Annotated in this window: 50 protein-coding genes and 1 riboswitch; of the genes, 29 read left to right on the forward strand and 21 right to left on the reverse strand. The window is 63.7% G+C overall.

The window, feature by feature from the left end; all coding sequences use genetic code 11:
• Positions 1-170: 170 nt before the first annotated feature.
• Positions 171-497 carry a helix-turn-helix domain-containing protein gene (locus BAUR9175_RS11320; RefSeq protein ID WP_141322663.1) on the forward strand — a complete coding sequence of 109 codons (327 nt, stop codon included), beginning with the start codon at positions 171-173 and terminating at the stop codon, positions 495-497.
• Positions 498-499: 2 nt separating this feature from the next.
• On the opposite strand, the gene BAUR9175_RS11325 is transcribed toward BAUR9175_RS11320, so the two are convergent.
• From BAUR9175_RS11325 to BAUR9175_RS11350, 6 genes are all read right to left on the reverse strand, one after another.
• The gene (locus BAUR9175_RS11325; protein ID WP_069599336.1) at positions 500-916 is read right to left on the reverse strand and encodes a VOC family protein; all 417 of its coding nucleotides are present in this window, start codon (positions 914-916) and stop codon (positions 500-502) included.
• A 98-nt stretch (positions 917-1,014) separates the two neighbouring features.
• Positions 1,015-1,416 carry an acyl-CoA thioesterase gene (locus BAUR9175_RS11330; protein ID WP_101583801.1) on the reverse strand — a complete coding sequence of 134 codons (402 nt, stop codon included), beginning with the start codon at positions 1,414-1,416 and terminating at the stop codon, positions 1,015-1,017.
• 156 nt (positions 1,417-1,572) lie between these two features.
• A complete protein-coding gene (locus BAUR9175_RS11335) occupies positions 1,573-2,634 on the reverse strand; it encodes an electron transfer flavoprotein subunit alpha/FixB family protein (RefSeq protein WP_101583803.1) in 1,062 nt (353 codons plus the stop codon).
• Positions 2,631-3,428: an electron transfer flavoprotein subunit beta/FixA family protein gene (locus tag BAUR9175_RS11340; RefSeq protein WP_101583804.1), complete on the reverse strand. Its 798-nt coding sequence runs from the start codon at positions 3,426-3,428 to the stop codon at positions 2,631-2,633. The genes BAUR9175_RS11335 and BAUR9175_RS11340 overlap by 4 nt, the downstream gene beginning before the upstream one ends.
• A 3-nt stretch (positions 3,429-3,431) precedes the next feature.
• Positions 3,432-5,945, reverse strand: coding sequence for a GcvT family protein (locus BAUR9175_RS11345; RefSeq protein ID WP_101583806.1), 2,514 nt, complete (start codon positions 5,943-5,945; stop codon positions 3,432-3,434).
• 155 nt (positions 5,946-6,100) lie between these two features.
• On the reverse strand, positions 6,101-6,892 hold the full coding sequence (locus tag BAUR9175_RS11350; protein ID WP_009883456.1) for an IclR family transcriptional regulator: 792 nt from the start codon (positions 6,890-6,892) through the stop codon (positions 6,101-6,103).
• A gap of 121 nt (positions 6,893-7,013) precedes the next feature.
• On the opposite strand from BAUR9175_RS11350, the gene BAUR9175_RS11355 reads away from it, so the two are divergent.
• Complete coding sequence (locus BAUR9175_RS11355) at positions 7,014-7,763, forward strand: IclR family transcriptional regulator (protein ID WP_009883455.1); 750 nt, start codon at positions 7,014-7,016, stop codon at positions 7,761-7,763.
• A gap of 41 nt (positions 7,764-7,804) precedes the next feature.
• On the opposite strand, the gene BAUR9175_RS11360 is transcribed toward BAUR9175_RS11355, so the two are convergent.
• Entirely contained in the window at positions 7,805-8,665 is an 861-nt protein-coding gene (locus BAUR9175_RS11360) for a methylenetetrahydrofolate reductase (RefSeq protein ID WP_101583808.1), read from the reverse strand.
• A 156-nt stretch (positions 8,666-8,821) separates the two neighbouring features.
• Here BAUR9175_RS11360 and BAUR9175_RS11365 point away from each other — a divergent pair, with 156 nt between their 5' ends.
• The gene (locus BAUR9175_RS11365) at positions 8,822-10,126 is read left to right on the forward strand and encodes an aminomethyl transferase family protein (RefSeq protein ID WP_180959238.1); all 1,305 of its coding nucleotides are present in this window, start codon (positions 8,822-8,824) and stop codon (positions 10,124-10,126) included.
• 385 nt (positions 10,127-10,511) lie between these two features.
• Here the strand turns inward: BAUR9175_RS11365 and BAUR9175_RS11370 are convergent, their stop codons facing one another.
• Positions 10,512-11,969, reverse strand: a complete 1,458-nt coding sequence (locus BAUR9175_RS11370; protein WP_101583810.1) for an APC family permease — start codon at positions 11,967-11,969, stop codon at positions 10,512-10,514.
• A gap of 216 nt (positions 11,970-12,185) precedes the next feature.
• On the opposite strand from BAUR9175_RS11370, the gene BAUR9175_RS11375 reads away from it, so the two are divergent.
• The gene (locus BAUR9175_RS11375) at positions 12,186-13,520 is read left to right on the forward strand and encodes a TrkH family potassium uptake protein (RefSeq protein WP_101583812.1); all 1,335 of its coding nucleotides are present in this window, start codon (positions 12,186-12,188) and stop codon (positions 13,518-13,520) included.
• Between the two features lie 40 nt (positions 13,521-13,560).
• Positions 13,561-14,295, forward strand: a complete 735-nt coding sequence (locus BAUR9175_RS11380) for a potassium channel family protein (protein WP_083248628.1) — start codon at positions 13,561-13,563, stop codon at positions 14,293-14,295.
• A 31-nt stretch (positions 14,296-14,326) separates the two neighbouring features.
• Here BAUR9175_RS11380 and BAUR9175_RS11385 read toward each other — a convergent pair whose 3' ends face one another.
• The 3 genes from BAUR9175_RS11385 to BAUR9175_RS11395 form a co-directional block, all read right to left on the reverse strand.
• On the reverse strand, positions 14,327-14,623 hold the full coding sequence (locus BAUR9175_RS11385; protein ID WP_009883449.1) for an antibiotic biosynthesis monooxygenase family protein: 297 nt from the start codon (positions 14,621-14,623) through the stop codon (positions 14,327-14,329).
• Between the two features lie 146 nt (positions 14,624-14,769).
• A complete protein-coding gene (locus BAUR9175_RS11390; RefSeq protein WP_009883448.1) occupies positions 14,770-14,976 on the reverse strand; it encodes an FmdB family zinc ribbon protein in 207 nt (68 codons plus the stop codon).
• Between the two features lie 106 nt (positions 14,977-15,082).
• Positions 15,083-16,303, reverse strand: coding sequence for a site-specific DNA-methyltransferase (locus tag BAUR9175_RS11395; protein WP_101583814.1), 1,221 nt, complete (start codon positions 16,301-16,303; stop codon positions 15,083-15,085).
• A 37-nt stretch (positions 16,304-16,340) separates the two neighbouring features.
• On the opposite strand from BAUR9175_RS11395, the gene BAUR9175_RS11400 reads away from it, so the two are divergent.
• On the forward strand, positions 16,341-17,987 hold the full coding sequence (locus BAUR9175_RS11400) for an FAD-dependent oxidoreductase (protein ID WP_226829681.1): 1,647 nt from the start codon (positions 16,341-16,343) through the stop codon (positions 17,985-17,987).
• Positions 17,988-17,997: 10 nt separating this feature from the next.
• On the opposite strand, the gene BAUR9175_RS11405 is transcribed toward BAUR9175_RS11400, so the two are convergent.
• Positions 17,998-19,449: a helix-turn-helix transcriptional regulator gene (locus tag BAUR9175_RS11405; protein WP_069599345.1), complete on the reverse strand. Its 1,452-nt coding sequence runs from the start codon at positions 19,447-19,449 to the stop codon at positions 17,998-18,000.
• Positions 19,450-19,626: 177 nt separating this feature from the next.
• Between BAUR9175_RS11405 and aceA the strand changes: the two genes are divergently transcribed.
• The gene (gene aceA / locus BAUR9175_RS11410; RefSeq protein ID WP_069599346.1) at positions 19,627-20,937 is read left to right on the forward strand and encodes an isocitrate lyase; all 1,311 of its coding nucleotides are present in this window, start codon (positions 19,627-19,629) and stop codon (positions 20,935-20,937) included.
• Positions 20,938-21,198: 261 nt separating this feature from the next.
• Entirely contained in the window at positions 21,199-22,803 is a 1,605-nt protein-coding gene (gene aceB, locus BAUR9175_RS11415) for a malate synthase A (protein WP_096158094.1), read from the forward strand.
• 101 nt (positions 22,804-22,904) lie between these two features.
• Here the strand turns inward: aceB and BAUR9175_RS11420 are convergent, their stop codons facing one another.
• Entirely contained in the window at positions 22,905-23,501 is a 597-nt protein-coding gene (locus BAUR9175_RS11420) for a mycothiol transferase (protein ID WP_101583816.1), read from the reverse strand.
• A gap of 88 nt (positions 23,502-23,589) precedes the next feature.
• Here BAUR9175_RS11420 and BAUR9175_RS11425 point away from each other — a divergent pair, with 88 nt between their 5' ends.
• On the forward strand, positions 23,590-24,588 hold the full coding sequence (locus tag BAUR9175_RS11425; protein ID WP_096162451.1) for a helix-turn-helix transcriptional regulator: 999 nt from the start codon (positions 23,590-23,592) through the stop codon (positions 24,586-24,588).
• A 116-nt stretch (positions 24,589-24,704) separates the two neighbouring features.
• The gene (locus BAUR9175_RS11430) at positions 24,705-25,094 is read left to right on the forward strand and encodes a universal stress protein (RefSeq protein WP_009883440.1); all 390 of its coding nucleotides are present in this window, start codon (positions 24,705-24,707) and stop codon (positions 25,092-25,094) included.
• A gap of 2 nt (positions 25,095-25,096) precedes the next feature.
• On the opposite strand, the gene BAUR9175_RS11435 is transcribed toward BAUR9175_RS11430, so the two are convergent.
• A complete protein-coding gene (locus BAUR9175_RS11435; RefSeq protein ID WP_069599349.1) occupies positions 25,097-28,027 on the reverse strand; it encodes an FAD-binding and (Fe-S)-binding domain-containing protein in 2,931 nt (976 codons plus the stop codon).
• A gap of 416 nt (positions 28,028-28,443) precedes the next feature.
• On the opposite strand from BAUR9175_RS11435, the gene BAUR9175_RS19380 reads away from it, so the two are divergent.
• The 6 genes from BAUR9175_RS19380 to BAUR9175_RS11460 all read left to right on the forward strand — a co-directional run bounded on the left by BAUR9175_RS19380 (position 28,444) and on the right by BAUR9175_RS11460 (position 34,232).
• On the forward strand, positions 28,444-28,599 hold the full coding sequence (locus BAUR9175_RS19380; protein WP_009883438.1) for a hypothetical protein: 156 nt from the start codon (positions 28,444-28,446) through the stop codon (positions 28,597-28,599).
• Positions 28,600-29,040: 441 nt separating this feature from the next.
• Positions 29,041-30,006: an inositol monophosphatase family protein gene (locus BAUR9175_RS11440; RefSeq protein WP_069599350.1), complete on the forward strand. Its 966-nt coding sequence runs from the start codon at positions 29,041-29,043 to the stop codon at positions 30,004-30,006.
• Positions 30,007-30,166: 160 nt separating this feature from the next.
• Positions 30,167-31,159, forward strand: a complete 993-nt coding sequence (locus tag BAUR9175_RS11445) for a siderophore ABC transporter substrate-binding protein (RefSeq protein WP_069599351.1) — start codon at positions 30,167-30,169, stop codon at positions 31,157-31,159.
• Positions 31,160-31,189: 30 nt separating this feature from the next.
• Entirely contained in the window at positions 31,190-32,260 is a 1,071-nt protein-coding gene (locus BAUR9175_RS11450) for an ABC transporter permease (protein WP_226823965.1), read from the forward strand.
• Positions 32,261-32,268: 8 nt separating this feature from the next.
• Positions 32,269-33,480: an iron chelate uptake ABC transporter family permease subunit gene (locus BAUR9175_RS11455; RefSeq protein ID WP_241211556.1), complete on the forward strand. Its 1,212-nt coding sequence runs from the start codon at positions 32,269-32,271 to the stop codon at positions 33,478-33,480.
• Entirely contained in the window at positions 33,477-34,232 is a 756-nt protein-coding gene (locus tag BAUR9175_RS11460; RefSeq protein WP_096162449.1) for an iron ABC transporter ATP-binding protein, read from the forward strand. The genes BAUR9175_RS11455 and BAUR9175_RS11460 overlap by 4 nt, the downstream gene beginning before the upstream one ends.
• 12 nt (positions 34,233-34,244) lie before the next feature.
• Here the strand turns inward: BAUR9175_RS11460 and BAUR9175_RS11465 are convergent, their stop codons facing one another.
• Entirely contained in the window at positions 34,245-34,736 is a 492-nt protein-coding gene (locus BAUR9175_RS11465) for a hypothetical protein (protein WP_009883432.1), read from the reverse strand.
• Between the two features lie 127 nt (positions 34,737-34,863).
• Here BAUR9175_RS11465 and BAUR9175_RS11470 point away from each other — a divergent pair, with 127 nt between their 5' ends.
• Positions 34,864-36,813: an amidohydrolase gene (locus BAUR9175_RS11470; protein ID WP_035278815.1), complete on the forward strand. Its 1,950-nt coding sequence runs from the start codon at positions 34,864-34,866 to the stop codon at positions 36,811-36,813.
• A 76-nt stretch (positions 36,814-36,889) separates the two neighbouring features.
• Positions 36,890-38,203, forward strand: a complete 1,314-nt coding sequence (locus BAUR9175_RS11475) for an acyltransferase family protein (RefSeq protein WP_101583818.1) — start codon at positions 36,890-36,892, stop codon at positions 38,201-38,203.
• Positions 38,204-38,288: 85 nt separating this feature from the next.
• Here BAUR9175_RS11475 and fabG read toward each other — a convergent pair whose 3' ends face one another.
• From fabG to BAUR9175_RS11490, 3 genes are all read right to left on the reverse strand, one after another.
• Positions 38,289-39,086 carry a 3-oxoacyl-ACP reductase FabG gene (gene fabG / locus BAUR9175_RS11480; protein ID WP_096146950.1) on the reverse strand — a complete coding sequence of 266 codons (798 nt, stop codon included), beginning with the start codon at positions 39,084-39,086 and terminating at the stop codon, positions 38,289-38,291.
• Between the two features lie 51 nt (positions 39,087-39,137).
• Positions 39,138-40,301 carry an acyl-CoA dehydrogenase family protein gene (locus BAUR9175_RS11485; RefSeq protein ID WP_101583820.1) on the reverse strand — a complete coding sequence of 388 codons (1,164 nt, stop codon included), beginning with the start codon at positions 40,299-40,301 and terminating at the stop codon, positions 39,138-39,140.
• A 73-nt stretch (positions 40,302-40,374) separates the two neighbouring features.
• Positions 40,375-41,604: a CaiB/BaiF CoA transferase family protein gene (locus BAUR9175_RS11490; protein ID WP_083248629.1), complete on the reverse strand. Its 1,230-nt coding sequence runs from the start codon at positions 41,602-41,604 to the stop codon at positions 40,375-40,377.
• Positions 41,605-41,743: 139 nt separating this feature from the next.
• Between BAUR9175_RS11490 and BAUR9175_RS11495 the strand changes: the two genes are divergently transcribed.
• Complete coding sequence (locus BAUR9175_RS11495; protein ID WP_009883426.1) at positions 41,744-42,643, forward strand: LysR substrate-binding domain-containing protein; 900 nt, start codon at positions 41,744-41,746, stop codon at positions 42,641-42,643.
• Here BAUR9175_RS11495 and BAUR9175_RS11500 read toward each other — a convergent pair.
• Complete coding sequence (locus BAUR9175_RS11500; RefSeq protein ID WP_029417090.1) at positions 42,590-43,165, reverse strand: DUF1990 family protein; 576 nt, start codon at positions 43,163-43,165, stop codon at positions 42,590-42,592. The genes BAUR9175_RS11495 and BAUR9175_RS11500 overlap by 54 nt on opposite strands.
• 120 nt (positions 43,166-43,285) lie before the next feature.
• Between BAUR9175_RS11500 and BAUR9175_RS11505 the strand changes: the two genes are divergently transcribed.
• The 10 genes from BAUR9175_RS11505 (at position 43,286) to BAUR9175_RS19690 (ending at position 54,850) form a co-directional block, all read left to right on the forward strand.
• A complete protein-coding gene (locus tag BAUR9175_RS11505; protein ID WP_101583822.1) occupies positions 43,286-44,086 on the forward strand; it encodes an SDR family oxidoreductase in 801 nt (266 codons plus the stop codon).
• A gap of 318 nt (positions 44,087-44,404) precedes the next feature.
• Positions 44,405-44,493: riboswitch (glycine riboswitch) on the forward strand.
• A 116-nt stretch (positions 44,494-44,609) separates the two neighbouring features.
• Complete coding sequence (gcvP, locus tag BAUR9175_RS11510; RefSeq protein WP_101583824.1) at positions 44,610-47,561, forward strand: aminomethyl-transferring glycine dehydrogenase; 2,952 nt, start codon at positions 44,610-44,612, stop codon at positions 47,559-47,561.
• Complete coding sequence (locus BAUR9175_RS11515) at positions 47,561-48,844, forward strand: aminomethyl transferase family protein (RefSeq protein ID WP_101583826.1); 1,284 nt, start codon at positions 47,561-47,563, stop codon at positions 48,842-48,844. Before gcvP ends, BAUR9175_RS11515 begins: the two co-directional genes overlap by 1 nt.
• 92 nt (positions 48,845-48,936) lie before the next feature.
• Positions 48,937-49,335, forward strand: coding sequence for a glycine cleavage system protein GcvH (gene gcvH, locus BAUR9175_RS11520; RefSeq protein WP_009883420.1), 399 nt, complete (start codon positions 48,937-48,939; stop codon positions 49,333-49,335).
• Positions 49,336-49,450: 115 nt separating this feature from the next.
• Positions 49,451-50,929, forward strand: a complete 1,479-nt coding sequence (locus BAUR9175_RS11525; protein ID WP_096162442.1) for an L-serine ammonia-lyase — start codon at positions 49,451-49,453, stop codon at positions 50,927-50,929.
• Between the two features lie 641 nt (positions 50,930-51,570).
• Positions 51,571-51,993, forward strand: a complete 423-nt coding sequence (ectA, locus tag BAUR9175_RS11530; RefSeq protein ID WP_009883418.1) for a diaminobutyrate acetyltransferase — start codon at positions 51,571-51,573, stop codon at positions 51,991-51,993.
• A gap of 167 nt (positions 51,994-52,160) precedes the next feature.
• Entirely contained in the window at positions 52,161-53,459 is a 1,299-nt protein-coding gene (gene ectB, locus BAUR9175_RS11535; RefSeq protein ID WP_069599357.1) for a diaminobutyrate--2-oxoglutarate transaminase, read from the forward strand.
• A 155-nt stretch (positions 53,460-53,614) separates the two neighbouring features.
• Positions 53,615-54,007, forward strand: a complete 393-nt coding sequence (locus tag BAUR9175_RS11540) for an ectoine synthase (RefSeq protein WP_069599358.1) — start codon at positions 53,615-53,617, stop codon at positions 54,005-54,007.
• Positions 54,008-54,207: 200 nt separating this feature from the next.
• On the forward strand, positions 54,208-54,681 hold the full coding sequence (locus BAUR9175_RS11545) for a nucleotidyltransferase domain-containing protein (protein ID WP_096159414.1): 474 nt from the start codon (positions 54,208-54,210) through the stop codon (positions 54,679-54,681).
• 40 nt (positions 54,682-54,721) lie between these two features.
• Positions 54,722-54,850: a hypothetical protein gene (locus tag BAUR9175_RS19690; protein WP_009883414.1), complete on the forward strand. Its 129-nt coding sequence runs from the start codon at positions 54,722-54,724 to the stop codon at positions 54,848-54,850.
• Between the two features lie 54 nt (positions 54,851-54,904).
• Here BAUR9175_RS19690 and BAUR9175_RS11550 read toward each other — a convergent pair whose 3' ends face one another.
• Both BAUR9175_RS11550 and BAUR9175_RS11555 read right to left on the reverse strand, forming a co-directional pair.
• Positions 54,905-55,204: a hypothetical protein gene (locus tag BAUR9175_RS11550; protein WP_101583828.1), complete on the reverse strand. Its 300-nt coding sequence runs from the start codon at positions 55,202-55,204 to the stop codon at positions 54,905-54,907.
• A gap of 97 nt (positions 55,205-55,301) precedes the next feature.
• On the reverse strand, positions 55,302-56,795 hold the full coding sequence (locus BAUR9175_RS11555) for an alanine/glycine:cation symporter family protein (protein ID WP_069599360.1): 1,494 nt from the start codon (positions 56,793-56,795) through the stop codon (positions 55,302-55,304).
• Positions 56,796-57,011 lie beyond the last annotated feature (216 nt).

The following is a 57,011-nucleotide window of genomic DNA, read 5'->3' on the forward strand; positions in this document are numbered from 1 at the left end:
GCACCTGAGAGGTGCCCCTTTCTTGAACGGGAATGTTGACTTCGAACATCATCATTTTCCCAGTTCAGAAGGGGCATTTCCATTTCACGCGCGGCTTGATCCGGCTACTCGCATCGGTGGATCAAGGCTTAGGTGCCGGAACTTTCGCGGACGACTCCGCCAGTCGGCTGGTGAGCATTGCCGAGGCACTGACGTCCCGCGTTGAGTTCAATCACAGGCCGGTCGAGCTGGCGATGCTCTTGGATGTCAGCGCCGACCAGCAGCGCAGTGATATCGCCGAGGTGGCTGCGCAGTTCGCGTACTCACCGCGGCAGCTGCGGAGGCTCTCTGCCGACTGGTTCGGGTACGGGCCCAAGCACTTGGCGAAGGTTCTGCGTTGGCAGGCAGCTCGGGCGCACATCGACGCCGGGCGCACCCGTACAGCGGCCGCGGCGGCGGCAGGATACGCCGACGCGGCACACCTGTGGAGAGACGAGAAGTCACTGCTGGGGCTGTGAAGTCAGTGCTCGGGCTGCGAAGTCAATGCTGCGAAGAGGTCGATCGTGTTGTCATCGGGATCAGAGACCACGGCGTAACGCTGACCCCAGAACGCATCCCAGGGTTCATGGACGACGCCGGCTACGGGATCTGAACCGGCGCCACCGGCAGTGAGCTGGGCGAATGTCGTATCGACAGCCTCGGCGTTGGAACAGTCGAAGGCCAGGGACATTTTGTGACCACCGGTCGGCCACGTCCACTCAGGATCGATGCTGAGTATGACCGCCTCGGTGTCAAGCAGCAGGCGGAGGCTGCCGGAGGAGAACTCCGTGTGCGGTGCATCCGCGCCGCCGTCGACGAGGTCGAGGCCGAGCGCGGAGTAGAACTGTACGGCGGAGGGCATGTCTGCGGTGATGATTGAGATCGCGTCGAGTTTCATGCCTTCAGGCTATGCGCATGAGGACCGGCCGGGCATGAACAGAACGGCCATCTTGGCGCACCAATGTTGCACACGGCAGGGCCTCAGAAGGCACCGTCTCAGTCGGCTTCGGGGAGGTATTCCTCGAACACGGCTCGCAGCTGCGGGGTCAGAGGCGTGGGCTTCGCAGAATCACGATCGATGTGGACGAGCACGACGCTGTGGTCGAAGACCTGTCGTCCGTCCTGGTCACCGCGAGTGTTGATGGTGAACGAAGAGTTGCCGAGCTTCGTCACGGACACGCTCATCGTCAGTGTTGGTCCGTACATCACGGGCACCAAATAGTCGATGGACTGGTGTGCGACGAGGAGACCGCCGCCGGTGATGTGGCCGGCCTTGATCTCATGCATCCATCGGATCCGACTCTCTTCGATGAGGGTGATCAGGCGAGCGTTGTTCACATGGCCGAGCATGTCCTGATCGGACCAGCGCACCTCGGGGGAATACTCGAACGTCTTCACAAATGACCTCTCATCTCTCGGCAACCGGCACTCATCGTGTCAGATTATCGATAGGTGCCGAAATCGACCTCGGTACCGTCCTGATCGATCGTTCTATAGTTAAACAGGACTGGTCGACGAAAGGAAATTCCGATGGCGTTCTCGGTCGTGGAGTTCTCAGCCGCGGCGGCTCCGGATCTCTTCGTTGACTGCGCCGACGACCTCGTGGAGGTCACCGATGATCGCGTAGTCGGCGCGCTGGACCATCGTCGACTCCTCATCGGTGTTGATCGCGATGAGCGTCTTCGCGCCTTCGATTCCGGCCATGTGCTGGATCGCTCCGGAGATTCCGCAGGCAATGTAGACGTCCGGTGAGATCCGGCTGCCGGTCTGCCCGACCTGCTCCGCATGTGGCCGCCATCCCAGACCGGTGACGACACGAGAGACACCCAATGCCCCGCCGAGGTGGTCGACGAGTTCGAGGACCTCGCCGAATCCGTTCTCCGAACCGACCCCGCGACCGGCGCCGACGACGGCCCTGGCCTGAGTCAGACCAGAGGTGTCATTGCCATCGACAGCTTGGACCTCGGTGCGGACCACACGTGTGCGCAGGTCATCGGCTGCAATGTCGAGTTCGTAGTCGAGCACTTCGGGGCTCGTTGCAGTGGTCTCCTCCGGAGTGCAGGCGTGACCGGCGATGGTGAGAACCTGCAGGTCACCGTCGAGGACGAGCCTTTCGAAGGCCGTCCCGCCGAGCACCTGCCGCAGCAGGCCCCCCTCATCGGCGGCCACGACATTGGCCGCCATCCGCGCCCCGGTCCTCACCGCCACATGCGCCATGAGCTCCATCCCGCGAGGGGTGCCCGAGGCCAACACGGTCCCGGTCTCCGGCGCGATGTCGACCAGAGCCTGCGCCCAAGCAGCGGCCGAATACGCTTCGAGGTCGGGGTGTTCGAGGTGATGGATGCGGTCCACGCCGAGGGCTGCCAGCTGGTTGGTGGCGGCCTCGGTGAGCGCGCCGATCACGGCAGCCTCCACCCTGAGGCTTTCATCTGAGCAACCCTCCGGGCGCTGGGCAACCTCTCCCTGGGTTGCTGAGTGACCGGAAGGTTGCTCAGCGGGGAGAGGGGCAGCCAGCGCGGTGAGTGCCTCCGCGTTCGTGCGGGCGAAGGTGACCGCCTCGGCGGAGGTCAGCACCACCTGGCCGGTCTCATCTGTTTCGACGAATACGAGAGTCATGACCTGATCACTCCGATCTCTTCGAGAACATCGACCAGGGCGCCGGCCGCATCGGGGCCCTCGCCGAGGATGGTGACCTCGCTTGTCTTCTCCGGCGGCAGTTCGAGGCCGATGCGCGGATTTCCGGTACCAGGTTCGGGCGCCTCGTATTCGGCGATGCGAGCCTTCTTCGCCTTCATTCGCCCGGTGATCGAGGGGTAGCGTGGGTCGACGCCGCCTTCCTGCACGGCGATGACGGCAGGCAGTTCGAGGGCGAAGACCTCAGTCCCCGTCGGCCCGATCCCGCGTGCCTCAATCGTCCCCGATCCGCCGCTGCCTGCGCTGTCTCCACCGGAGGTCAGCGTTTGGATTCCCGTCAGCACGGGATACTCCAGGTCGTAGGCCAGGCGGATGCCGACCTGGAAATCACCGGTGTCGGCGGCATCATTTCCCAGCAGCACAAGATCGAAGGACTGTCCCTGTTCGGCGCGGTCGCGGATGACATCGCCGATGATCTGGGCGATGTCCTCGGCGCCGAACGCACCCGGATCCTCGGCCTCGATGAGAATCCCGTCGTTGGCGCCCACGGCCACTGCCGCGCGCAGCTGTTCGACCGCCTCGGCGGGGCCCACGGTCAGGACCGTGACGGTGCCATCGGTGGCCGCTGCCGTCTGGATGGCCAGCTCCACCGCACATTCCTCGTGCGCCGAGGTGGTGTGGCCCAGGCTCGAGTCGTCGATGTCCGTGTCGGAAGCATCGAGCGTGACCTGGCCCGAGATGTCGGGGATGCGTTTGATGCAGACGAGGATGTCCATGACCTACCTCCGGATGCTCTCGTTGTCGGGGTCGAAGAGGGGAGTGGCGTCGATCGCGGCCACCGTGACGGGGTAGGACTCCTCCATGTAGACGACGGTGAGCTGGTTGCCCAGGACCGCCTCGACGGGAGGAAGGAAGGCCATGAGGACATGCTTGCCCAGGCTCGGGGCCGACCCCGCCGAGGTGACCCATGAGTGCCGTCCGTGCCCGTCGACGAGCGGCCCACCGTCCTTGGACAGGATGGGTTCCCCGCCGAGCATGTAGCGTTTCTCCCCGCTGCTGCTCGTGTGGTCATCGACCGTGAGTGAGCAGAGGACCGTCTTCGGTTCCTCCTCGCGATGGCGCAGGTGGGCTTCGCGGCCGACGAAGTTCTGCGACTTCACCTTCGGTCGGGCCATGCCGACCTCGATGACGCTGCGTTCGGAGTCGAGTTCGGCACCGAAGGCGCGGTAGCCCTTCTCGATGCGGCCGGTGGTTCCGTAGACGCCGAGCCCCACCGGCACGAGCCCATGCTCACGGCCTGCTACGGTGAGGACATCCCAGAGTCTGAGTCCGGATTCCATGGGGACGTAGAGCTCCCAGCCCAGATCGCCGACGTAGGAGATTCTGGAAGCCAGGACCGTCAGCGAACCGATCTCGATGGTCCGGGCCGTACCGAACTTGAAGCCTTCGTGGGACACGTCTGCCTTCGTGACCTGGGAGAGGATGTCCCGTGCTCGTGGGCCCCAGAGGCCGATCGTCGTCCATGACGAGGTGAGGTCGGCGATCTGGGCGCCGGTCTCCGGTAGCCGGTCGGTGAACCATTTGACGTCGACCATGCCGTGAGCGGCACCCGTGACCACGCGGAACCGGTCGTGGGCCAGCCGCATGATCGTCAGGTCCGAGCGGAAGCCGCCGGCCTCGTCGAGGACCGGGGTGTAGACGACGCGGCCGATGCCCACATCCATCTGCGCCAGCACGATCGATTGGACCGCGTCGAGGGCAGCAGGGCCGAACACGTCGAAGATGACGAAGCTCGAGAGGTCGACGAGACCGGCACGCTCACGCATCGCCAGATGCTCCGCGTTGGTGATCGGTGACCACCAGCGTGAGTCCCATTCTGCGGTGCGATCCATGACGCGCTCGCCGAACTCTTCGAGCAGGGGTGCATTGGATTCGTACCATTGCGGGCGCTCCCAGCCGGCGACCTCGAAGAAGACGGCGCCGAGTTCCTTCTCGCGCTCATGCATGGGGGAGAGGCGGACGTTGCGATCGGAGGTCCACTGCTCGCCCGGGTGGACGATGCCGTAGGTCTTGATGAACGCTTCCGAGGTTCGAGCCTTCACGTGCTCGCGGGTGCGCTGATGCGGGTGGAAGCGGGCGATGTCGGCACCTTGGACGTCGATCTCGGGCAGGCCGTTCGTCATCCACTCGGCCACGGCACGGCCCACGCCCGGGCCTTCCTTGACCCACACCGCAGCCGCCGACCACAGACCCTTGACCTCGGGTGATTCGCCAAGAATGGGGGCACCGTCCGGTGTCAGGGAAAGCAGCCCGTTGATGGCGTAGCGGATCTCGACGTCGGGGTTGGAGAGGACATCGGGCATGAGTTCGAGGGCCTGTTCGAGCTGCGGGTCGAAGTCATCATCGGTGAAGGGCATCTCCGTGGGGGAGAGCTTCGCGGCCTCGATCGAGGGGATTTCGTCAGGTTCGTGGAGGATCGCACGGTGGGCGTAGGAGCCGATCTCCACGTCCGAACCGTGCTGGCGTTCGTAGCAGAAGGTGTCCATGTCGCGCACGATTGGAAAGGAGATCTCACCCGTCTGCTCGGCCAGCTGTGGGACTGGGCCGACGCTGATCATCTGGTGCACGGCCGGGGTCAGCGGGATTGCGGCACCGGCCATGGCTGCGATGCGCGGACTCCAGACTCCGCAGGCGATGAGGATCTTATCGGTCTCGATCACACCCTTCGTGGTGTGCACTCGTGCGATCGCCCCATTCTCGACGTCGATGCCGGTCACCTCGGTGTTCGGTGACACCGTCAGTGCTCCCTTGGCCTGCGCGGATTCGCGCATCATGGTGCCCGCACCCACGGAGTCGACGACGCCGACCGTCGGTGTCCAGAAGGCACCGACGATGACGGACGGGTCGAGGAACGGGACCTTCTCGACGACTTCTTCGGGGGTGACCAAGTGGGATTCGATGCCCCAGGCCTTCGCCGAGGCCATCCTGCGCCGCAGCTCCTGCATGCGCTCCTGGGTGCGGGCGACCTCGAAACCGCCGGACTGTGTGAAGACGCCGAGTTCTTTGTACTGACGCACGCTGTCGAGGGTGAGGTCGGTGATCTCGCGGGAGTGATCGACCGGGAAGATGAAGTTCGAGGCATGTCCGGTCGAGCCACCCGGATTGGGCAGTGGACCCTTGTCGACCTGGACCATGTCTCTCCAGCCGAGTTCGGCCAGATGATGGACGAGGCTGTTGCCGACGATGCCCGCACCGACGACAACGACACTGGCCTGAGTGGGAATGGAAGCCATGGCAGGCTCCTCTCCGAAGGCATCTTCGCCTTCAACGGCACATGTTGCGTAATAAGCAACGTGACGCACCATGTGAAACTGAGTGCTTTGATCGTCCTCCGCTCGCCGAGGTGTGTCAAGGGTTTGTTCGGCAGTCGATCCTCAGTGCTGGAGGCTCAGCCCTCGCGCCACCCGAACCGTGAGGAGATGTCGGTCGCCGCAGCCACCAGCAGGTCCTTCGCAGCACCGACCTTTTCGTCGGTGAAGCGGAAGCCCGGACCCGAAGCCGAGATCGAGGCGATGACATCGCCGTGGGCATTGCGGACCGGGGCGGAGACGGCGGTGAGGCCGACCTCGAGCTCATCGATGACGATCGAGAATCCGGCGGCGACCACCTCGGCGACTTCAGTGAGCAGGCGGGGGATCGAGGTCACCGTGTGTGGGGTATAGGTCGGCAGCTTCGACTCGAGCACGGTGCGGATCCCGGCTTCGCTCAAGCCGGACAGCAGGACCTTGCCGTTCGAGGTCGCGTGCAGAGGGATGCGCTGGCCGACCCAGTTGTGGCTCTGGACCGAGGCGTTGCCCGATACCTGGTCGAGGTAGAGGGCTGCGCCATCGGAGAGGACTGCGACGTTGATCGTCTCGCCGGTGCGCTCGGCCAGAAGTTTGGCAATCGGGCGGGCCTCTTGGACGATGTCGAGACGGGCAGTGGTGGCTCCGGCAAGGCGGAGGATGCCCAGCCCCAGACGGTACTTTCCGCGATGCTGGTCCTGTTCGACGAGGCCGCGAGCCTCAAGCGTAGAGACGATGCGGGAGGCCGTTGACTTGTGCACGCCGAGTTCGGCGGCGATCTCGGTGACGCCTGCGAGCCCGGTGCGGGCGATGACTTCGAGGATCGTCACGGCACGGTCGACCGACTGCACCGAGCCGGAGTGCACGGAGCTGGAGTGCGTCTCGCTGTTGCTCATTTCGAAACTGTAGCTCACATGACACAACACGGACAGGGGCGAACCACGGGTGATGTAGGGTGAATGCCGCCGGAGTGCCGATGGTGCCGCGGCGTATCTTTCCCCGACGGAGTTGAGCGCTATGACCAATGGGACCCAGTCGATCGATCGTGCGGCAGAGATATTGTCGCTGGTGGTGAAGGCGGATGACCCGATCTCCTACACGGAGGTGGTGGAGTCGACGGAGTTGGCGCGCTCGACGGTCTCACGCCTGCTCTCCGCCCTCGAACGCAACGGGCTCGTCGAACGTGACGGGGACGGGCTCTATCGCGGCGGGTCGCTGTTCGCCACTTACGCGTCGCGTTTTGACCGGGTTGAAACTCTGGTGACCGCCGCCGATCCCACTCTCCAGCGGCTGAGTGAAGAGACCGGTGAGACGGTCAACCTCGCCGTTCCCAGCTCCACCGGCGTCGTCCAAATCGCACAGGTCGATTCGACCTTCGTCCTCGGCGCCACGAACTGGGTCGATGTCGAGGTGCCGCCGCACTGCTCGGCACTGGGCAAGATCATGTACGCCTTCGAGATCATTCCAGTACCCTCGGGCCGTTTGGAACGGCGCACCCCCTACACATTGGGATCGCGGAAAGAGCTCATGGACAACCTCGCCGAGGTGCGCGAACGTGGGTATGCGATCGTGCACGAGGAGTTCGAGGAAGGCCTCGATGCTCTGGCCGCACCAGTATTCGGCCTCGACGGCAGGGTCGTCGCGGCCGTCGGCATCTCGGGTCCGACCATGCGCATCGCCGACCACCACGAGACCGTCGGCAAACTCCTCGTCGACGAAGCCGGTCTGCTCTCCCGCAGCCTTAAACGCAAGGTCACTCACCGGTAGACACGGGCATGGTCTCGCGGGCCGGGCCCGTACCTACCTCCTCAGGAGGTGCTTGGGACCTCGTCGTTGTGTCCAAGAGCCGCAAGCTGCCTGCGCCGCCAGATCTCCGTGTCTTTGATCTGATTGAACGTGTAGATATGCAGCCCGGCCACGCCCATGCTCGGGTTGTCCAGGACGGGAGCGAGCTTGTCGAGGAACTTCCGGGGGTTGTAGCCGCCGGGTTTGGCCATCTTGGTGAATGTGACGGTGTTCTTGCGCAGGAACCGCGTCGATTCGCCGACCCCGATCTTCGTTGCGACTCGGGCCAGCTTCGCCAGTTCTACCTTGCCTGCGATGCCGAGGATGAGCGGCAGGTCGATGCCTCGCGCTCGCACCCTGGCCAGCCAGGTGGCGATGGTTCCGGGGTCGAAGCACAGGTTCGACACGAGGTGGGTGGCGTAGTCGCGCTTGTCCCACATCGCTTGGACGGTGACATCGTCGGGGATGAGCGGGTGGGTCTCCGGATAGGCACCGACGCCGAGGTGCTGGATCGGTGCCGCCATGCTCGCGAGGTCGATGATGAGGTCGAGTGCCCCCGCATAGCCACCCGCTGGAGGGGTGGCGTCGCCGGCCGGGACGAAGATCCGATCGATGCCGGCCTGCGTCAGGCGGTCGACGATCTCCTCGAGTTCGGTTCTGCCTTGGACCATCCGTGCCGCGATGTGGGGGACGGCAGTGAAGCCGAGCGCCTGCAGCTGTTCTACCGTGGACAGAGTCGCCTCGAGAGTCAGGCCGGTCGAGGCGGTCACGGTGATCACGCGGCCGGGTACGACATATTCGTGGACACGGTCGACCACGCCCGCGGTGGGAAGGATTTCGTACCGCGCGGACTTCAGCAGTGAGGCCAGAACTTCCTGTGACATCCTCGGCTCCCTTGAGAGGCTCCTGGGAAGTGGTCGACGAATGATGATTCTCTTCGGAAACCCTTGCGTCCGCCGATACTTCGATCCTACACTAATTGTACCCATAATATGGGAATCCAGTTCCATATTATAGAACTGTTCGAGGCAGGGAACATCATGGACAACAACGTTCCATCAGTGGACCAAAGCGACAGACTAGTCCCCATCAACCTACGCCAATCAGGCCCCACGCCGGTCGAGATGCTCATCGACACCCGGGTGCGAAAGTCACCGTACTGGGAGCTGTCCATGCAGGAAGGCTGCTGGCGGGCCTCGATCTACAACCGGATGTATCACCCGCGCGGCTATGTGCCCCGCGAAGACGGCGGGATGATGGTCGAGTACCAGTCCCTCGTCAACGACGTGACCTTGTGGAACGTCGCCGTCGAACGTCAGATTCAGGTCAAGGGCCCCGACGCCGAGGCGTTCGTGAACTATGTCATCACCCGCGACGCGACCAAGATCCCCGTCATGCGAGCGCGCTATGTGATCCTGTGCAACGAAGCCGGAGGCATCCTCAACGACCCGATCCTGCTGCGAGTGGCGATCGACGAATTTTGGTTCAGCCTCTCCGACACTGATCTCATGCTCTGGCTGCAGGGCGTCAACGTCGGCAAGGGATTCGACGTCACCATCGCCGAGATCGACGTCTCGCCGGTGCAGGTTCAGGGACCGAAGTCCGTCGACGTCATCGCCGACCTTGTCGGTGAAGAGGGACGCACGCTGCCCAGCTACGGACTTATGGAAGCCCAGGTCGGCGGGCACGACGTCATCATCTCCCAGACCGGGTTCACGGGGGAGAAAGGCTACGAGATCTACCTCAAGGACTCGACGAAGTACGCCGAGGACATGTGGAACGCGGTGCTTGCCGCCGGCATTCCCTACAACCTCAAGGTCGTTGCCCCCAGCCATCACCGCAGGATCGCCGCGGGAATCCTCTCGTGGGGCCAGGACATGGACTTCGAGACCTACCCGTTCCAGGTGAACCTGAGCTACCAGGTGCCGCGGAAGAAGGAGGCCGACTACGTCGGCAAGGCCAAGCTCGAAGCTGTTCGTGAGCAGATCGCTGCCGGAACTCCACCGTTCAAGACGCAGCTCGTGGGGCTTCTGGTCGGCGGCAAACCGATCACGGACTACGCGCCGGACTTCTGGCTGGTCAGCGCCAGTGCAGATGGTGAGTCGGTCGGCTATGTGACCTCACCGTGGTATTCGCCGGAGCTTGAGGCCAATATCGCGATGGCCCATGTGCCGGCTGGAGCCACGGCGTTGGGCACAGAGTACTGGGTGCACCTGCCCGAGCCTTTCGCCGACAACCCGGGAGAGCCCGTCCACGCCGAGGTGGTGGAGATGCCGTTCCGTTCGAGCGTCAATCCCAACCAGCGCGAACTGCTCAAGGGCCGGGGCCTCGACGCCGCCGTCTGATCCGCGGCGGTGAGTGACTGTCTAGCGAGCGGTCTCTGCCTCGAGATTGCGTTCCCCTGATCCGAGCGCGGTCACTGTGCGATATGCCGGTGGCCGCGCTCGCCTCTGCCTGACACCCGCAACTCCAATTCCTCCCCGCGCCAATAGCAACCGCTGGTTTCACTCGAGGCACCGGAAGTGCCAATTCATACATGTGCGGCGGGGTGATTTGCTGCTTGTGGTGAGGGGTAGCCCGCCGGCGATCGCGCAAAGAAGTGCGGCCACCGGAGTTGTCTCCGATGGCCGCACTCTCATAAAACTGGAACCGTTCTGCACTGCGGTTCAGCCTCCGCGGATCAGTCTCTGTGTCTCAGGCTGCTCCTCACCGCGGTGGCCCCTCAGCGGGTCACTTCTTGCGCAGTGACTTCACCTTCGCGAGCAGTTCGTTCTCCGCATTGGGTCCTGCCTTGACGCCGGTGGGCAGACGGAACATGAAGACGATGCCGACGGCGAGCCAGAGTCCGAACATCGCCCACGACTGCCACGCCAGCTGCGCGGAGTACGGGGTGATGGGCAGATAGAGGATGAAGAGCGCCAAGGTGAGCACGGCCGAGATGATGCCGATGATCATGCCGCCATTGCCCTTGCCGCCGATGCGCAGAGGACGGTCCATCGCAGGTTCGCGCTTGCGCAGAATGATGAACCCGACGCTGACGAGGAAGTAGGCGATGACGATCGCCGGTGAACCCGCGTCGACGATCCACCCCAGAGCGGCCGAGCCGAGGAACGGGGCCAGGGCCGAGAGGATTCCGATGAAGATGATCGAGTTGACGGGGGTGCGGTACTTGGGGTGCAGCTTGCCGAACCAGGCAGGGATCATGCCAGCCACGGCCATGGCCCACATCAGGCGGGACGAGCCCATGAGGAATGCGTTCCACGAGGTGATGATGCCGGCGAGCCCACCGGCGATGACGAGCTTGCCCCAGAAGGCGGAATTGAACATCGCCGCCAACGCGTCGGCCGTGACGAGGTCGTGGGTGGCCAGCTCGGAGGCCGGCATCGCCAGTGATGTCATCCAGATGATGATGACGTAGAACGCGATCGCCATGAAGACAGAGACGACGACGAGCTTGCCGATCTTGGCCGGCGGGAGCTTGATCTCCTCCGCCGACTGCGGGATGACGTCGAAGCCGACGAACAGGAAGGGCACAACGGCGACGACGGCGATGAAACCGGCACCGCCACCGGTGAAGAGCGGCTCGGCAGTGGCAGCTTCGCCGCCGGTCAGGCCACCGGCCAGTAGGAGGAACGCGACGATGATGAGGAACGAGACGACGAATGTCTGCACCAGCGAGGCGAGTTTGACGCCCCGAATATTGATCCAGGCGATGATGATTGCGGTCACGGTGCCGACAAGCGCCCAGGTCAGATACACATCGGAATCGGCGATGGTCCACAGCTTGATGTGTTCGAGATTCGGAAACAGATACAGGGCGGTCTTCGGCACTGCGACTGCTTCGAACATGACAACGCTGATGTAGCCGCCGGTGATCGCCCAGGAGCCGAACAGCGAGACGCGCGGTCCCATCGCCCGGATGAGATAGTTGTGCTCACCTCCCGCGTGCGGCATGGCAGCGACCATCTCGGAATAGACCGTACCGACGAAGCACATGATGATGCCGCCGACGACGAATGCGAGAATCGCACCCATTGTGCCGGCACCGCTGAGCCATTCTCCGGTGAGGACGACCCAGCCGAAGCCGATCATCGCCCCGAATCCGATGAATAGTGCATCGACTGAGCCAAGCGCCTTGACGAAACCGTGGCCTCGGTCATCGACCTCTGTCTGCTGCTGTTGCGACATCGCATCCCTCTCTTCAACCTACTGTGCTGTTGTGCACAGTAGCAGGATTCTGAGAGTTTCCGGCCGGTAATCTCAACGTCAGCTCCGAAACGGACGCGGGTGCCATTGCGCAGCGCAAGTCGGCTTTCATCCAGCGCATGTGAAGCGGCGAGAACACGTGCTGTGAGTTTGCCGTGCCACGGTTTCGGTGGGTGTCTTGGTGCTAGATTTCTCGCTGTGCACAGCACTCATCGTGATGCCATCACCCGTGTGGTGATCGGATACCTCACAGCCCTCGTGATCGGTACGGGACTGCTGATGACGCCTGCCGCTACGGTGGCACCGGGCGGCATCTCGCTGCTGTCGGGACTCTTCACCGCCACCTCGGCGCTGAGTGTGACCGGATTGGCGGTTCTCGACACCGGAGGAGATTTCACCTTCTTCGGTCAGGCGGTCATCCTCGTCCTCATCCAGATGGGCGGCCTCGGCGTCCTCCTCTTCACCGCTCTCCTGGCGATCGTGGTGGCGGGCAAGGCGGGTCTGAGGCTTCGCCAGTCCGTGGCCACGGAGACCAGGAGCTCAACGATCGGAGGAATCGGACCCATGGTGCGGCGCATCGTCGCGCTTGCCGTGGGGGCAGAGCTCGTCGTCGCTGTGGCACTCTTCCTGCGCCTGCGCCTCTTCTACGACGAACCGCTGGGTGCTGCAATATGGAACGCGGTCTTCCACGCGGTCTCAGCCTTCAACAACGCCGGCTTCGGTCTGCGCAGCAACAACCTCATGGACTTCGTGGCGGACCCATTCATCTGCGGCCCGATCAGCTGCGCCGTCATCCTCGGCGGCCTCGGGTATCCCGTGGTCATCGAATTGGCCAGACGCTACCGGTCACCGTTGACCTGGAGTCTGACCACCCGAGCCGTCGTCGTCATGACACCGGTGCTGCTCGTGGGCGGGACGATCTACATCGCGATGATCGAATGGAACAACCCGAACACCATGGGGACTCTCGACGCCTGGGGCAAGATCCAGGCCTCGGCATTCCAGTCCACGATCACCCGCACGGCCGGGTTCAACTCGGTCGACATCTCGCAGATGCATCCCGCGACCTGGCTGGGACTGGACATCCTGATGTTCATCGGAGGCGGACCCGCCGGTACCGCCGGTGGTGTGAAGATCACGACCGTCCTCGTGCTCGGGGCCATGACCTGGACAGAGTTCACCGGCGGTCGAGCAGTGAACCTGCTCGGACGGCGAGTGTCCCGGTCCGTGCACAGGCAGGCGACGACAGTCATCGTGTTGGCCCTGACTCTCATCGTTGCCGCAACCATGATCATCATGCTCGATGCTCCGTCGCTTGGCCTCGATCGGATCCTCTTCGAGGTCATCTCAGGCTTCGGCACCGTCGGGCTGTCGACGGGGATCACGACAGATCTGCCGGGACTCAGTCAGGTGGTCATCATCATCACGATGGCCCTGGGGCGACTCGGCCCCGTGACAATCGCCTCGGTGCTGGCACTGCGAGTGCGCCCGCAACGATTCGAACTGCCGAAGGAAAGGCCGCTGATCGGCTGATGGATGACAGTACCGTTGACAGTCCAGAGAGGACGTCGAAATGAATGAGAAGTCATGGTTGTCTCGGCCCGCGGTGTTCTTCGCCGGAAATCCGAAACCTGCCGCCCGACATGGAGCGGTGGCCGTGATCGGCCTGGGCCGCTTCGGAGGATCCCTGGCGAGGGAGCTCGTCAAGCACGGGGTCGAGGTCATCGGCATCGATATCTCCGAGGAGGTCGTGTCGGAACACGCCGAGGTGCTGACCTACGTCTCCCGCGGTGATGCCACCGATGAGACGGTCCTGCGCCAGATCGGCATCGAGGAGGTCGACCGGGTCGTCATCGCTGTGGGCAGCGACCTCGAAGCGAGCATCCTCATCACCTCACGCATCCTGAAATTGGGCAATCAGCACATCTGGGCCAAGGCCATCACCGAACCCCACGCCGAGATCCTGCATCAGTTGGGGGTCAAGAATGTGGTCAGCCCGGAGAACGACATGGGTCGACGCCTGGCCCACCTCATCAAGGGACACATCTCGGACTTCCTGCCCATCGACGAGGATTTCGTCCTTGCCAGAACCACACCGCCGGTGCGAGTCGCCGACGTTCCGCTGGCATCGCTGGGTCTGCGCACGGAATACGGCGTCACGATCGTCGCCTTCAAACGCGATGGCGGCGGCTCATGGGACATCGCCGACCGTGACGTCACGCTCTATGCCAACGATGAGATCCTCATCGCCGGCACCCCGCGGAACGTGGAGACCTTCAGCGAACTCGACAAGGACAACGACAGCTAGCGCGATCCGATGCCCTCGTCGACGGCGGTCGTCACTCGCCGAGGTCGACGACCTCGAACTCGAGGAGGTTGGCCTGTTCCGAGACCGGTTCTTTGCCGCTGGTCTCGTGTGAAGGCTTGCGGCCTTGGCGCCAGTTCTCGAAGTCTTCGCGTGTGGCCCACTGGGTGTAGACGAAGTACTGGTCACCGCCGGAGACCGGACGCAGCAGCTGGAAGCCTTCGAAGCCGGGTGAACCGTCGACGGAGTGCTTGCGCGCAGCGAAGCGCTTCTCGAGTTCGCCGCGTGCAGCTTCGGGAACGGTGAGGGTGTTGATGGCGACGACTGACATAGACGCTCCTAAAGAAGAGGGTTCGTGACGCCGAGGCGAGTCCGGAGACTGGGATCGACGTCGAGCTGTGGTTTCGACCGGCAACCAGTGGCAATGGCCGGTCGGTCTTCAGCCTACGATCCGATTCTGGATCTCCGCTGAAGTTCTCACCGGGTCAGTTCGTCCGCGGTCTTCTTCGTCGTGTCGATGACGCCGAAGGCAGTACCGGAACCGGCGCCGAGGTGGGGTGAGGTGAACGCGGAATCGGCAGTGCCGTGGCAGTCGGGGCACGTGACGGATTCGGGTTTCCGGCTCATCGGAAAGTCCTGTTCGGTGTCGCCGCAGGTCGTGCATCGGTAGACGTAGGTGGGCACAAGATCACTCTTCTCGAAATCATTGCCGACGGATCAGCGCCGACAGATCAGCCTTGATGTATTCCTACACCGCCACCGGGGAAGACTCAAGTGTGCTGGCGAGAATTCACTGCTCGGCCACCGCGATTTCGGTGAAGCGAAGCTCGGGGTCGTGGCGTTTCGCAGCACGTCGGATCCGCTCCGCTGTGAGCCGGCTGATCTCGGGGAAACCGTCCTCGGAGTCCGCGCCGACCAGGCTGCGCGCGTTCTTCGTCTGCAGCGGTTCCGGGGTCTGGATGAGGATGAACGTGCGTGAGCCTGCATCGCGTTCGTTAGCCGCCATCACCGCTTGCGCAGTTGTGCCAGAGCCGGCGAAGAAGTCGAGGACGATCGCCCCGGGGTCGAAGAAGGTCTGTGAGGCCACAAGTGTCTTGACCAGTTCGACGGGCTTCGGATAGCTGAAGATCCCACCCAGCCCGAGATCCTCGAGATCGTTCTGTCCGCCCAGGGCCTTGATGATCGAGTAGAGCTTGGAGCTCGCCTTCTCTGCCGGCGTCACCCGCACCACGGCATGCTTGCCCGCAGGACCCCAGGGACGCAGAACATATTCGCCCGTGCCCAGCTTCGCATCCACCTCGGCGAGCTTCTTTGGGCCCTTGACCTCGAGGATGTCCTCGTACATGAGCCGACGTTCCTGCCCACGGGCGTAGCGGCCGAAGCCGGCGCGCAGCACATCGGTCTCGACGAGCATGCGTTTGCCGTCGATGATCTCCAGCTTCGCCGGTGCCTTCTTCTCGGTCAGGAACGCACCCGCCTGATCAGCGACTTTGGCCCACACATGGACGTAGTCGTGACCGCGGACGAAGGAGGGGGAGTTGCCTCCGCCCTTCGCACGCTGATGGATCAGGGTGCCCAGCGAATTATCTTCGCCGAAGATCTCGTGCCCCAGCAGCTGCGCCCAGGCACTCTCACCATCGTCGAGGTGAATGAAGATCACACCGTCCTCGCGCATGAGTTCGCGTGCGAGCATCAGCCGCGGCGTCATGAAGTTCAGCCAGCTCGCGTGATCGTGCCCGTGATCCTTATACGCCAGCGCATTGCCCGTGTTGTAGGGCGGATCGATGTAGACGACCTTGATCCGCCCCCGATGCGTGGCCAGCAGCCTGGTCAGCGCCAGCAGATTGTCCCCGACGACGAGCATGTTCTCATCGATCGTGGGCACGTAGGTGTCACCCTCGCGAAGAAAGTGCGGACCCTCGCCGAGGTGGCCGGAAGCATCCGTGGAGATCAGCCGTCGACCGAGTGCGAAGGCAGCGTCCTTGCCAGTCCAGTTCAGGGCCGTCGACATCCTTCTCCTTCTCCGCGATCGGTGCCAAGATTGCTGTATGAGTATTTCACGAGTGGCCGTGGTCGGTGCCGGAATCGTCGGAGTGGCGCTCGCCCGCGAGATCACCAGCCGGTTCCCGGACGCCGAAGTCACCGTCTTCGACAAGGCCGAACGCGTGGCCGCACATCAGAGCGGGCACACCTCGGGTGTCGTGGATCCCGCCCTCGCCGCGCAGCCGGGATCGCCGGAGGCGAAGCTCGCCCACCGAGGTGTGGAGCTGTTGGTCCCGTTCGTGTCCGAACGCGGCATCCCCTACCGCGAGTGCGGTCAGCTGCTCGTTGCACAGAACACGGACGAGGCCGACCGGCTCGAGGAGATCCTCGCCCGGGCCGAAGCGAACTCGATCCCGGGAGTCCGACTGCTTGACCGCAAGGAGATGCGGGAGATCGAACCTAACGCCAGGGGCGTCCTCGCACTGTACGCACCGCACACGGCCGTCACCGACTTCACGGCTCTGACAGAGGCGCTCGCCTCCGATGTCAGCGCGGCCGGCGGCACGTTCCGCCTCAGCACAGAGGTCACCGGCTTCGATGTGATGAGCAACGAGGTGCGCCTGCGCATGCGCGCGGCAGCACCGGAGTCACACGACGGGGTGGAAGACGATGGCGATGCTGGTGGCGACGATGCCGCCGGCAGTAGCGATTCCGAAGGCCGTGACGAATCTTCAAGCCGCGACGAGTCTTCTGAACGCAGCGATATCGACGATCAGGTGCACGAGGCTCCACGAACGTATCGCGGGGACAACACCACCGGACCGGTCATTGACTTCCGCGATGAGCTGCGCAGCCGCTTCGGCTCTCAGGACTGGTTCAAACAGGTCGAAGACACGATCGGCAACATCAGCGACCGGTTCACCAATCCCGCTTCGGGGCGAGAACGCACGGGCTCGGGGAATGGGCGTTCAGCCAGCGAGAGCGAGCGTCCAACCTCGGGGCGTGAACGACCAGCGACCCATGAGCGTGAGCGCCCGCCCTGCGAGCATGAGCGTCCGGATCGTGCCGAGGGCACGGAGGTGTTCGACCTCGTCATCGTCTGCGCCGGCCTCCAAGCCGACCGGCTGGCGGTGGCCTCCGGCTTCGACGACGACCCCCGCATCGTCCCGTTCACCAGCGACTACTACGCCGTCGACGCCCCCGCCGAGGTGGTCCGGGGCATCATCAGCACGGTTCCCGATCCGAGTTCCCCGTTCTCCGAGAGGTCCGTGGTCAGGGGCATCAACGACGGACTGGTCCTGGGGCCGAACACCATCGTGTCCCTGGGGCGCGAACGCTATGACAAGCACGGCTTCGACCTCGGCGATATGGGATCGACGGTCGGCTTCAAGGGGTTCTGGAAGTTCGCCGCACAGACAGCGAAGACCGCCGCCCGTGGAGCTAAATCGGCCGTGAGCACCTCCGCCTTCGTCGAGGAGATCCGGAAGTTCGTTCCGGCCATCGACGCCTCGGCCGTCCGGGCAGACTCCCGCGGTATCCGCGCACAGGCCATCGACGCCGAGGGCACACTCGTGGACGAGCTGCGGGTGACCACGCGCGGCAGGCTCACCATGGTCAGAAGCCTCCCGAAGTCAGGGGCCACCTCGGCGCTGGCGACGGCCGAACGCATCGCGAACCAGGTCTTCGACGGGCCTGCCGACGCGGACGACTGAGACGTACGACTCAGCCGGAGTGGCGTTCGAGGAACTCGTAGACCTCGGTGTCATCGACGCCTGGGACAGCGCCCGGGGGCACAGCCGCGAGCAGGGATGCGTGCATCTGCGCCGAGGGCAGCGCCTGGTTCTCCCACTTCTCGGCGAGGTCCTCCGGCGCCTGCCGGCAGCAGGCGGGATCCGGGCAGGCCGACTTCGACCGGATCGGTGATTCTCGTCCTTCGAACCACTTCACGTGGGCGAACGGAACGCCCACGCTGATGGCGAAGTCACCGCCGGGGAGCACGCGTGCGGTGCACCAGAACGATCCCTCCGGGGTGTCCGTGTACTGGTAGTACGGGCTGAACCTGTCGGCGACCCGGAACACCGTGCGCGAGGTGAACCGTTTGCACGCGAACTGCCCTTCGATGGCGCCGAGCGGGTCGGTCGGATAGGGCAGACCGTCATTCGAATACGCCTTGTGGATCGTGCCCGAGCGATGGACCTTCATGAAGTGCACGGGCAGCCCCAGATGCTCGGTGGCCAGGTTCGTGAACCGGTGGGCGGCCATCTCATAGCTGACTCCGAACATATCGCGCAGGTGCTCGACCGAGATCTCACGCTTGCGCTTCTCCTCCACGAGCATCGGCACGGCAGCGCTCTGCGGCAGCAGCACCGCCGCGGCCAGATAGTTCGCCTCGACCCGCTGCTGGAGGAACTCGCTGAAGTCCTTCGGGGAATCATGGCCGAGAACGTGGGCGGCGAGGCTGGTGAGGAGATGGGAGCGCGGATCCGCGGCGGCATCGGCGTTGGGCAGGTAGAGACGGTTGTTCGCGGTATCGGAGATCGACCGGGTCGAATTCGGCAGGTCAGAGACATAGTGGAGGCTGAATCCCAGCTTCTCCGCGATCATCGCCGTCTGCCGCTGTGACACGGTGCCGGACTCGTAGTCGGCTAAGCGCAGCAGCTCCGCGGCCTGGGCCTCCAGGTCGGCGAAGTAGTTGTTCTTCTCGCGCATCCTCTCGCGCAGCTCCCGGTTGGCCCGACGGGCCTCTTCCGGTGTCGCGGCCCGACGTTCGAGAACCTGGCCCAGCTGCCTCTGCAGACCCACGATCGCTTCGAGCGCATCGTGGGGCAGCGATTTGATCCGCACCTGCGGCAGACCCAGCGAGGAGTACATGGGGGAGGCCTGGTTGCGTTCGGCCTCGAGCTCAAGGGCCTGCCTGCCGTCGACGGGGGTGGGGTCGATGAGCTCGGCAACCTCGGTGTGCAGGGCCTTCGCGATGGCGCTGAGCAGGGTGACAGAAGTTTCTCGCTTGCCGTTCTCAATCGTCGAGATCTGGGAGGCTGCACGCCCCACCTTCTCGCCCAGCTCGGTGAGGGTCAGTCCGCGCTGTTTGCGAAAAAACCGAATTCTTCTGCCGATGCTCAGGGTATCCGCTTCTGCTTCTGCATCCCTCAGATCGGTCTCGTTGCTTGTCATTGCGGCTCCAATCGTCATCGTGGCGTGGTTCACATGCGCTGAAAATCAGTATGACAGAACGCCGGAATTTCTAAAACCGGAAAACTGCCGATTATTCATCGGAGAAATGTCTGTCGGGCCCCTTGCGGTCACGGCAGACTGATCTCACCAACCCCGAACGAAGAGGAGTGAATGAGAATGACTGAGAACACCACGCAGAGCAACTTGCACGATGCTGAGGCCATCCGCCGCGATTGGGCCACCAATGCCCGCTGGTCGGGAGTTGCTCGTGACTACGAGCCCGAGGATGTCGTCAAACTGCGCGGTTCGCTGATCGAAGAGCACACGCTGGCTCGCCACGGTGCCGAGCGCCTCTGGAACCAGGTGGCCTCCACCGACATCAAGTCCGGCGACTACGTCAACGCACTCGGTGCGCTGACCGGCAACCAGGCAGTGGAGCAGGTCAAGGCCGGCCTCAACGCCATCTACCTTTCCGGCTGGCAGGTCGCCGCCGATGCGAACAATGCCGGACAGACCTACCCTGATCAGTCGATCTACCCGGCCAACTCGGTGCCGCAGGTCGTGCGTCGCATCAACAACGCTCTGATGCGCGCCGACCAGATCGAGACCTCGGAAGGCAAGAAGAACGTCGACGACTGGTTCGCACCGATCGTGGCCGACGCAGAAGCAGGCTTCGGCGGTTCGATCAACGTCTACGAGCTCATGCGCTCGATGATCTCCTCCGGCGCAGCCGGTGTGCACTTCGAGGATCAGCTCGGTTCTGAGAAGAAGTGCGGCCACCTCGGCGGCAAGGTTCTCGTTCCGACCTCGCAGCACATCCGCACCCTCAACGCGGCTCGCCTCGCAGCCGACGTCGAGAACGTGCCCAGCCTCGTCATCGCCCGTACCGACGCAGAAGCGGCAACGCTGATGACCTCGGACATCGACGAGCGCGATCAGCGCTTCGTCACCGGTGAGCGCACCTCCGAAGGCTTCTACAAGATCACGAACGGCATCGAAGCAGGCATCGCCCGCGGACTGTCCTTCGCTCCCTACGCGGACATGCTGTGGATGGAGACCTCCACACCGGACCTCGAAGCTGCCAAGAAGTTCGCGGACGCCATCCACGCGGAGTACCCGGACCAGATGCTGGCCTACAACTGCTCGCCGTCGTTCAACTGGCGCAAGCACCTCGACGATGCCACCATCGCGAAGTTCCAGCGTGAGCTGGGAGCCATGGGCTACAAGTTCCAGTTCATCACCCTGGCCGGCTTCCACGCGCTCAACTACTCGATGTTCGATCTGGCTCACGGCTACGCCCGCAACCAGATGACCTCGTACGTCGAGCTGCAGGAACGCGAGTTCGCTGCCGAGGACCGCGGCTACACCGCAACCAAGCACCAGCGTGAGGTCGGAACCGGATACTTCGACCTGGTCTCGACCGCGCTGAACCCAGAGTCCTCGACGACAGCTCTGGCCGGTTCGACCGAATCCGCTCAGTTCAGCTGAGCCCGCGGTGACCATCGCGGTCATCGGATGACAGGCACCGGCTCTGCCGGTGGACCGGTCACATAGTACTCGGCGCGGGTCGACAGTGTTTTCACGGGGTTTGCACTGTTGATCCGCGCCGGCACACCGGTCATCTCAACACCAACCACAACCTCGGCGACACAAGCAGCACCACCGAAGCACCGCACCACCGAAGTACCGAAGCACCGCCATCGCACCACACATCAGCAGCACACATTCCGACGGGTGAGGAGAAGCCCCATGTCTCACATCAAAATCAACGCCCCCATCGAACCAGGCTTCGACACAATCCTCTCGGAGTCCGCCCTCAACTTCATCGCGGCACTCCACGATCGCTTCAGCGACCGTTTGGGCAAGCTGCTCGGTGTCCGTGGACGTCAGGCGCAGAGCATCCGGAACGGCACGTTCCCGAGGTTCACCCCCGACACCGCAGGAATCCGGGCCGACACCACCTGGAAGGTCGCCGGCTCGACCGGAGCTCCCGGTCTCGAAGACCGCCGCGTTGAGCTGACCGGCCCCGTCTCCGAACCCGAAGTGATTGCGGCACTGAACTCCCGTGCGAAGGTCTGGCTCGCCGACCTCGAAGACGCGACCAGCCCGACCTGGGCCAACATCATCGGCGGACAGCTCAACCTGTTCAACGCCATCCGCGGCAATCTGCCCGGCGTGAACAACCGCCAGCAGCCCACCATCGGACTGCGCCCCCGCGGCTGGCACCTGCCCGAGAAGCACCTGCTCCATGTTGACGGCCAGGGCAGGGAGACAGAGACCTCGGGCGCCATGGTCGACTTCGGTCTCTACTTCTTCCACAACGCACGCCGACTCGTCGACAGCGGCTCGGGACCCTACTTCTACCTGCCGAAGCTCGAATCCTTCCGCGAAGCACGCCTGTGGAACGAGATCTTCGTCTTCGCTCAGGACTACATGGGTCTGCCGCAGGGAACCATCCGAGCCACGGCACACATCGAGACGATCACCGCTGTGTTCCAGATGGAAGAGATCCTGTGGGAGCTGCGCGACCACTGTGCAGGACTCAACGCGGCCGGCTGGGACTACCTGTTCTCGCTGGTGAAGAACTTCCGCAACTCCCCGGAGTGGGTGCTGCCGGATCGTGAGCACCTGACCATGGGACTGCCGCTGCTGCAGGCATTCGCCGACCGTCTCGTCTCAACCTGCCACCGTCGCGGAGCACACGCGATCGGCACCATGAGCAACCTCATGACCACGCACCCGGACAAGGAATTCGTGGCCTCAGAGATGGTGAAGATGCGCGAAGACAAGGCTCGCGAAGCCTCACGCGGCTTCGACGGCACCTGGGTGGCCGAGCCGGGACTCGTCGATGACGCGCTTGAGGTCTTCGACGCAGCACTCGGCGACAAGCCCAACCAGCTCGACAACCGCCGCGTCGATGCCCACGCCTGCGCCGAGCACATGCTCGACGTGTCGGGACTGGACAAGACGGTCACCGAGGAAGGCGTTCGCCTCAACATCCGCGTGGCCATCGGCTACATGAACGAATGGTTGGGCGGCAACGGCAACGTTGCCCTCGAGAACCTGCTCGAGGACGCCTCGACCGCAGAGATCTCGCGGTCCCAGATCTGGCAGTGGATCCGCCACTCGGTGACCTTGGACAACGGCAAGCAGCTGACCCGCGACCTGGTCGAGCGCTACATGGGCGAGGAGCTCGCAGTCATCGAGCGCCACCCCGCCGACCACTACACCGAAGCGGTTGAGATCTTCCGCAAGAGCGCACTGGGTGAGGACTTCCCCGAATTCCTCACGATGCCCGCCTACTCCGACCACCTGGTCGACAGGGTGTCGAAGGGCGCGGTGTTCGCGGCCTGATCTGAACTCACCGACTACCCGGATGTCGGACAACAGCCACTCGACAGGCTGCGGTCCGACATCCGGGTTTCTCTGTTCTGGCTCAGCTCGAGCGGAAGAGCTCAGCTCCACTCAGCGGGAGGCCACGGCTGGCCGTCGGCCTGGGCATTGAGCTGGTAGGAGATCGCCCCATCGATGGACTCGCGGATGATGTCGGCATGCCCGGCATGACGAGCGATCTCCGTGGTGAGATGGCACAGGATCCACCGGACATTCATGACGAAGTCCTTGGGCATCCAGGGATTGCCCGGCATCGGAACCACGGTGCCCAGATCGGTTCCATTGACTGCGACAGCCTGACGAGCCAACTCGATTTCGGCGATGCTCTTCTCAAAAATCACCACCACCTCGGCGATGTCGAGGTCGGGAACCGCTGAACCATCGAACATTCCATCGAGTCCGAGCCCGTCGTTGATCGTCGGATACTCCTCTTCATCGATGTATCGCTCGGGCTCCTTCACCTGCAGCAGCCACCCGTTGAGGACCTGCGCCGCATGGGCCAGCAGACCCGCGATGCTCAACGGGCTCGTGGTCGGAGTGCTGCGAGCCTGTTCATCGGTGAGGTCGAGGGCCGTGAGCTTGAGCTGCGTGCACTGCTGCTCGAGGTAGGTGAACAGCGCGTCGGCTTCGGTCGTGACTGATGCGGCGAAGAATGCCATGAGAACTCCTGATCGTGTGTCGTCGATCCGGTCATCCCCGGATCACTGATACCAGTGTCTCCAGCGATGCGGACATATAATGTCCGCTATGACCGTTGAATCTCGCCTGCTCTCCCTCTTGGGGATGCTCGCCGCGGGACGGACCTACACCGCGGGTGAGCTGGGCGCACACTTCGGTGTCACCCCACGCTCGGTTCGTCGCGATATCGCGAGCCTGCGGGAACTCGGCTATGTCATCGAATCCCTCCCCGGAGCGACCGGCGGATACCGCGCCCACTCGCGCACAGTCCTGCCTCCACTGCAGCTGCAGACCGGTGAAGCGCTGGCCACGGCCGTCGGTCTGTCCCTGCTCAACGGAGCCGGGCTGAGCACGACTGATGTGGAGTCGGCCACCGCGAAGCTGCGCACAATGCTGCCTCCGGTCATGCACAGGACGATCGGAGACATCAGCACGGCGGTGTCCGTCCTCCCTGGTCACGAACCCGGAGTCGACATGACAGCGGTGATGACGACCACCTCGGCGATCGCGTCGAGAAACGTCCTCACGTTCGCCCATGAGAAACGACGCCCCACCAGATCCGAGACGAGATCCGAGACGACGCAGCGCCGGGTGGAGCCGGTGCGCATGGTCGTCCTCGGCGGGCACTGGTACCTCTACGGCTGGGATCTCACCCGCAGCGATTGGCGAGTCTTCCGCCTCGACCGGATGAGTGAGATTCACGAAACGACGTTCGCCTTCGCCCCCAGGGACCATCCCGACGCCGAGGTGGCCGTGAGTTCCGCTGTCACCACCGCTGCGTACCGCCACACGGTGATCCTGGAGGTCGATGCCACCGTGGCCGAGACCAAGGCCTGGTTCCCGACAAGGACAGCGACGATTACGAATTCCGGCGACGGTGCCCGCGTGGAATTCGGGGTCGAGGACCTGGCGTGGGCGGCAGTGATCACGGCAGCGACTCCCGTGGACTTCCGGGTCATCGAGCCACCGGAACTGCTGGATGCACTGCGCGATCTGGGACAGCGGGCGGCCCAAGTGAGCAGAACCGGCAGTACGGAAATGGTGGCAGCCGAACGGAGCGAGCAGTGATGTGCGCCCGGATTCGAAGCACAGCCGGTCTCGGGGTGCGGCGGCGGTGACCGTGGGATGTCCTGTGGATGATACGGGAATGAACGAATCAGGACCGAGCCAATATACTTGTTGTTATGACGATTCTCATTGGCTATCTTCCTGCTCCTGAGGGTGAGGCGGCTCTGCGCGCGGGCTTCGCAGAGGCCAAACTTCGGTCGAGCAATGCTGTCGTGATCAACTCCCAACGACGCGGAGCCAGTGGAACCCCGACCGAGATCGACCAAGACGTCATCGACCGCATCGTCTCTCTCGGCAAGGATTCAGACGTCGAAGTTGAGGTGCTCCAGCCCGACCATGAGGACGACCTGCCGGGAACGCTCAACGAACTCGTCGAAGAGCACGACGCCCAGCTCATCGTCATCGGACTGCGCAAACGCTCGGCGATCGGCAAGTTCATCCTCGGCTCACAGGCACAGCGGATCCTGCTCGAGGCAGAGGTCCCTGTCCTCACTGCCAAGGCCTGAGCTCAGCCCCTCGCTGTATTAGCGGCTGGGTTCGAGACCCAACCCCAGGCGAGCAGCTCCGGCAATGACACGCCCTGGGCGTTGCTGAGGTCGGCGATCTGAGTGCGGCAGGAATAGCCATCGGCGAGAACGACCCGCGTCCGGTCACCATCGCCTTCAACGGCTCCCGTCCCGGCAGCTCCACCAGCCCCAACCGCATTCGGGGTCCGGTCACGCAGTGCCTCCTGCTCGCGCAACGCCGGCAGCAGAGCCACTTCGGCCACGGCGACCGAGGTCTCATAGTGGCCCTCTTCGACGCCGAAGTTTCCGGCCAGACCGCAGCAGCCGCCCAGGAACTTCGAGGCGGCACCGGTTCTGGCCAGGAGTTCCTTGTCTGCGGCGTTGCCGAAGATCGCCGACTGATGACAGTGCGGCTGGACCAGAGCCTCGACCCCGTCCAGGCGCGGAAGTTCGGCGCCGACGCTGAGCAGGTATTGGGCGAAGGTCTGCACACGTGCCGCGACCCGGGCCGAGGCCTCATTCGCCAAGAGCTTCTGCGAATCGTCCTTCAGAGTCGCCAGGCATGAGGGTTCGACCCCGATGATCGGCACATCCCCGGTGGCATCGAGCGCGCTGATCGTCTGACCCAGATTCGCCTTCGCCGCGTCGAGCTGCCCGGTTGAGATCAGCGGCAGGCCACAGCACACGGTCTGGTCGATGACGCGCACGGTGACACCCGCGCGCTCGAGCACGGCCACGGCGGCCGCGAGGATGCGCGGTGCGAAATGATTCGACCACGAATCGGCGAACAGAACGACTTCGCGTGTCTTCGTCCCGGCCCCCACCTCGGCGGGGGTGGAGCCTGAGGTCTTCCACCACTTGCGGAAGGTCGTGGCCGCGAACTGGGGGATGGACCTGCGGACATCGATCCCGGCCATCTTCTTGGCCACGCTCGTCAGCCCAGGCAGCCCCGAGACACGGTTGATCACCGGCGCCAGGGGAGTGATGGCGCGCGCCAGCTGCGGGAGGAACCCGAGCGAATAGTGCTTCATCGGGCGCAGCCTGCCCTTATAGGACTGGTAGAGAACCTCGGCCTTATACGTGGACATGTCCGTCCCCGTCGGGCACTCGGTGCCGCAGGCCTTGCAGGACAGGCAGAGATCGAGGGCGTCAGCGACCTCGGGGGACTGCCATGAGGAATCGAGGAGATCCCCGGACACCATCTCCTGCAGCACCCTGGCACGACCACGGGTGGAATGCCGTTCATCGCGGGTGGCCTGGTAGGACGGGCACATGACGCCACCGCTGTCGGCGGAATCGGCGCGGCATTTGCCGACACCGGTGCACCGATGCACGGCCGAGGCGAACCCAGCGGACTCACCCTCGTAGCTCATCGCCAAACTGCCGGGCAGCTCCTCCCGCAGCGGCAGCTGGGTCAGTCGCAGCGACTCGGTCAGCGCATCGGGATCGACGATGACACCCGGATTGAGCAGATACTGCGGGTCGAAGAGCTCCTTGACCTCCTTGAACAGATCGAGCACCGCCGGCGGATAGACGAGACGCAGCAGCTCGGACCGAGCCCGACCATCCCCATGCTCACCGGAGACGGACCCGCCGTAGCGGGCCACAAGCTTCGTCGCAGCGACCATGAACGTCCGCATCACCTCCGGACCGTCGGGATCCTCGAGCGGAAAGTCCACCCGCATGTGCAGGCACCCGTCACCGAAGTGCCCGTAGGGAATTCCCCACAGCCCATGCTCGGTGAGCAGTTCCATGAGATCACGCAGGTAGTCGCCGAGGTTGTCCACCGGAACCGCAGAATCCTCCCACCCGGCGTGGGCGTCACGACCATCCGGCGTCCGCGACACGAGACCGGCGCCATCGGCGCGGATCCCCCAGATCTCGGCGGCGGCCTGGGCACCCAGCACGGCAGAGTCCAAGGCAGCAGACTCCCGGATCAGTCGTTTCGTCTCATCCACCAGCTCGGCTTCGTCCTCGCCGGTGAGCTCAACCACGAGCCAGCCGGCGCCCTCGGGCAGACGGGGGACAGCCTCGGCGCCCTTGGTCTCGATGACCCGATCGAGCATGCGCTTGTCGAGGCCCTCGCAGGCCGCAACCGGAAAGCCCTTGAGCAGGGGAGCGTCGTGTGCGGCCGCGACCATGTCCTCATATCCGAGCACCACTGCCGCGGTGTTGTCGGGGTCTTTGACCAGACGCATCTTCGCGGCAAGGACGATGCCCCAGGTGCCTTCGGATCCGGCGAAGGCCCGACGCAGGTCGAAGTCGTTCTCCGGCAGCAGGGATTCGAGTCCATATCCGGAGACCTGGCGAGAGAAGGTGCCCAGATTCGTCCGGATGGTGCCCAGCTGCCCGGCGACGAGTTCGTGCAGGCGCGGGAACGTCTCTGAGGAGTCGGTGTCGTCGAGGGTGACGACGGTGCCGTCGACGAGCATGACGACCAGGGCGAGGATGTTGTCGCCGGTGCGACCGTAGCCCAGCGCACGTGGTCCGCAGGCGTTGTTGCCGATCATTCCGCCGATCGTGCAGCGCGTGTGGGTGGAGGGGTCTGGGCCGAAGCGCAGTCCGTGGGGTCGTGCCTGCGCCTGCAGGTGGGCGTGGATGCATCCGGCTTGGACCCAGGCCGACTGTGCGTCGGGGTCGAGTGAGAGGACCTCATTCATATGGCGGGAGAAGTCGAGGATGATGCCTGTGCTGATCGCATTCCCGGCGATCGAGGTGCCGGCCCCGCGGCTGGTGATGGGAACACCCAGTCGACGTGCGACTGCCAGTGTGGATGAGACGTCTGCTTCGTCGTGCGGGAACACGATGGCCTGCGGAACCAGGCGGAACAGGGACGCATCCGAGGTATAGGCGGCACGATCGGTGTCATCGACGCTGAAATCACGCACGCCCGCAGTCCTCAGCTCGGTTGAGAGAACATCGGCGAGGGACATCTCTGTCTCCGCAGACGTTCGACGTGCACCAGTGCTATGAACCGAAGTCGTCATGTTCGCATTGTGCCACTTCACGTATGCCCCGTGTACTCCCCGCGCTCGGCGTGGGACAGTGCCGACTCCGGACAGAGCAGACCGACGTACAGAGGGCAGGAGGGAGCCGGGATGTTATTGAACTGTTATAAAACAGGACCGGGACAGTGCCTTCTCTTCTGTAATTCGGTAATTATTGGATTATTGTCATATGCATGGTATTTAATGGAACTACACCATTAGCTGGCATCGAGCCAGAGTCGTAAGCAAGGGAAGAAACCATGTCGCGTCGAGCCCGTGAATTAACAGTTGACCAGACAGCCTTAGTTGGTGCAGTCCGGAAGGTTTCTCGTCAACGAGCAAAAATCAACACCGATTACGTGATGGCGATTCTTCGTGCCCGTGAAGAGGGTGCGACCTTCGGTTCCATCGCCGAAGCGGCAGGCACCTCATCGCAGGCGGTGCAGGAGATCGTGCGTCGGCATGGGCAGGTCCAGCGCCCCGATGCCGCCAAGTCCGTTCCAGCTCCCGCAAAATAAGGCCAAAAGGGTGCCGTGGAGGCACCCGAGCGCTGCAGGTCGACCGAGGTGGGACAAGAGGCCCGCGCATCACAATGAGGTGATCAGCGCGGGCGCCCACCTCGGGCGTTGAGTCATGTGTGAAGTCATTCGTTTTATCACTATCTGATAACAAGACCTCTTTATTGTGGAAATCATGTGAAGAGCGTGCATGCGACATTAATGGAGCGATTGCACTCGGGTAATGAAGACTCGTTCTGAATGCGAACGAATGTGATCGAAAAGTTTGCTTTCGGATCATCGATTTCTGTTCCCTGCAACGAGGCGCAGTCGGTCGAATTCTCCGTGGCAGTCGACCCTGACAGAGCGCCTGAGCGGCTTAGATACAAGAAGTACACACTCGCATCTGTATTGCAGTGTTGTTACACGAGGCGGTTGGCGAGGGCCGACTAGAGTTGAACCATGAGCTCCGAGACAAACCTTCTGCCCAGTGATGTCAGTGAACTTCCCCTGATCCGGATCGCCTCGGATCTGGCCACGATGGCGTGGGAGCAGATGGTGGCCTGGCGCAGTTCCCTCGGTGCACAGCTTGACGCCTCCGTGGTGGACACGAAGACCTCACCCAATGACCTCGTGACTCTCGCAGATGCGCAGATCGAATCACTGGTCCGCGGCTACCTGACGAAGGTTCGACCCGCTGACATCATGGTCGGCGAAGAGGGCGCCCCAGCGCTGGACCCCACCGGCTTCTTCGACACCCAGCTTCTGAGCCGACTCAACTGCTTTGATCCCGGCAGCAATGATCTGCTCGATACGAGCGACCATGGTCAGCCCCTGGAATGGCACGTCGATCCCATCGACGGCACTGTCAACTATGTGCGCAACATCGAACACTATGCGTTCTCCGTCGGCGTCTGTGAGGCAGGCGAAGACCATGGCCGAGGACTGGGCGAGGAAGGATGGCTCATCGGACTCGTCGCATCCCCTGGGCTGAATGCCACGTGGCTCGGTGCGAAGGGTCAGGGCTCCTACCGCGTCGAGGGACAGCTGTCCGAGGCTCGAGGGTCGACGCTGGCCATCCCCGCTCGACGGCTGTACGGCACACCAGCCGGACTCTCCGGAAGACTGCTGGCAACCGGCTTCGCCTACACCGGGGACAATCGCGGTCCGCAGCTGGCGAAGCTGCTGACCCTCATGGACGGCTACGACGACATTCGTCGCTGCGGATCGGCGGCCATTGACCTGTGCATGCTCGCAGAAGGCAAGGTCAACAGCTATGCCGAACGAGGCCTGGGGATCTATGACTATGCCGGCGGCGGAGTCATTGCCGCCGAGGCCGGCGCTTCTGTGCACCGCGGTGGATCCGGTGGCCCCACGGCTGCCGCAGAATCCGAGCAGGAAGCGCGACGACTCATCGCCTCGATCTGACAGGCCCCTATCTGACAGGTCGATACGGCTGACTACTTCCGCCGTGAATGTGAGAAGAATAATGTTAGATTACTGTCACGTATTGTGTGAAGCTTAGGCTAAGCTAATTCACGGTTCGTATTCATCTGACATCAATGACATCTGCAGGAAGTAGATCACCATGGTTTCGTCTCGCCTCCGTCTCAGCGCCCTGGCCGGCGTGGTCGCACTCGCTCTAGCCGGATGTGGCCAAGCTGCCGCCGAGGACACCGGCGCCGACGCCGATTCGAGCAGCACCATCGACATCGAAGACAACAACGGAACGCAGACCGTGGTGAGTCCTCCCACCTCGGTGGTCGCCACGGACAACCGCACCTTCGAGACCCTGGACGCCTGGGACATCGAACTCAGCGCCGCCGCGGTCTCCCTGATGTCCGAGGACCTCAGCTACACGAAGGACGACTCGGTCCTCGACCTCGGCTCGCACCGCGAACCCGACCTGGAGAAGATCGTCGAGGCCAAGCCGGACCTCGTCATCAATGGCCAGCGATTCGCGCAATTCCACGACGACCTCGCGAAGCTAGCGCCCGAGGCCACGGTGCTCGAGCTCGATCCTCGCGACGGCGAGGACTTCGGATCGGAACTCAAGCGCCAGACGACCGTCCTGGGTGAAGTCTTCGGCAAACAGGACGAGGCGAAGAAGATCATCGACGACTACGACGCCTCGGTGAAACGAGCCAAGGCGGCCTATGACAGCAGTGACACGGCCATGGGCCTCATCACCTCGGCGGGTGACATCGGCTATTCCGCACCCTCGACCGGACGCACCGTCGGACCGGTCTTCGACGCCCTCGGTCTCAGTCCTGCCCTTGAAGTCGAGGCGAGCAGCGAAGATCACCAGGGAGATGACATCTCGGTCGAAGCCATCGCAGACTCCAAACCCGATCTCATGGTCGTCATGGATCGCGATGCCTCATTCGCACCCGAGGAGCGCGATGAAGGCTCGGCGCCCGCTGCCGAAGTCCTCGAGGACTCCGAAGCGCTCAAGGACGTTCCCGCGATCAAGGACGACAAGATCGTCTACTTCCCGCAGGACACCTACCTCAACGAAGGAATTCAGACCTACACCGAGTTCTACAACTCCTTCGCAGACAAGCTCGAAGAGCAGAAGTAATGATTCCCAGCTGTAATTGAGATCGAGAGTATGACGAGTACACGCAACGGCCCCACCACTCACGGTGGCGACGTCGGCCCGACGGCGACGGATACCGGTGTCTCCACAGGAGGTGGTGCCACCTCGGCGAGGAAGGGCTCTGCCGAGGTGAAGAGCCCGCTGCTGAGCTGGAAGCTCGCGGCGGGCGTCGTCGGTGTCCTGCTGCTGCTCGTCCTCTCCCTGTTGACCGGCGTCTACGACATCTTCGGCGGTGACGGCGGAGCCGAGATGTTCCAGATCACCCGTGTGCCGCGCACCATTGCACTTGTCCTCTCCGGGGCGGCGATGGCGATGTGCGGTCTGGTCATGCAGCTGCTGACGCAGAACCGATTCGTCGAACCGACGACAACGGGCACCACCGAATGGGCCGGGCTGGGCCTCATGCTCACCGTCATCGTCTACCCGGACGCCTCCATCCTGGCCCGAATGATCGGGGCCATCATCGCCGCCTTCATCGGCACACTCGTCTTCTTCCTGTTCCTGCGCCGGGTCTCGCTGAAGTCATCGCTCATCGTGCCCATCATCGGCATCATGCTCGGTGCGGTGGTCGGGGCGATCTCGACCTTCGTTGCCGTCCAGGCCGATATGCTCCAGAGCCTGGGCATCTGGTTCGCCGGCAGCTTCACCTCGATCCTGCGCGGACAGTACGAGATACTGTGGGTCGTCGTCATCGTCGTGATCGCGGTCTTCATCGCCGCCGACCGGTTCACCGTGGCCGGTCTGGGCAAAGAAGTCGCGACGAACGTCGGACTCAACTACAACCAGGTCATCCTCATCGGCACCATACTCGTGGCCATCGCCACGGGCGTCGTCACGGTGGTCGTCGGCAGTCTGCCGTTCCTCGGCCTCATCGTCCCCAACATCGTGTCGATGATCCGCGGCGATGACCTGCGCAGCAATCTGCCCTGGGTGTGCCTGCTGGGCATCGCCATCGTCACGATCTGCGACCTCATCGGCCGAGTCATCATTATGCCCTTCGAGCTGCCCGTCTCAGTCATCCTCGGGGTCGTCGGTGCCGCCGTGTTCGTCGGGCTTCTCCTGCGACAGCGGAAGCGGGGCTGAGGCGCACCATGAGCGCAGAGACGACAGAATCCACGACCTCCCCGACGACGAGTCGCTCGGAGCAGGGGAAGACAACCACGTTCTCGAACGCCCCGTCGAAGACGGCGACGCGTGGGACCACGCCGACGAAGCGACGGACCGCGTCGACGAAGCGACGGACCACGCCGACGACGAAGCGACGGACCGCGTCAGCGTTGGCGCCGACCGGAGAACAGCCTCGGCGATCTTCCGGCTCTTTGGGGACTGCCAAGGCCAGGTGGCGTTACTGGTCGATCATGATCGGCCTCATCATCGCCTCGGCGGCCATCGCTCTGGGCCTCCTGGCCTGGGATAATCCGATGCCGATCACCGACGACGGATTCTGGCTCATCGCGCAGCTGCGGATGAAGAACCTCGCCGTCATCGCGATCGTCGCCCTGTGCCAGGCGTTCGCGACCGTGGCGTTTCAGACGGTGACGAACAACCGGATCATCACGCCCTCGATCATGGGCTTCGAATCTCTGTACGTGGCCATCCAGACCGGGGCCATGTACTTCGTCGGGGTCACCGCGATCGTCGACCTCAAGGGGCTGGTGCCCTTCACCGTGCAGCTGCTGCTCATGGTCGGGCTCTCGTTGGCGCTCTACGGGTGGCTGCTCTCGGGCAGGTACGGGAACATTGCGATCATGCTGCTCATCGGCGTCGTCATCGGCGGCGGGCTCGGATCGATCGCGACGTTCATGCAGCGGACCCTGACACCGAGTGAATTCGACGTCCTCGCGGCCCGCCTCTTCGGCTCGGTCTCGAACTCGGACTCCAGCTATCTGCCGGTCTCGATTCCGCTGTGCTTGCTCGCCTGCGCTGCGATCTACTTGATGTCCTCGCGACTCAACGTCCTCGCTCTCGGCCGGGACACAACCAGCAACCTGGGGCTGAATCACAAGTTCGAAATGATGAAGGTCCTCTTCTTCGTCTCGATTCTCATGGCGGTGTCCGTGTCGATGATCGGGCCGATGATCTTCCTCGGCTTCCTGGTCGCAATGCTCGCCTACAAGTTCTCCGACACCTATGACCACAAATACGTGCTGCCGATGGCGGCCCTCCTCGGGTTCGTCGTCCTGGGCGGGGCGTACTTCGTCATGAAGAACCTGTTCTACGCAGAGGGCGTCGTGTCGATCATCATCGAGGTCATCGGCGGCGGCGCATTCCTCATCGTCATCATGAGAAAGGGACGCCTGTGATCACCCTGAACCAGGTCCGCAAGGCCTATGGCAACGACGTCGAGATCGGACCCGTCGACGTGGAGATCCCCGCCGGGGGAGTCACCGCGCTGGTCGGGCCCAACGGTGCCGGAAAGTCGACGCTGCTGACGATGATCGGGCGTCTGCTGGGTATCGACGACGGGGCGATCGAGGTCGCCGGATACGACGTGTCGTCCACAAAGTCGAAGGACCTGGCGAAGATCGTGTCCATCCTGCGCCAGGAGAACCACTTCATCACCCGGCTCACGATCCGCCAGCTCGTCGGATTCGGCCGCTTCCCCTATTCCAAGGGGCGTCTCACGACCGCCGATGAGGAGATCATCTCGCAGGCGATCGACTTCCTCGAACTGGCCGAACTCGAAGATCGGTTCATCGACGAACTCTCCGGTGGTCAGCGACAGCGTGCCTACGTGGCAATGGTCCTGGCCCAGGACACCGACTACGTGCTGCTGGACGAACCGCTGAACAACCTCGACATGAAGCACTCCGTGCAGATGATGGCTCACCTGCGTCGGGCCGCCACCGAAATGGGGCGGACCATCGTCATCGTCCTCCACGACATCAACTTCGCCGGTCACTACGCCGACCACATCTGTGCTGTGAAGACCGGCAGCGTGGTGGAGTTCGGAACGCCTGCGGAGATCATGACCGCCGAGGTGCTCTCCCGCGTATTCGACACCCCGGTCGAGGTCATCGACGGGCCCCGCGGCCGGCTGGCTGTTTACTACTGAAGCGCTGTCGACCTATGAGTGCGGGTTGTCGACGGCAGGCCGGACCCACACCCAGCGGCGAGCCGCCACGATGAGCATGGTGACGAGGCCGAGGATGAGGATCCCGTCGGCGGCGATGTAGAACAGGTGCAAGCTCGACCCGCCGTCGTCGACACCGGCGAGGACAGCATCCGTGCGGTTGTTGAGCAGGGGGCGGATGACGGTGACCTTGATGATGAGGACGGCGATCATGCCGCAGGCCAACCACCGGTACAACCGGCCCACATGGTCTTTGAGCACCGACCACAGCAGGATCACGGCGATGCCGATCTCCACCCAGTTCATGGCCGTGAAGACCAGTCGGCCGATGCCCAGGCCCAGCGGGATCGTGATGCCCGGGGCGGTGAACTTCAGCGGCGCCTCGATCAGCGAGATGCCGATGATGAGACCGAGCCAGATGGCGGGAAGTATGACGCGGGCACCAGCGGAGAGTCGGGTGTCCTGAGAGCTGAAAACATTGGCCATGCCCCGAATTCTACTCCCGGTAGAAAGTGTGCCGTGCGGAAGTGCGGCACCAGGGCCGGCGGGGCGGGGAAGAACTGCCGTGCACACCTGCCGGGAAGAGCGGTCCCTGCGCTCTAGACTGGTGCTCATGCGTCTGTTCTCCAACGCCGTCGTGCGAAGTTTTGACCCCGCCGCCCCTGACACCACCTCGGCGGTCGCACCCGACTCGATCCTCGTCAACGGCGAGAAGATCGTGGCCGTGGGAACCAGGGCTGAACTGCTCGACATCGCCGCCACAGAATCCTCGACGGCGGCAGCGCTCGCCTCGGCGGGTGGAATCGGTGCCACCACGGTGATTCCAGGCCTCGAGATCGAAGAGATCGACTGCGCCGGCCAGGTCATCCTGCCCGGCCTCGTCGACGCCCACATGCACTCCGTCCACTACGCGGACTCCCTGACCGACCTTGATCTTTCCAACGTCCGATCCCTCGCCGAGGCGGTCGAGGCCATCCGTGAACGCGCCAGTCAGATGCCCTTCGGTGAATGGGTGGTCGGGTCCGGGTGGGACCTCAATAAGTGGGATGACCCGCGATACCCCGATCGGCAACTGCTCGACCAGGCCGTGCCCGACCATCCCGTGGCGATGTGGTCGGTCGATCTGCACACGCTTTGGACGAACGCCCATGGGCTCGAGATCGCCGGCATCGATGACCTCACTGCAGATCCGTTCGGCGGGGAGTTCGTGCGCGACGACGAGGGATGGCTGACCGGACTGGTCCGCGAAGACGCCACCGACCTGGTGGCCCGCTACATTCCCGAACCCACGCGTGAGGAACAGGTCGAACGACTCGACCGCACCCAGAAGCTGTTCCTGTCCCAGGGACTGACCGGGATCCATGACTTCGACTCCATCGCCTCGACCCTGGGCTGGTATGACCTGCGCGAAGCCGACCAGCAGCACATTCGAGTCACGAAATACCTGCGCGGACCCGAGGTGCCCTGGGCGATCGAAACCGGATGGCACACCGGCGACGGCGATGACTGGCTGCACCGAGGCGGGCTGAAGCTCTTCTCCGACGGAGCCCTGGGCTCGCACACCAGCCACATGTCCTCACCGTTCCCCGACCCGAACGCACACGATGACGCACACGACAGCGAGCGGGACGTCGAAGCCGAGCAGGACGCCGAAGCAGTGGAGACGACGGACCGTGAGCGGGACGACGCATCCGGGGACCTCGGTGTCTCCGCAGAAGCATCCGAGCAGGAGTACTACACATACCCCGGATCACTGCCCGAAGAGGCACTGAGCACCGAGGCGGTCGACGCCAACTACGGGATCGCCCAGATGTCAGAGGACGACCTCTTCGACAACGCCAGGCTCGCCACCGAGGCCGGCATCTCGGTGGCCATCCACGCCATCGGCGACCAGGCCAACCACCACGTGCTCAACGTCTTCGAACGCCTCCGCGAAACCACGAAAGACGCCGAGGAGCGCTTCGAGCGACCCCTGCGTCACCGGGTCGAACACGCCCAGTTCATCCAACCGGACGATGTCGCCCGATTCGCCGAACTCGACGTCATCGCCTCCATGCAGCCACGCCACTGCATCTCTGATCTGCACCTGCTCCACCTCATCGACGAATCGGCCCAGCTCGCCGCCTACGCCTGGCCCGACCTGCTGAGCGCGGGAGCGCATGTGGCCTTCGGCTCCGACGGTCCGGTCGAACCAGCCAATCCCTTCGCCGCGATCTATGCGGCGATGACCAGGGCCAACATCTCCGGAGATACGACGACGAGCTTCCAACCTCGGCGGCGGCTCTCTGCCACGGAAGCCATTCGGCAGCACACCTTCGGCCCCGCGTACGCGGCAGGACTCGATGATCGCCGAGGTTATCTGGCACCGGGCATGGACGCTGACTTCATCGTCGTCGACACCGACCCCTGCACCGCCGAGGGTCTGACGGAGCTGACCACGCTCGACCACGACGGGCTGCTCGGCTATGAGTCCGAGGAAGCGCTCTTCGCCCACGCCGAGGCGATCCGTGACACCACGGTCGCACTGACCGTGGTCGGCGGCCAGGTGAAGTACCAGGCCTGACCTGCCGCGCACCCGCCGACCGTTGCGTTGCGACGGCCCACCCCTCATCTCGTCCTGCCGATAAGGATCCTTACGCATGCCTCGTTCGTTCATGGCTCAGGCACAGAAGATCGATGCCGCCACCCCCGCTTCCCGCAACCGCGAGGTCGACTTCCTCCGTGCTGCTGCGATCACCGTCGTCGTGCTGGGACACTGGACGATCATCGCGGTCAGCTCCACCGGAGGCATCGAACCGCATGGACTCCTCGATGAAGCCCGCTGGACTCACCCGCTGACATGGGTGTTCCAGGTGATGCCGATCTTCTTCCTCGTGGGCGGCTACTCCAACGCACTGTCCTGGCGTTCGGCCAGGAGGAATAACACCGGCTACGCCGAATGGCTGCGGGCTCGCCTGCGCCGTTTGGGACTGCCGCTGATCCCACTGCTGCTCGTCTGGCTGGTCACCTGCATCATCGCCCTGAGCGCCGGCGCCGAGCCGGCCGCGGTGCAGTTGGCTTCACAGATGGCGCTGGTGCCCACTTGGTTCCTGGCCGCCTACCTGCTCGTCGCCATCGTCGCCCCACCCTGCCTGATGCTGTGGGAGAAGTGGGGTTGGTGGTCGATCATCCTCGGCATCGCCGCCACCGGAATCATCGACCTCATCAGCATCACCACTGGCAGCATCCTGGCCGGCTACCCCAACTATCTCCTCGTCTGGGCCAGCTTCCACCAGTTCGGCTACGCGTGGCTTGATGGCAGACTCTCGAGCCTGAAACGCTGCCTGCTGCTCTTCGCCATCGGTGCGATCGGGCTCGGACTCCTCGTCGGCTTCGGCCCCTACCCGGTCTCGATGATCACCGCCGGTACCGATGCGATCTCCAACTCGGCCCCGACCCGGGTGACCATGGCGTTCCTCGGAATGGCACAGGCAGGAATCGTGCTCATGCTGCAACGCCCGCTGGCGGCACTGCTGCGCAGCCCCGGACTGTGGATGCTCACCGTTCTGGTGAACCAGCGGATCATGACCTGGTTCCTGTGGCATCTCACCGCGCTGACGGCACTGGCCCAAGTGCTCCTGGCACTCGACGCCGAGGCACTTCTGCCCACCCCGCTGACCGGTGTGTGGTGGCTGACCCGTCCGCTGTGGTGCCTGGGGCTGCTCGCGATCACCGGCCTCCTCGTGGTGATCTTCGGCCGGTTCGAGACACCGCAGCCTGATGATCGCCCAGCACCGAAAATTTGGATGCCGATCCTCGCCGCCGCATCGATCTGTGCGGGACTGGCGATCATGGCAGACGTGGGAATGGTCGACGCCAACGGTGTGACCTGGATCTGGCCGCTGCTGCCGTTGGCGGGCATGCTCGTCTTCGGTGTGGTCAAACTCCCACGTACATTCTCCCGCCGAGGTTGACCCCACACAGCGAAGAGCCGACGTCCCCGCGGGGACGTCGGCTCACCTCGGCGCCGGTGATCTGCTGATCAGTGACGCGCGACGATCAGATGTGGCGACCGCCGGAGATCTCGGTGACGGTGCCGGTGAGGTAGCTGGAGAGGCCGGAGGCCAGGAACAGCACTACCGAGGCGACCTCTTCGGGCTCACCGGGACGGCCCAGGGGGATCTCGGCGAGCTTCGAGTCGATGGCGTGCTGGGGCATGGCCGCGGTCATCGCGGTGTTGATGAAACCGGGCTGGATCGCGTTGATGCGGATGCCCTTGAATGCGACCTCCTTGGCCACGGCCTTCGTCATGCCGACGATGCCGGCCTTCGCTGCCGAGTAGTTCGACTGGCCGAGCATGCCGACCTTGCCGCTGATGGAGGAGACGTTGACGATCGCGCCGCCGCGGTCCTGTTCGCGCATGAGACCGGTGGCGACCTTGAGCCCGTTCCAGGTTCCGCGCAGGTGGACGGAGATGACGTCGTCGAACTCCTTCTCGGTCATCTTCCGGATCGTCGCATCGCGGGTGATTCCGGCGTTGTTGACCCAGATGTCGACGCCACCGAAGGTCGTCGTGGCCGCCTCGGCGAGTTTCTCAACGTTGTCCAGTGAGGCCACATTGCACACGACCCCGGCAGCAGAGTCGACACCGCCGAGTTCGGCGACGGCTGCCTGCAGGCTCTCCTCATTCATGTCGCCGAGGACGACCTTTGCTCCGGAGTTGACGAGGCTGCGGGCCATGGCCAGGCCGAGTCCCTGGGCGCCGCCGGTGACGACGGCGACCTTGCCGGTGAGCAGGCCGGGGATCTCGGAGATGCCCTGGGTGGTGGAGGCGGTGGTGGCTGGTGCGTCGGTCATCAGGTCCTTCTTTCCTTGCATGAGGATGTGTCTTCTCAGCGTGTAGACGAGTTACAGGTTGAACTGTGGTTTGTGGGCGCCCTTGAGCAGCTGTCGGGCAACGACGACGCGCTGGACTTCCGAGGTGCCCTCATAGATGCGGAAGAGACGAGCGTGACGGTAGAAGCGCTCGACGGCGGACTCGCGCATGTAGCCCGTTCCGCCCTGGATCTGGACACCCTTATCGGCGATGCGGCCCAGTGCTTCGGAGGCGAAGAGCTTCGCAGAACTGGGGCCAAGCTTCCGATCCTCCTCGGCATCCCAACGTTTCGCAGCCGCGAGCACCAGGGCCTTGGCGGCGGCGGTTTCGGTGTACATATCGGCGAGCATGGCCTGGACCAGCTGGAACCGGGCGATGGGCTCTCCGCCCTGTTTCGCCTCGGCGGCGTAGTTCACGGACTCATCGAGGATGCGGGTGGCCTGGCCCACGCAGATCGCGGCGATGTGCAGGCGACCCTTGTTCAGTGAGGCCATCGCGGCGTAGAAGCCCTTCTCCTCCTCTCCGCCGATGAGGTTCGCGGCGGGGATGCGGACGTCGTCGAAGAAGATCTCCGAGGTCCACGCTCCGGCCTGTCCCATTTTGTTGTCATGTGTTCCGACGGTGACGCCGGCAGTTTTCGTCGGGACGAGGAAGACGGAGATGCCCTTCGAGCCCTTTGCGTTCGGGTCGGTGCGGGCGAAGACCATGAGGACATCGGAGGACTCGGCGTTGGTGATGAAGCGCTTGCTGCCGTTGATGACGTAGTCGTCGCCCTCACGCACGGCGCGGGTGCGCATGCCCGAGGGGTCGGACCCGGCCTCAGATTCGGTGAGAGCGAATGAGGCCACGACCTCGCCGGAGGTCAGCTTCGGCAGCCACTGGCTCTTCTGCTCATCTGTGCCGTAGTTGACGAGCACCTGCCCGGCGATGCCGTTGTTCGTGCCGAAGACGGACCGGAAGGCCGGTGTGGTGTAGCCGAGCTCCATCGCCAGCTGCGCGTCCTGTTCGGCATTCATGCCCAGGCCGCCGTATTCCTCGGGCAGCGCCCAACCGAAGAGTCCCATCTCTGCGGATTCCTTGATGATCGTCTCCGGGATGGCGTCGTTGGCCTCGATGTCGAGTTCGATGGGCACGACCTTCTCGCGGACGAATTCGCGGACGATCGAGAGGACGTCGTCGAGTTCCGAGGTATCCATTCTTCGTTCTCCTTGTGGTTGAGGTGATGTCTGTGTGGTCGCCGAGGTGGCTGCCGGGTTTCGCCGAGGTGGTCTAGAGGCTGTCGAGCCAGGCTCGGACCCGATCGGAGTCGGCCCCTAGTTCTGGCGGGGCGAGGTCGTAGGAGACCTCGGACTTCGACAGGGTGATCGGATTGCGGATCGTGGGGATGACGCGCTCGCCGCCGCCGGTGTCGACGATGGGTTCGAGGCCGAGGTCCTTTGCGCGTTCGACTCCCTGGGCGATGGAGTTGATCGGTGCGCAGGGCAGGCCGACGGCAGTGAGTTTCTCGAACCACTTCTGAGCCGTGTGGGCTTGGAGGGCCTCGAGAAGTTCGGGTTCGAGCTGGTCGCGATTGGCGTTGCGGGTCTTGGCCTTGGCGAAGCGTTCGTCCTCGGCGAGGTCCGGCCGTCCCAATGCGGTGGCGAGCTTGGCGAACTGACCGTCATTGGCTGCAGCCACGATGAGTTCGCCGTCCTTGGTCGCCATCGGCTGGTAGGGGTAGAGACTCGGGTGGGCGTTGCCCATGCGGGTCGGCGTCACACCCGCCGCTGCGTAGGCGCCCGACTGGTTGGCTAGGCCGGACATCGCTGAGGACATGAGATTGGTCTGGACCAGCTGGCCCTCGCCGGTGAGGTTCTTGTGCTGGATCGCGGCCATGATGCCGATCGTCGTGTGCAGGCCGGTGATGACGTCGAAGATCGCGACACCGGCGCGGAAGGGCGAGCCATCCGGGTCGCCGGTGACGCTCATGAATCCGGACATCGCCTGGACGAGCAGGTCGTAGCCGGGCAGGGCATTGTGGGCGCCGAAACCGGTGACCGAGGCGTAGATGACCTCGGCATTGGTCTCTGACACCGAGTCGTAGTCGAGGCCGAACTTCTTCAGCCCACCGGGTTTGAAGTTCTCAACAATGATGTCGGCCCGGGCGGCGAGCTTCTGGGCCACGGCGAGGTCATCAGCGTCAGAGAAGTCGAGGACGATGTCGTATTTGTTGCGGTTGATCGACAGATAGTAGGTGGCATCGTCATCGCGGACCGGGGGTGCCCAGTGCCTCGTGTCGTCGCCACTCGGGCCCTCGACCTTGATGACGGTGGCGCCGAGGTCGGCGAGCATCATCGTCGAATACGGGCCAGCGAGGACTCGAGAGAAGTCGACGACGAGCTGACCGCTCAAGGGGCCATTGCCGGTGCGGGGGAGGAAGCCGGCGATGGACTCGGCCCGATTGCTTGCGGTCTTACCCTGATCCGCTGGTGCCTGGCTCGCGGCTGACTCGCCATTCATCGATGAACGCTCCCGGTGATTCTGCTCGTCTCTGAGGTTTCTCAGAGTGTTTCACCCCACAATATAGCAATGTGAGCAATAATGAGAAGCAATTGTTATCGGAATTGATATTTAAGAGGACGGCGGAGGAGATCGGAACATGATGGATATTCAGCAGGTGCGTGCCTTTCTCGCCGTCGCCGAGGAACTGCACTTCGGTCGCGCCGCCGAGCGACTGGGAGTGCTCCAGCCCCCGCTGAGTCGCACGATCCGGGCGCTCGAGGACGAGCTCGGGGTCTCGCTGTTCCAGCGCACGACCCGGAATGTGAAACTCTCCCCGGAGGGCGAGGCGCTGATCGAACCTGCCCGGAAAATGCTCGAATACCAGAGCCTTGCCGTCGATTCCGTCCAGCGGGCGGCGTCGGGGGAGACCGGGCGCATCAGCTTCGGCTTCGCCAGATCCTCCTCGCGTGCTCTGGCTGCGGCACTGGTGGCAGCCTCGCGGAGGCGGAATCCGGGAATCGTCTTCAGCCTCGAGTCCAATGTCTTCGCCGAGGAGGGGCTGGCCCGACTCGTCGACGGAACCCTCGACCTCGCACTGGTCAGATGGGACAAACAGCCGCCGGGAGTGACGGGACGAACGGTCATGATCGAACGCCTGTGCGCAGCTCTGCCCGAAGACCATCGGCTGGCAGGGCGCTCCTCCCTGCGTGTCGACGAACTCGCCGACGAAGACTTCATCACACTGCCCGCCCATCCCAGTTCGACGCTGCGCGAGAACACGCTGCGATTGTGCCACGATGCCGGCTTCACGCCTCGCGTGGCGCAGGTGGCCCCGGACTCGCAGACGATTGGAGCCCTCGTCGCCGCAGGGTTGGGGATCTCAATCACCTTCGACTCGGTCTCGGCGAATACGCGTGAGGCCGGAACCGTGGCCGTGCCGCTCGACATCGAGCAGGAACCTTCGACGCTGTACCTGGCGCACCGAACCGACCATGGGAAGACGTCACTGGATGCGGTGCTGGCCCTCGCCGAGGATGTGCTGCCGACCGTGGAGTGAACTGGGCCCAGGCGAGGGGAGCCGCTGCAGCATCCGCTTCAGTCCGGTCGCATAGCGTGCGGCCATCATCTTCTGCGCCGCGACCGACAGTGGGGCAAAGGCCTTCAGCAGCGGATGCCCGGGAACCGATTCGGACGTGATGGTGACGCGCAGGCGGTCGTCCGAACTGACCGTCACAAGAAAGGTCTGTTCCCCGGACTCCAGGTGACCCGGCAGAGTGCGATAGACGAAGCCCGCCGCTCGTTGAAACTGCCGTTCCTCGTCAGTCACTTCGGTGTCGATGACCTCGACGACTTCGCACGGGCCGACCGGAACCGAAAGCTCGCGACCGCGCAGGCGCACCGCTCGACGCGGCCAGACCGGGTTGAGCCAGAGATCGACGATCTGACCGACATGCGCTCGCCGCACCGGACGCGCAATGACTCCGGCAGATTCCTGGAGCTTCCACGTCAGAATCGCCTCCCGCGCCAAGGGAAACAGCTCGGCAGATCCGAGATCGAGGGTGTGCTCCAAACGGTTCATCCGCGAACTCCTTCTGCTTTCCGTCGACTTCTCCTTGTGATCCTCGCCTGCTCCTGCCTACGATACAAATACCGCACTGAGCGAACGCTCGGTTTCCTTCACGAACGACGGAGTTCACACATGACAGAACACGCCACCACGGACGCCCAGGCTCACCTCGGCAAGCGCTTCGCAGGCCAGGTCGCACTCATCACCGGTGCCAGCCGCGGCATCGGCCTCGGCATCGCCCAGAGGCTGCAGGCCGAGGGTGCCACCGTCGTCCTCACCGCACGTAAGCCCGAGGCCCTCGCCGAGGCGGTCGCGCAGTTCCCCGAAGGCACCGCGCTGGCCATCGCCGGGAAGTCGGACAATCCCGAGCACCGTGCAGAGGTCTATGACACGATCGCGGAGAAGTTCGGTCGCCTCGACGTGTTGGTCACCAACGTCGGCATCAACCCCGTCTACGGTCCGCTCATCGACCTCGACCTCGACGCGGCCCGCAAGATCCTCGACGTCAACGTCCTCGGCACGCTCGCCTGGGTCCAGGAGGCTGTCCACCACGAGAGGCTGAACTTCCGTGAGAACAAGGGACGCGTCGTGAGCATCTCCTCCGTCGCCGGGGAGCGGCCGAGCCCGGGTATCTCCTTCTACGGCATCTCGAAGGCAGCGGTCTCACACCTGACCCGGTCCCTGGCCGTCGAACTCGGCCCGGACATCAGGGTCAACGCCGTCGCTCCTGCCGTGGTGAAGACGGACTTCGCCACCGCGCTCTATGAAGGCAGGGAAGAGGAAGTCTCGGCTGCTTACCCGGTCAAGCGCCTCGGAACTCCCGAAGACATCGCCGCTGCCGTGGCCTACCTCGCGTCCTCCGACGCGGATTGGATCACCGCCCAGGTGCTCACCGCCGACGGGGGAGTCATCACCGCCGGAGGCAATGCCTGATTCTCCTCGTTCGCTGAGGAGAATTGGCCTTTCTGGCTGAATTGACTGTGGAGGAATGGTCGCCGGAACCGTGTTCGGACGACCATTCCTCCACATCAATTGCCGTTGCTCCGCTATAAGGGGCTTTCAGGCCGGATCCCGCGGATCCGCGAATCGCGCTGAAGGCGCTCTCCGACTGCTGGTATTCGAGTCCCATCACGGTGTTTGTCCGCCGTGATCCCAGCCACTAGACTTAGCGCCATAAGTACATAGCCACACCAGCAACACGCAACACCTGACAAGCAACAAGCGAAACCACACAATTGAATACTGCCGTTAAGACATGACGTGGGAGAGCTGCTTCAAGCAGCGCCGTAGGTGCAATTCCCTCCCCGGGAAACTCTCAGGCCCAGTACCACCGATTGCAGGCATATCTGAAGGACCGCCACCGCGCTCGCGCGCTGTCAGTCTGACAGAACGGGGAGGACCACCACTGCTCAGTGCGTCCTCCATAGGCGGGCGCGACACCGACCCGAGGACGGCAATGACCAGTTCACTCGCCCACACAAGTTCACTCGCGCACACCACAGCGCCCACCGGAGACACGGAACGCCCCTTCTCCGACCGGCACATCGGCCCCCGCGCCGACGACACCCAGGCCATGCTGGTCGAACTCGGCTACGACTCCCTCGAAGCGCTCTCCAGCGCAGCCGTCCCAGAATCCATTCAGATCGACGGACTCGACCTGCCCACCGGTCGCTCCGAAGCCGAGGTCCTCGATGACCTCCGCGCGATCGCCGGTCAGAACATCATGCGCACGCAGATGATCGGCCAGGGCTACTACGACACGATCACCCCGGCCGTCATCCGCCGCAACCTGGTCGAGAACCCCGCCTGGTACACCGCCTACACCCCGTACCAGCCCGAGATCTCCCAGGGTCGCCTCGAGGCTCTGCTCAACTTCCAGCAGGTCGTCCAGGATCTCACCGGCCTCGACATCGCCAACGCCTCCCTCCTCGACGAGGCCACCGCCGTCGCCGAGGCGGTCCTGCTGATGCGTCGGGCCGTGAAGAAGGGGACAACCGTCGTCCTCGACTCCGAACTCCACCCGCAGACCATCGCCGTCGTCCGTGCCCGCGCGAAGGCCATGGACTTCCGCGTCACCGTCGCTGACCTGGCCAAAGGCCTCGTGGGCGAAGACATCTTCGGCATCGTCTGCGCCCAGCCCGGCACCACCGGCGTCATCCGCGATTTCACCGAAGCCGTCGACGGCGCCCATGACCGCGGCGCCCTCGTCACCTTCGACGCCGACCTGCTGGCCCTGACCCTGCTCAAGGATCCCGCCTCCCAGGGGGCCGACATCTCCGTGGGCTCGGCGCAGCGCTTCGGTGTTCCCCTGTTCTTCGGCGGACCCCACGCCGGCTTCATGGCTGTGAAGTCCGGTCTCCAGCGTCAGCTGCCCGGCCGCCTCGTCGGTGTCTCCAAGGACGCCCAGGGCAAGCCCGGTTACCGTCTGGCCCTGCAGACCCGTGAACAGCACATCCGCCGCCAGAAGGCCACGTCCAACATCTGCACCGCGCAGGCTCTGCTGGCCAACGTCGCATCGATGTACGCCGTCTACCACGGCCCCGTCGGCCTGACCCGCATCGCCTCCCGCATCCACCGCCTGGCCCAGGCCTTCGCGACCGCTGCGGACACCGCCCCCGGCGCCGAGGTGGTCACCCGTGAGTTCTTCGACACCGTGGCCATCCGCGTCGCCGACGCAGAAGCCGCCCGAGTCGTGTCCGAACGTGCCGGCTTCAACATCCGCGTCATCGACGACTCCACCATCGGCGTCTCCTTCGGCGAATCCCACTCGGTCGCCGATGCCAACGGACTGCTCGAAGCTCTGGGCATCATCGCCCGGGTCGATGAAGCGAACTTCGAAGCCGCCTCGGCGGGCACATTCGGAGCCAACCACGTGCCCACCCCGGCCTTCGACGAGAAGTTCCACCGCACCACCGAGTTCCTCACCCACCCGATCTTCAGCGCACACGGCTCCGAGACCTCGATGATGCGCTACCTGCGCACCCTGGCCGACCGTGACCTGGCACTGGACCGGACGATGATCCCGCTGGGCTCGTGCACGATGAAGCTCAACGCCGCGGCAGAGATGGAACCCATCACCTGGCCCGAGTTCGCCTCCATCCACCCCTTCGCCCCGGCCGAGCAGACCCACGGCTGGCGCACCCTCATCACCCGCCTGGAGAACTCGCTCGTCGAGGTCACCGGCTACGACCGCGTGTCACTGCAGCCCAACGCCGGCTCCCAGGGTGAGCTGGCAGGACTGCTCGCGATCCGCAACTTCCACGTCGCCAACGGCGACACCGACCGCGACGTGGTCCTCATCCCGCAGTCAGCCCACGGCACCAACGCCGCCTCGGCAGTCCTGGCCGGTCTCAAGGTCCAGGTCATCGCGACCGCCGAAGACGGATCGGTCGACATCGCCGACCTCGACGCGAAGATCGAGAAGAACGCGGACAAGCTCGCCGCGATCATGATCACCTACCCGTCGACCAACGGAATCTTCGAGTCCGAGGTCCGTGACGTCTGCGAGAAGATCCACGCAGCCGGCGGCCAGGTCTACGTCGACGGTGCGAACCTCAACGCCATGGTCGGACTCGCCAAGCCCGGCGAATTCGGCGGCGACGTCTCACACCTCAACCTGCACAAGACCTTCTGCATCCCTCACGGCGGCGGCGGACCCGGAGTCGGACCTGTCGCAGTGCGCGAACACCTCGCTCCTTACCTGCCCGGCGATCCCACCTCGGCGGAACTCGTTGCGGGTAAGGAAGACGCTCACGAACTGCCGATCTCGGCCTCGATGTTCGGCTCCGCCGGCGTCCTGCCGATCAGCTTCGCCTATCTCGAACTCATGGGCGGCGACGGTCTGCGTGAGGCCTCCCGTGCCGCACTTCTGGGCGCGAACTACCTGGCGTCCAAGCTCCACGACGTGTTCCCCATCCTCTACTCGGGTGAGCACGGACTCGTCGGCCACGAGACGATCCTCGACCTGCGTGAGCTGACCGCGAAGTCCGGCGTCACCGCCGAGGATGTGGCCAAGCGCCTCATCGACTTCGGCTTCCACGCCCCGACCCTGGCGTTCCCGGTTCCAGGGACCCTCATGGTCGAACCGACCGAGTCCGAGGACAAGGCCGAACTCGACCGCTTCATCGAAGCCATGCGCACCATCCGCGCAGAGATCGATGCCATCGGCGACACCTACTCCTACGAGGAGTCACCGCTGGCCGGTGCCCCGCACCCGGCCACCGTGGTGATGGATGACTGGGACGCCAAGTACTCCCGCGAGACTGCCGTTTTCCCAGTCAAGGGGCTGCGCCAGACCAAGTACTTCCCACCGGTGAGCCGGATTGACGGTGCCTACGGCGACCGCAACCTGGTGTGCAGCTGCCCACCGCCAGAGGCCTTCGAAGACAACGAGGAAGAGGCCGACTGATGAGTACTGAGAATTCGCCGCGGGAGACCCCGCTGCACGATATCCATGCCCAGCTGGGCGCATCCTTCACCGACTTCGGCGGCTGGGACATGCCGCTGAAGTACGGGTCCGAACTGGCTGAGCACCGTGCCGTGCGCGAAGCCGCAGGCATCTTCGACCTCTCCCACATGGGCGAAGTCCGCCTCACCGGCTCCGACGCTGCGGCATTCCTCGACTACGCGCTCGTGGCGAAGTACTCGAAGATGAAGATCGGCAAGGCCAAGTACGGTGTGCTCGTCAACGAGGCAGGCTACCTCCTCGATGACCTCATCACCTACCGGATCGGAGACGAAGAGTTCCTCATCGTCCCCAACGCCTCGAACACTCCGACCGTGGTCGCAGCATTGAAGGAACGGCTGCAGGCCTTTCTGCGTGACGAGTCCCCGGGCGCCGATGCCAAACTCTTCGACGAGTCCGAAGACACTGCCCTCATCGCCGTGCAGGGGCCGAACTCCGAGGCCATCATCCTCCGTGCCCTCGACGAGGGTGCACATGGGGAATTCGTGCCAGCGACCACCTCGGCGGACGGATCTGCGGCTAACGATGCAGCCGTCGACGGATCCGCGGATGATTCCGCGGTGAACTCGACCGGAATCACCGTCGGCGAGGCGGTCCGGGAGCTGAAGTACTACGCGTGGATGCCGCTGACGATCGCGGGCATCGACCTGATGCTCGCACGCACCGGCTACACCGGCGAGGACGGCTTCGAGCTCTACATTCCTAACATCGCCGCGCCGCGTCTGTGGGAGACCCTGACGACTGCTGGTGCCGACTACGGCCTCGTGCCCTGCGGCCTGGCCTCGCGTGACTCGCTGCGCTTGGAAGCGGGTATGCCGCTCTACGGCAACGAACTCAGCCTCGAGACTTCGCCCTTCGACGTCGGACTCGGCCGCATGATCGGGTTCACAACGAAGGAGAACTTCGCCGCCCGCGACGCGTTGGCCAAGCTGGGGGAGACCGAGCCTCCGCGGGTGCTCGTCGGACTCACCTCCGCGGGTCGTCGTGCCGCACGATCCGGGGCGAGCGTCTTCGCCTCGGCAGACGAGGTCGGCGCCGAAGGCGGGACGACCGTCGGGACCATCACCTCCGGACAGCCTTCGCCGACGCTGGGCCACCCGATCGCTCTGGCGTTCCTCGACCGCGGACTCGCCGACCCAGGCACGCCCGTATTCGTGGACATCCGCGGCAAGGCACATGAGTTCTCCGTGACCGAGCTGCCGTTCTACAAGCGCGGCGAGAACTGATCCGTCGATCCTGATGCTGTTGCCCCCGGTGGCTCGTACACTGGGGGCACCTGCTCACCAACTAGCTGTCAATTAAGCAGAAAAGGACAATCATGGCTGAATTGCCCCCGCTCCCACAGAACTTCACCTACTCCGCTGAGCACGAGTGGATCAACGCCGGAGCCGACGCCATCGTCGGCAACACGGTGAAGATCGGCATCACCGCGGTCGCCGCTGACGCCCTCGGCGAGGTCGTCTACGTGGACCTGCCAGAGGTCGGCGACACCGTCACCGCAGGCGAGACCTGTGGCGAGGTCGAATCGACCAAGTCGGTCTCCGACCTCTACTGCCCGGTCACCGGCGAGGTCACCGCCATCAACGAGGCCGCCACGGACAACCCCGGCGTGCTCAACTCCGACCCCTACGGCGACGGCTGGCTGTTCGAAGTCAACGTCACCGAACTGGGCGAAGTCATGGACGCAGCAGGCTACGCAGAGGCCAACTCCCTCTGACACACCCTCCGACCGATGGGACCGACCACGGCTGGAGTCATCCGGCCTGACTGGGCCGGAACGACCCGGCCCGGTCGGTCCCATCGATCACCCGAAAAGAATCGGAGTATCTTTCATGCCATTGAGCGTCTTCGATCTCTTTACCGTCGGCATCGGCCCGTCGAGTTCCCACACCGTCGGCCCGATGCGAGCGGCATCGAGCTTCCCCACACTTCTGGGCGACAAGCTGGGATCCGTTGCAAGCATCAAGGTTGATGTCTTCGGATCCCTCGCCGCCACCGGTGCCGGACACGGCACCTTCGACGCCATCCTGATCGGCCTGGAAGGCTGTGCACCCGACGCTGTCGAAGCCAATGAACTCACCGCCCGCCGGACCCGTATGTCCGAAACCGGGACGATCCTCCTCGGCGACGCAGTCGGGCACGGCGTCGAGATCGCCTTCACCGAGGACGACATGGTCAAGCGTCCCCTGACCATCAAGCCTCGCCACACGAACGCCATGACCATCACAGCCTTCGACGCCGAAGGCCAGACCCTGGCCGAAGAGACCTACTATTCCGTCGGCGGCGGCTTCGTCACCTCCGAGACCGAGTTCCTGGAGAAGGAGCAGGCCGCCGAGGTTGTTGCTGAGTCGGGAGAGGACGACACCAGCGAGTTCGCCGTTGCCGATGCTGTCGTCGACGCCGAGCTGCAGTCCTACAGCGAAGAGCTCCCGTACCCGTTCCACTCGGCCGTCGAACTCCTGCAGCGCTGCAAGGAAAGCGACATGTCGATCGCCGAGATCATGCTCGCCAACGAGAAGTCGATGCGCGATGAGGACGAGATCCGTCACGGCCTCCTGCACATCTACTCCGTGATGGAAGAGTGCGCTTCGGCGTCCCTGGACCGCTCGGGCTACCTGCCGGGCGGGCTCAACGTGCGCAGGCGCGCCCACGACTGGTACCTCAAGCTCAAGGCCGAGGATCCCGACCGCGACCCCGGCTACTACCTGGAGTGGGTCAATCTCATCGCCATGGCCGTCAACGAGGAGAACGCCTCGGGCGGACGCGTCGTCACCGCACCGACGAACGGCGCTGCCGGCATCATCCCCGCAGTCCTCCACTATGCGCTCAACTACGTGGATTCCGTGGTCAAGGGCGGCGAGGCTGCCAAGCACGCGGCGATCGTGGACTTCGTGCTCACCTCGGCGGCGGTGGGTGTCCTCTATAAGGAGAGAGCATCCATCTCCGGCGCCGAGGTGGGCTGCCAGGGCGAGGTCGGATCCGCCTCCTCGATGGCTGCCGGGGGACTGGCCGCGATCATGGGCGGCACCCCGGAGCAGATCGAGAACGCCGCCGAGATCGCCATGGAGCACAACCTGGGCCTGACCTGCGACCCGATCTCCGGGCTCGTGCAGGTCCCCTGCATCGAACGCAACGCGATCGCGGCAGGCAAGGCCATCAACGCCTCCCGGATGGCCCTGTGGGGCGATGGCCAGCACAGGGTCAGCCTCGACGAGGTGATCGAGACGATGCGCCAGACAGGTGCGGACATGAGCTCGAAGTACAAGGAGACAGCGCAGGGCGGCCTCGCCGTCAACGTCGTCGAATGCTGAGGTAGCCCGCGGGGCTGTCGTATGGGCGGCCCTTCCAGCGTCCTCGAGGCTGCCGCGCTAGGTTTTCACCCTCCGGTGCCGTCGAAACCCCGCCTGCGCGTCGAAACATCGCTGTGGGCATAGGGGCTTCGACACGCAGGCGCTGTCTCGGTGAAAAGTCGCTTCCTGCTGCCTGTTTCAGCTGCGTGAGAGGCCGGTATCTGACACCCGCTGCCCTCACCCGCATCCATGCATTGCCCTATCCAGCAACCCTCCCTGCCTTTCCCGCCGTCCAGCCGGATGGCTGTCTCCGGCACCCCGAATAGTCATCCGGAAGTCATGCCCCGAGGTGGCGTCGAAACGTGGAACAACCGTGGAACCGCTGTTCCAAAAGTGCTGAAATGTAACGAAACGATAACGAAGCTCTGCCCCGGAATGAGCGCGGAAGAGCGCCCTGGCGCATCCCAGAGATGCCATGGGGAAACCCCGGTTCGTGACGTCGGGAACACGCGCGGGAATCACCACTGAATGGGGCGTGAATCACCGGTTTTCGAGTTGACGCTCATCCTCAGGTCGTTAGGTTTGAAGGCGTGAGAAACGCAGTCGCTGAACCTCAAACAGAAACCGATGTCCGTGTTCCAACTATGGAAGACGGTCAACACATGTGGAGACTGGCTAAAGATTCGGCCGTTCTCGACCTGAACTCCTCGTACTCCTACATTCTGTGGTGCCGAGACTTCTCGGCCACCTCGACGATCGCGCGAATCGGCGGAGAGCCCGCCGGGTTCGTCACCGGCTACACCCGCCCGGATCGGCCTAACACGCTGATGATCTGGCAGGTCGCAGTCTCGTCGGACTTCCGCGGACACGGATTGGCGAAGACCATGCTCAACGAGCTGGCCGATCGCACCAATGCGCTCCGCCTGGAGACGACGATCACCGATGACAACGACGCTTCAAACCGTCTGTTCCAGTCATTCGCTGAGCAGCGTGACGCTAATTGCGAACGAAGCGCGCTGATCACTCCGGATCTGTACCCGGACGGTCACGACACAGAATACCTGTACGAGATCGCACCACTGTGATGCACCGCTGAAAAGCCTGGTGCCACCTGGCGTCCGAGGGATCAACTGATTCCGTCTGAGGGTGCCGACCGGCGACAGCCGTACCCGATGTTGATCGGTCGCGGCCACCGCCTAGGCGCTTGCTCACGAGGCAAGTGCGTAATCCAGAAGTCGAAAGGACTCAAGTGATGACCGAAAACTCTAAGACCACGAAGCCCGACATCTTTGAAACCCGCGAATCAGAGGTGCGAGGATACTCGCGCTCCTGGCCCGCCACCTTTGCCAAGGCACAGGGTGCGAAGCAGTGGGGCGAAGACGGCAAGGAATTCATCGATTTCTTCTCCGGCGCCGGAGCACTCAACTACGGGCACAACAACCCCGTCGTGATGAACCCTCTCATCGAGTACCTCCAGTCGGGTGCAGTCCTGCACTCGCTGGACATGAAGACCCCGGCCAAGCGTGAGTTCCTCGAGACCTTCCAGGACCTCATCCTCAAGCCACGCGGACTCGACTACACCGTGATGTTCCCCGGACCAACGGGAACCAACACCGTCGAGGCTGCCCTCAAGCTGGCTCGTAAGGTCACCGGACGTCAGCACATGCTGTCCTTCACCAACGCATTCCACGGCATGACCCTGGGATCGCTGTCGGTGACCGGCAACTCGATGAAGCGCGAAGGCGCAGGCATCCCGCTGACCAACAGCTCGAAGATTCCCTACGACGACTACTTCGACGGAGAGATCCCAGACTTCCTGTGGCTCGAGAAGGTCCTCGAAGACTCCGGCTCCGGCGTCGACAAGCCAGCCGCTGTCATCGTTGAGACCGTGCAGGGTGAAGGCGGCCTCCGCGCCGCACGCGCCGAATGGCTGCGCGCCCTGTCCGAGCTGACCAAGAAGCACGACATCCTCCTCATCGTCGATGACGTGCAGGCCGGCTGTGGCCGTACCGGATCCTTCTTCAGCTTCGAAGAGGCCGGCATCGAGCCAGACATCGTCTGCCTGTCGAAGTCGATCTCCGGTTCGGGTCTGCCGATGGCACTGACCCTCTTCCGCCCCGAGCTCGATGTTTGGGAACCGGGCGAGCACAACGGAACCTTCCGCGGAAACAACCCCGCATTCGTCACGGCGACCGCCGCGATCAAGAACTTCTGGGCCGACAACACCTTCCAGAACGAATTGGCCGACACCATCGCCGCACTGCACCAGCGCCTCGACTCGATCGTGGAAAAGGCAGAGGGAGCATCCATCCGTGGACGCGGACTCCTCGCCGGACTCCACTTCGCCGATGACGAGGTCGCCGGCAAGGTGGCAGCAGAAGCCTTCGAAAACGGCCTGCTCCTCGAGACCTCGGGTCCCAAGGATGAGGTCACGAAGATCATGCCTCCGCTGACCATCTCCTCGCACGATCTGGAACAGGGTCTCGACATCATCGAGGCTGCTGTGCTGAAGTTCGCTCCGGCCACCAACGCAGAATCTGCGGCGGTCTGAGCCTGCTCCCAGCTGAGCGCGAGAGCCTGGAAAGCCGAGTTTCGGTTCGCTGAGACTCAACCATGAAACTTGAATGACGCGTTGCCGGTGGATCGGTCGACATTTCGACTGATGCATCGGCAACCCGTCTGATATGCCAATTGAAAGGACCACGAATGTACGTAGTCAACCGCGATGACCTCAATGACACCGACCGCGATATCAAGTCGGAGACCTGGCGCAGCCGCCGCATGGTGCTGGGCAAGGAGCGCGTCGGATTCTCGCTTCACGACACCGTGATCTACGCCGGAACCACCTCGACTTTCCACTACCAGAACCACGTCGAAGCCGTGTACTGCGTGCAGGGCAAGGGCACTCTGACCGATCAGGAGACCGGCGAGACCTACGAGCTCTCTGACGGCACCATGTACCTGCTCGACGGACACGAGAAGCACACCGTGGTCGCCGAGGAAGAGCTGCGCATGGCCTGCGTCTTCAACCCGCCGGTCACCGGTCGTGAGACTCACGACGAGAACGGCGTCTACCCGCTCATCGTCGAAGAGGACTGAGATCCTCTCCTGAGCTGAAAAGCTCCATCGCCGAGGTGGCTGATCCGTTGATCAATCACCGAGGTTGAGTCCGGCCTCCGGACCCCATAGCTGGTGGTCACGGAACTGAGGTAGATCCGCAATCTGCGGGTTTTGCCCCAGTTCCGTGGCCACCAGCTTTTTGTATGGAACGCGATGCTGGTGAGCGATAAGATTGCCTTGTGACGCTGGTGGCGGAGTACAACGATGCCCGGCGCGCAGAGGGGATTGCCCGCGTGCGCAGGGTCATCGTCTTGCGCGCGATGAATGTGCTTGGGCTGAGTCAGCGCGAAATCGCAGCTTCTCTGGGAATAAGCCAGCCAGCCGTCAGCCAGCAAGTCGCGGCATCCACTAATTTCGGCAACTTGTCAGCCGCGGAACTGCTAGAAGCGGCAGCGCCGATTTTGCGGCTCGTCGCTGAGAAGTATCGATACACCGAGCTGGCAGTCTTCGGGTCCGTGGCTCGAGGGGACTCTCGTGCGGAATCGGATATAGATCTATTAGTGCAACCGCCTCCGGGCACCTCTTCGTTCGACTTTGTCGAGTTCAAGCAGCTAGTTGAGAAGGTTCTCGGTCGTGAGATCGATTTGATCTCCTACGGCGGCCTTGACCCTGTGCTCGACGCGGACATCCTGCACGATAAGAGGCTCCTCTGATGCTTGTCGCTGTCGCCAAGGATCTCCTGCATATGAAGACATGGCCAGAGCGGCCAAGAAGGGCAAGGCCACGTACAAGGTCAAGACGAAGAGCAAGAAGACCTACCGCGTGACCTTCGGCCAGTCGAGCTGGGCGACTGGCGCCACCTCGAAGTCGGCCAAGCGCTGACCATCTGCGAATGAGGTCGGCCAGGCGCTGACCTCCCTGGGCAGTACACCGAGGTCACTCGCGGATGATCAGGTCTGTCCCGTGCATATATCCGCGAGACCCTTCGAACGGACCTAGTGCTTCGCAGAGAGGCAGCCCCAACACACCGAGATCGGCGGTCTGACGGGCTCCGGCCGACTTGGCCATGAGGTTCTGGCTGTAACGGAGTTCGCCGATCTCAGCATCGGTGACCGTCCAGATGACCACCTGCGGTGGATCATCATTGGTGAACGTCACTCGATGGGCATCGGCCGTGACCGACCACCCGGTCGCCTCGGCGAGGGAATCGGCCAACTCTGTGCGATCCACAGTCATGGGGCCTTCCTCCTAGGTAGAGAACAGTGAAAGCCACATCGGGCGCCCCCAGGGAAGGGGCGCCCGATACGCATTCAGGATCAAACTGCCGACAGCATCAATCGTCGTCCGGGCGCACCTTCTTGCCGCGGTCCTGCCAGAACTTTGCAGTGGTGACTTCGTCTGTGCCGTCCCAAGCGTCGATGTCGGTGTTGATGCGCTTGAACGTGGGCAGATCGGAACGGTGGAAGACCGGCTCAAGTCCCTGTCGACGCTGCTGCTGGTAGTTCTTCAGCAGGTTGAACACCAGCGGTGAGAGCATCAGCAGAGCGAAGAGGTTGATGAGAGCCATGATCGCCATGAAGATGTTCGCCGCGGTCCAGACGATGTCCAGTGCCGCGATCGCCCCGATGAAGACCGACACCATCACGATCACCTGGTACACCCGCATGGCAACTTTGCTGGTGGTCAGATGCTCGATATTGGCTTCGCCGTAGTAGTAGTTGCCGAGGATCGAGGAGAAGGCGAAGAAGAAGATCGCGAAGGTGAGGAAGTGGATTGCCCACTGGCCCAGCTGCCCGCTCAGCGCCGTCTGCGTCAGCTGGATTCCTTCGGCAGAGCTGCCGTATTCGGGGTTCGACAGCAGGATGATGAACGCTGTGATCGAGCAGACGAGGATCGTGTCGAAGTACACGCCCAGTGCCTGCACGAATCCCTGTTTGGCCGGGTGAGATGCCGATGCTGTGGCTGCGGCATTCGGGACGGAACCGATTCCGGCCTCGTTGGAGAACAGGCCGCGCTGAACGCCGATGAGCATGATCGAGCCGAGCGTTCCACCGGCGATGGAATCCATGCTGAACGCATCGGTGAAGATGGTGAGGATCATGTCGGGGACGGCGCCGAGGTTGAGCACCACGACGATGATCCCGACGATCAGGTAGAGACCGGCCATGATCGGCACGAGGTAGGCGGAGATGTTCGAGATGCGCTTGGCTCCGCCGACGAAGATCAGGTAGGCGCCGACGGCGATGACCACACCGGCGATTGCTGAGAATGCGAAGTTCGAGTCCTCGACATTGAACGATGCACCGACCGCGTCGACGATCGAGTTCGACTGCACCGTGTTGAACACGATGCCGTAGGTGATGGCGACGATCACGGCGAAGACCAGGCCGAGCCATTTCATGTTCATTCCGTGCCGGATGTAGTAGGCCGGGCCGCCGCGGAAGTTCGGGCCGTCCTTCATCTTGTAGACCTGGCCGAGAGCGGACTCGGCGAACGCGGTGGCACCGCCGACGACGGCTGTCAGCCACATCCAGAACACTGCACCGGGGCCGCCCAGCGAAATGGCCAAGGCCACGCCGGCGATGTTGGCCGTGCCCACTCGCGAGGCAGCAGAGATGGAGAAGGCGCGGAACGGGGAGATGTTCTTATTGCCCTCGGAGTCTCGTCCACCCGGCTCGGCGAGCGTGCGGAACATTTCGGGGAGCATTCGCACTTGGATCACTCCGGTGCGGATGGTGAAATACAGACCAGTGGGAATCAGGACTGCAACGAGTACATAGGACGATACGGAATCGATCCCGTTGAGTGCGTTCTGCAGCATCTCCATGGAACTGAGCCTCCTTCGGCAATCATGCGGTCAGAGGTTCGGGCGGAAGAGTGCCTGAACGTCCGCTGTGTATGCCTTCAGTCTGCCACTAACCCACTCCTGCAGTGCGCAGGCAGGCGGCGTTTGGCTCATTACCGACCACGAGGCAGTCGAGCGAGCATACGGAATCACGGCCGCACTTGTGAGCGCCTGCTCTGCCAGGGTTCACGTCACGTC

This window comes from Brevibacterium aurantiacum (genome assembly GCF_900169065.1).
GTDB classification, from domain to species: Bacteria; Actinomycetota; Actinomycetes; order Actinomycetales; family Brevibacteriaceae; genus Brevibacterium; species Brevibacterium aurantiacum.

What these genes read in the sequence shown, in the direction of transcription:
- BAUR9175_RS11325 (WP_069599336.1), bottom strand. Translation starts at nt 916, where the DNA reads ATGAAACTCGACGCGATCTCAATCATCACCGCAGACATGCCCTCCGCC.
- BAUR9175_RS11335 (WP_101583803.1), bottom strand. Translation starts at nt 2,634, where the DNA reads ATGACTCTCGTATTCGTCGAAACAGATGAGACCGGCCAGGTGGTGCTG.
- BAUR9175_RS11340 (WP_101583804.1), bottom strand. Translation starts at nt 3,428, where the DNA reads ATGGACATCCTCGTCTGCATCAAACGCATCCCCGACATCTCGGGCCAG.
- BAUR9175_RS11345 (WP_101583806.1), bottom strand. Translation starts at nt 5,945, where the DNA reads ATGGCTTCCATTCCCACTCAGGCCAGTGTCGTTGTCGTCGGTGCGGGC.
- BAUR9175_RS11350 (WP_009883456.1), bottom strand. Translation starts at nt 6,892, where the DNA reads ATGAGCAACAGCGAGACGCACTCCAGCTCCGTGCACTCCGGCTCGGTG.
- BAUR9175_RS11355 (WP_009883455.1), top strand. Translation starts at nt 7,014, where the DNA reads ATGACCAATGGGACCCAGTCGATCGATCGTGCGGCAGAGATATTGTCG.
- BAUR9175_RS11360 (WP_101583808.1), bottom strand. Translation starts at nt 8,665, where the DNA reads ATGTCACAGGAAGTTCTGGCCTCACTGCTGAAGTCCGCGCGGTACGAA.
- BAUR9175_RS11365 (WP_180959238.1), top strand. Translation starts at nt 8,822, where the DNA reads ATGGACAACAACGTTCCATCAGTGGACCAAAGCGACAGACTAGTCCCC.
- BAUR9175_RS11370 (WP_101583810.1), bottom strand. Translation starts at nt 11,969, where the DNA reads ATGTCGCAACAGCAGCAGACAGAGGTCGATGACCGAGGCCACGGTTTC.
- BAUR9175_RS11380 (WP_083248628.1), top strand. Translation starts at nt 13,561, where the DNA reads ATGAATGAGAAGTCATGGTTGTCTCGGCCCGCGGTGTTCTTCGCCGGA.
- BAUR9175_RS11385 (WP_009883449.1), bottom strand. Translation starts at nt 14,623, where the DNA reads ATGTCAGTCGTCGCCATCAACACCCTCACCGTTCCCGAAGCTGCACGC.
- BAUR9175_RS11395 (WP_101583814.1), bottom strand. Translation starts at nt 16,303, where the DNA reads ATGTCGACGGCCCTGAACTGGACTGGCAAGGACGCTGCCTTCGCACTC.
- BAUR9175_RS11400 (WP_226829681.1), top strand. Translation starts at nt 16,341, where the DNA reads ATGAGTATTTCACGAGTGGCCGTGGTCGGTGCCGGAATCGTCGGAGTG.
- BAUR9175_RS11405 (WP_069599345.1), bottom strand. Translation starts at nt 19,449, where the DNA reads ATGACAAGCAACGAGACCGATCTGAGGGATGCAGAAGCAGAAGCGGAT.
- aceA (WP_069599346.1), top strand. Translation starts at nt 19,627, where the DNA reads ATGACTGAGAACACCACGCAGAGCAACTTGCACGATGCTGAGGCCATC.
- aceB (WP_096158094.1), top strand. Translation starts at nt 21,199, where the DNA reads ATGTCTCACATCAAAATCAACGCCCCCATCGAACCAGGCTTCGACACA.
- BAUR9175_RS11420 (WP_101583816.1), bottom strand. Translation starts at nt 23,501, where the DNA reads ATGGCATTCTTCGCCGCATCAGTCACGACCGAAGCCGACGCGCTGTTC.
- BAUR9175_RS11425 (WP_096162451.1), top strand. Translation starts at nt 23,590, where the DNA reads ATGACCGTTGAATCTCGCCTGCTCTCCCTCTTGGGGATGCTCGCCGCG.
- BAUR9175_RS11430 (WP_009883440.1), top strand. Translation starts at nt 24,705, where the DNA reads ATGACGATTCTCATTGGCTATCTTCCTGCTCCTGAGGGTGAGGCGGCT.
- BAUR9175_RS11435 (WP_069599349.1), bottom strand. Translation starts at nt 28,027, where the DNA reads ATGTCCCTCGCCGATGTTCTCTCAACCGAGCTGAGGACTGCGGGCGTG.
- BAUR9175_RS19380 (WP_009883438.1), top strand. Translation starts at nt 28,444, where the DNA reads ATGGCGATTCTTCGTGCCCGTGAAGAGGGTGCGACCTTCGGTTCCATC.
- BAUR9175_RS11440 (WP_069599350.1), top strand. Translation starts at nt 29,041, where the DNA reads ATGAGCTCCGAGACAAACCTTCTGCCCAGTGATGTCAGTGAACTTCCC.
- BAUR9175_RS11445 (WP_069599351.1), top strand. Translation starts at nt 30,167, where the DNA reads ATGGTTTCGTCTCGCCTCCGTCTCAGCGCCCTGGCCGGCGTGGTCGCA.
- BAUR9175_RS11450 (WP_226823965.1), top strand. Translation starts at nt 31,190, where the DNA reads ATGACGAGTACACGCAACGGCCCCACCACTCACGGTGGCGACGTCGGC.
- BAUR9175_RS11455 (WP_241211556.1), top strand. Translation starts at nt 32,269, where the DNA reads ATGAGCGCAGAGACGACAGAATCCACGACCTCCCCGACGACGAGTCGC.
- BAUR9175_RS11465 (WP_009883432.1), bottom strand. Translation starts at nt 34,736, where the DNA reads ATGGCCAATGTTTTCAGCTCTCAGGACACCCGACTCTCCGCTGGTGCC.
- BAUR9175_RS11470 (WP_035278815.1), top strand. Translation starts at nt 34,864, where the DNA reads ATGCGTCTGTTCTCCAACGCCGTCGTGCGAAGTTTTGACCCCGCCGCC.
- BAUR9175_RS11475 (WP_101583818.1), top strand. Translation starts at nt 36,890, where the DNA reads ATGCCTCGTTCGTTCATGGCTCAGGCACAGAAGATCGATGCCGCCACC.
- fabG (WP_096146950.1), bottom strand. Translation starts at nt 39,086, where the DNA reads ATGACCGACGCACCAGCCACCACCGCCTCCACCACCCAGGGCATCTCC.
- BAUR9175_RS11485 (WP_101583820.1), bottom strand. Translation starts at nt 40,301, where the DNA reads ATGGATACCTCGGAACTCGACGACGTCCTCTCGATCGTCCGCGAATTC.
- BAUR9175_RS11490 (WP_083248629.1), bottom strand. Translation starts at nt 41,604, where the DNA reads ATGAATGGCGAGTCAGCCGCGAGCCAGGCACCAGCGGATCAGGGTAAG.
- BAUR9175_RS11495 (WP_009883426.1), top strand. Translation starts at nt 41,744, where the DNA reads ATGATGGATATTCAGCAGGTGCGTGCCTTTCTCGCCGTCGCCGAGGAA.
- BAUR9175_RS11500 (WP_029417090.1), bottom strand. Translation starts at nt 43,165, where the DNA reads ATGAACCGTTTGGAGCACACCCTCGATCTCGGATCTGCCGAGCTGTTT.
- BAUR9175_RS11505 (WP_101583822.1), top strand. Translation starts at nt 43,286, where the DNA reads ATGACAGAACACGCCACCACGGACGCCCAGGCTCACCTCGGCAAGCGC.
- gcvP (WP_101583824.1), top strand. Translation starts at nt 44,610, where the DNA reads ATGACCAGTTCACTCGCCCACACAAGTTCACTCGCGCACACCACAGCG.
- BAUR9175_RS11515 (WP_101583826.1), top strand. Translation starts at nt 47,561, where the DNA reads ATGAGTACTGAGAATTCGCCGCGGGAGACCCCGCTGCACGATATCCAT.
- gcvH (WP_009883420.1), top strand. Translation starts at nt 48,937, where the DNA reads ATGGCTGAATTGCCCCCGCTCCCACAGAACTTCACCTACTCCGCTGAG.
- BAUR9175_RS11525 (WP_096162442.1), top strand. Translation starts at nt 49,451, where the DNA reads ATGCCATTGAGCGTCTTCGATCTCTTTACCGTCGGCATCGGCCCGTCG.
- ectA (WP_009883418.1), top strand. Translation starts at nt 51,571, where the DNA reads ATGTGGAGACTGGCTAAAGATTCGGCCGTTCTCGACCTGAACTCCTCG.
- ectB (WP_069599357.1), top strand. Translation starts at nt 52,161, where the DNA reads ATGACCGAAAACTCTAAGACCACGAAGCCCGACATCTTTGAAACCCGC.
- BAUR9175_RS11540 (WP_069599358.1), top strand. Translation starts at nt 53,615, where the DNA reads ATGTACGTAGTCAACCGCGATGACCTCAATGACACCGACCGCGATATC.
- BAUR9175_RS19690 (WP_009883414.1), top strand. Translation starts at nt 54,722, where the DNA reads ATGGCCAGAGCGGCCAAGAAGGGCAAGGCCACGTACAAGGTCAAGACG.
- BAUR9175_RS11550 (WP_101583828.1), bottom strand. Translation starts at nt 55,204, where the DNA reads ATGACTGTGGATCGCACAGAGTTGGCCGATTCCCTCGCCGAGGCGACC.
- BAUR9175_RS11555 (WP_069599360.1), bottom strand. Translation starts at nt 56,795, where the DNA reads ATGGAGATGCTGCAGAACGCACTCAACGGGATCGATTCCGTATCGTCC.